The organism is Actinoplanes aureus (assembly GCF_015704865.1).
Lineage (GTDB): Bacteria > Actinomycetota > Actinomycetes > Mycobacteriales > Micromonosporaceae > Actinoplanes > Actinoplanes aureus.
On sequence record NZ_JADQTO010000004.1, the window covers coordinates 1 to 57,373 of the forward strand.

The 57,373-nt window shown below is 70.0% G+C and carries 50 protein-coding genes and 1 tRNA gene (1 of these 51 cut by a window edge); 34 read left to right on the forward strand and 17 right to left on the reverse strand.

Features of this window, described 5'->3' with window-relative positions; all coding sequences use genetic code 11:
- On the forward strand, window positions 1-244 hold a 244-nt coding region (locus I4J89_RS08775; RefSeq protein WP_196413377.1), incomplete at its 5' end, for a transposase.
- 160 nt (window positions 245-404) lie between these two features.
- Here the strand turns inward: I4J89_RS08775 and I4J89_RS08780 are convergent.
- Window positions 405-917, reverse strand: coding sequence for a DUF2199 domain-containing protein (locus tag I4J89_RS08780; RefSeq protein ID WP_196413378.1), 513 nt, complete (start codon window positions 915-917; stop codon window positions 405-407).
- Between the two features lie 152 nt (window positions 918-1,069).
- Here I4J89_RS08780 and I4J89_RS08785 point away from each other — a divergent pair, with 152 nt between their 5' ends.
- Window positions 1,070-2,314: a GAF domain-containing sensor histidine kinase gene (locus tag I4J89_RS08785; protein ID WP_196413379.1), complete on the forward strand. Its 1,245-nt coding sequence runs from the start codon at window positions 1,070-1,072 to the stop codon at window positions 2,312-2,314.
- Between the two features lie 55 nt (window positions 2,315-2,369).
- Here the strand turns inward: I4J89_RS08785 and I4J89_RS08790 are convergent, their stop codons facing one another.
- The 3 genes from I4J89_RS08790 to I4J89_RS08800 form a co-directional block, all read right to left on the reverse strand.
- Window positions 2,370-4,736, reverse strand: coding sequence for a bifunctional polysaccharide deacetylase/glycosyltransferase family 2 protein (locus tag I4J89_RS08790; RefSeq protein WP_196413858.1), 2,367 nt, complete (start codon window positions 4,734-4,736; stop codon window positions 2,370-2,372).
- A 59-nt stretch (window positions 4,737-4,795) separates the two neighbouring features.
- Window positions 4,796-5,602 (reverse strand): hypothetical protein, encoded by an 807-nt coding sequence (locus I4J89_RS08795; protein WP_196413380.1) that lies wholly within the window; start codon window positions 5,600-5,602, stop codon window positions 4,796-4,798.
- A 729-nt stretch (window positions 5,603-6,331) separates the two neighbouring features.
- Window positions 6,332-7,912 carry a dolichyl-phosphate-mannose--protein mannosyltransferase gene (locus I4J89_RS08800; RefSeq protein ID WP_196413381.1) on the reverse strand — a complete coding sequence of 527 codons (1,581 nt, stop codon included), beginning with the start codon at window positions 7,910-7,912 and terminating at the stop codon, window positions 6,332-6,334.
- Window positions 7,913-7,987: 75 nt separating this feature from the next.
- Between I4J89_RS08800 and rsmI the strand changes: the two genes are divergently transcribed.
- A complete protein-coding gene (gene rsmI, locus I4J89_RS08805) occupies window positions 7,988-8,845 on the forward strand; it encodes a 16S rRNA (cytidine(1402)-2'-O)-methyltransferase (RefSeq protein WP_196413382.1) in 858 nt (285 codons plus the stop codon).
- Here rsmI and I4J89_RS08810 read toward each other — a convergent pair.
- A complete protein-coding gene (locus tag I4J89_RS08810; protein WP_196413383.1) occupies window positions 8,839-9,732 on the reverse strand; it encodes a hypothetical protein in 894 nt (297 codons plus the stop codon). The genes rsmI and I4J89_RS08810 overlap by 7 nt on opposite strands.
- Window positions 9,733-9,864: 132 nt before the next feature.
- Here I4J89_RS08810 and metG point away from each other — a divergent pair, with 132 nt between their 5' ends.
- Both metG and I4J89_RS08820 read left to right on the forward strand, forming a co-directional pair.
- Entirely contained in the window at window positions 9,865-11,667 is a 1,803-nt protein-coding gene (gene metG / locus I4J89_RS08815) for a methionine--tRNA ligase (protein ID WP_196413384.1), read from the forward strand.
- A gap of 241 nt (window positions 11,668-11,908) precedes the next feature.
- Window positions 11,909-13,159, forward strand: a complete 1,251-nt coding sequence (locus I4J89_RS08820) for a hypothetical protein (RefSeq protein ID WP_196413385.1) — start codon at window positions 11,909-11,911, stop codon at window positions 13,157-13,159.
- A gap of 51 nt (window positions 13,160-13,210) precedes the next feature.
- Here I4J89_RS08820 and I4J89_RS08825 read toward each other — a convergent pair whose 3' ends face one another.
- Entirely contained in the window at window positions 13,211-14,245 is a 1,035-nt protein-coding gene (locus I4J89_RS08825) for a hypothetical protein (protein ID WP_196413386.1), read from the reverse strand.
- 70 nt (window positions 14,246-14,315) lie between these two features.
- Between I4J89_RS08825 and I4J89_RS08830 the strand changes: the two genes are divergently transcribed.
- On the forward strand, window positions 14,316-15,209 hold the full coding sequence (locus tag I4J89_RS08830) for a TatD family hydrolase (protein ID WP_196413387.1): 894 nt from the start codon (window positions 14,316-14,318) through the stop codon (window positions 15,207-15,209).
- 4 nt (window positions 15,210-15,213) lie between these two features.
- Here the strand turns inward: I4J89_RS08830 and I4J89_RS08835 are convergent, their stop codons facing one another.
- On the reverse strand, window positions 15,214-15,636 hold the full coding sequence (locus I4J89_RS08835; RefSeq protein WP_196413388.1) for a hypothetical protein: 423 nt from the start codon (window positions 15,634-15,636) through the stop codon (window positions 15,214-15,216).
- Window positions 15,637-15,694: 58 nt separating this feature from the next.
- Here I4J89_RS08835 and rsmA point away from each other — a divergent pair, with 58 nt between their 5' ends.
- The 4 genes from rsmA to I4J89_RS08855 all read left to right on the forward strand — a co-directional run bounded on the left by rsmA (window position 15,695) and on the right by I4J89_RS08855 (window position 20,051).
- Window positions 15,695-16,681, forward strand: a complete 987-nt coding sequence (gene rsmA / locus I4J89_RS08840; protein WP_230858631.1) for a 16S rRNA (adenine(1518)-N(6)/adenine(1519)-N(6))-dimethyltransferase RsmA — start codon at window positions 15,695-15,697, stop codon at window positions 16,679-16,681.
- Entirely contained in the window at window positions 16,678-17,625 is a 948-nt protein-coding gene (locus tag I4J89_RS08845) for a 4-(cytidine 5'-diphospho)-2-C-methyl-D-erythritol kinase (RefSeq protein ID WP_196413389.1), read from the forward strand. The genes rsmA and I4J89_RS08845 overlap by 4 nt, the downstream gene beginning before the upstream one ends.
- Window positions 17,626-17,633: 8 nt before the next feature.
- The gene (locus tag I4J89_RS08850) at window positions 17,634-19,430 is read left to right on the forward strand and encodes an ABC-F family ATP-binding cassette domain-containing protein (RefSeq protein ID WP_196413390.1); all 1,797 of its coding nucleotides are present in this window, start codon (window positions 17,634-17,636) and stop codon (window positions 19,428-19,430) included.
- 159 nt (window positions 19,431-19,589) lie between these two features.
- Window positions 19,590-20,051, forward strand: coding sequence for a DUF4383 domain-containing protein (locus tag I4J89_RS08855; protein WP_196413860.1), 462 nt, complete (start codon window positions 19,590-19,592; stop codon window positions 20,049-20,051).
- Between the two features lie 24 nt (window positions 20,052-20,075).
- Here the strand turns inward: I4J89_RS08855 and I4J89_RS08860 are convergent, their stop codons facing one another.
- On the reverse strand, window positions 20,076-20,678 hold the full coding sequence (locus tag I4J89_RS08860) for a TetR/AcrR family transcriptional regulator (RefSeq protein ID WP_196413861.1): 603 nt from the start codon (window positions 20,676-20,678) through the stop codon (window positions 20,076-20,078).
- Window positions 20,679-20,923: 245 nt separating this feature from the next.
- Between I4J89_RS08860 and I4J89_RS08865 the strand changes: the two genes are divergently transcribed.
- The 9 genes from I4J89_RS08865 (at window position 20,924) to cysN (ending at window position 30,309) form a co-directional block, all read left to right on the forward strand.
- Window positions 20,924-20,998 (forward strand) — tRNA-Gln (locus I4J89_RS08865).
- Between the two features lie 66 nt (window positions 20,999-21,064).
- Entirely contained in the window at window positions 21,065-22,504 is a 1,440-nt protein-coding gene (glmU, locus tag I4J89_RS08870; protein ID WP_196413391.1) for a bifunctional UDP-N-acetylglucosamine diphosphorylase/glucosamine-1-phosphate N-acetyltransferase GlmU, read from the forward strand.
- 112 nt (window positions 22,505-22,616) lie between these two features.
- A complete protein-coding gene (locus I4J89_RS08875; protein ID WP_196413392.1) occupies window positions 22,617-23,597 on the forward strand; it encodes a ribose-phosphate diphosphokinase in 981 nt (326 codons plus the stop codon).
- A gap of 306 nt (window positions 23,598-23,903) precedes the next feature.
- Window positions 23,904-24,515: a 50S ribosomal protein L25/general stress protein Ctc gene (locus I4J89_RS08880; protein ID WP_196413393.1), complete on the forward strand. Its 612-nt coding sequence runs from the start codon at window positions 23,904-23,906 to the stop codon at window positions 24,513-24,515.
- 84 nt (window positions 24,516-24,599) lie between these two features.
- On the forward strand, window positions 24,600-25,187 hold the full coding sequence (gene pth / locus I4J89_RS08885; RefSeq protein WP_196413862.1) for an aminoacyl-tRNA hydrolase: 588 nt from the start codon (window positions 24,600-24,602) through the stop codon (window positions 25,185-25,187).
- Between the two features lie 139 nt (window positions 25,188-25,326).
- Window positions 25,327-27,114 (forward strand): sugar transferase, encoded by a 1,788-nt coding sequence (locus I4J89_RS08890; protein WP_196413394.1) that lies wholly within the window; start codon window positions 25,327-25,329, stop codon window positions 27,112-27,114.
- Window positions 27,115-27,151: 37 nt separating this feature from the next.
- On the forward strand, window positions 27,152-28,042 hold the full coding sequence (locus I4J89_RS08895) for a 3'(2'),5'-bisphosphate nucleotidase CysQ (protein WP_196413395.1): 891 nt from the start codon (window positions 27,152-27,154) through the stop codon (window positions 28,040-28,042).
- Between the two features lie 57 nt (window positions 28,043-28,099).
- Window positions 28,100-29,011, forward strand: coding sequence for a sulfate adenylyltransferase subunit CysD (cysD, locus tag I4J89_RS08900; protein WP_196413396.1), 912 nt, complete (start codon window positions 28,100-28,102; stop codon window positions 29,009-29,011).
- Window positions 29,011-30,309, forward strand: a complete 1,299-nt coding sequence (cysN, locus tag I4J89_RS08905; protein ID WP_196413397.1) for a sulfate adenylyltransferase subunit CysN — start codon at window positions 29,011-29,013, stop codon at window positions 30,307-30,309. The genes cysD and cysN overlap by 1 nt, the downstream gene beginning before the upstream one ends.
- Here the strand turns inward: cysN and I4J89_RS08910 are convergent.
- The 4 genes from I4J89_RS08910 to galE form a co-directional block, all read right to left on the reverse strand.
- Window positions 30,293-31,123, reverse strand: coding sequence for an ATP-binding protein (locus I4J89_RS08910; RefSeq protein WP_230858632.1), 831 nt, complete (start codon window positions 31,121-31,123; stop codon window positions 30,293-30,295). The two genes, cysN and I4J89_RS08910, sit on opposite strands and share 17 nt — an antisense overlap.
- Window positions 31,124-31,238: 115 nt before the next feature.
- On the reverse strand, window positions 31,239-31,463 hold the full coding sequence (locus tag I4J89_RS08915; protein ID WP_196413399.1) for a hypothetical protein: 225 nt from the start codon (window positions 31,461-31,463) through the stop codon (window positions 31,239-31,241).
- Window positions 31,464-31,500: 37 nt separating this feature from the next.
- Window positions 31,501-32,646 carry a galactokinase gene (gene galK, locus I4J89_RS08920; protein ID WP_196413400.1) on the reverse strand — a complete coding sequence of 382 codons (1,146 nt, stop codon included), beginning with the start codon at window positions 32,644-32,646 and terminating at the stop codon, window positions 31,501-31,503.
- Complete coding sequence (galE, locus tag I4J89_RS08925; RefSeq protein WP_196413401.1) at window positions 32,643-33,617, reverse strand: UDP-glucose 4-epimerase GalE; 975 nt, start codon at window positions 33,615-33,617, stop codon at window positions 32,643-32,645. The genes galK and galE overlap by 4 nt, the downstream gene beginning before the upstream one ends.
- 129 nt (window positions 33,618-33,746) lie before the next feature.
- On the opposite strand from galE, the gene trpS reads away from it, so the two are divergent.
- The 10 genes from trpS (at window position 33,747) to I4J89_RS08975 (ending at window position 44,428) form a co-directional block, all read left to right on the forward strand.
- Window positions 33,747-34,772 carry a tryptophan--tRNA ligase gene (trpS, locus tag I4J89_RS08930; protein ID WP_196413402.1) on the forward strand — a complete coding sequence of 342 codons (1,026 nt, stop codon included), beginning with the start codon at window positions 33,747-33,749 and terminating at the stop codon, window positions 34,770-34,772.
- Window positions 34,738-35,304 (forward strand): 2'-5' RNA ligase family protein, encoded by a 567-nt coding sequence (locus I4J89_RS08935; RefSeq protein WP_373688111.1) that lies wholly within the window; start codon window positions 34,738-34,740, stop codon window positions 35,302-35,304. The genes trpS and I4J89_RS08935 overlap by 35 nt, the downstream gene beginning before the upstream one ends.
- A 36-nt stretch (window positions 35,305-35,340) precedes the next feature.
- Entirely contained in the window at window positions 35,341-36,264 is a 924-nt protein-coding gene (locus tag I4J89_RS08940; RefSeq protein ID WP_196413404.1) for a YihY/virulence factor BrkB family protein, read from the forward strand.
- Window positions 36,265-36,465: 201 nt separating this feature from the next.
- A complete protein-coding gene (locus I4J89_RS08945) occupies window positions 36,466-37,554 on the forward strand; it encodes a BMP family lipoprotein (protein WP_196413405.1) in 1,089 nt (362 codons plus the stop codon).
- Window positions 37,555-37,623: 69 nt separating this feature from the next.
- Window positions 37,624-39,189 carry an ABC transporter ATP-binding protein gene (locus I4J89_RS08950; RefSeq protein WP_230858633.1) on the forward strand — a complete coding sequence of 522 codons (1,566 nt, stop codon included), beginning with the start codon at window positions 37,624-37,626 and terminating at the stop codon, window positions 39,187-39,189.
- Window positions 39,186-40,424 (forward strand): ABC transporter permease, encoded by a 1,239-nt coding sequence (locus tag I4J89_RS08955; RefSeq protein WP_196413406.1) that lies wholly within the window; start codon window positions 39,186-39,188, stop codon window positions 40,422-40,424. The genes I4J89_RS08950 and I4J89_RS08955 overlap by 4 nt, the downstream gene beginning before the upstream one ends.
- 4 nt (window positions 40,425-40,428) lie before the next feature.
- A complete protein-coding gene (locus I4J89_RS08960) occupies window positions 40,429-41,697 on the forward strand; it encodes an ABC transporter permease (RefSeq protein ID WP_196413407.1) in 1,269 nt (422 codons plus the stop codon).
- Between the two features lie 15 nt (window positions 41,698-41,712).
- The gene (locus I4J89_RS08965; RefSeq protein WP_196413408.1) at window positions 41,713-42,426 is read left to right on the forward strand and encodes a cytidine deaminase; all 714 of its coding nucleotides are present in this window, start codon (window positions 41,713-41,715) and stop codon (window positions 42,424-42,426) included.
- Window positions 42,423-43,736, forward strand: coding sequence for a thymidine phosphorylase (locus I4J89_RS08970; RefSeq protein WP_196413409.1), 1,314 nt, complete (start codon window positions 42,423-42,425; stop codon window positions 43,734-43,736). Before I4J89_RS08965 ends, I4J89_RS08970 begins: the two co-directional genes overlap by 4 nt.
- 11 nt (window positions 43,737-43,747) lie before the next feature.
- Window positions 43,748-44,428: a DUF4272 domain-containing protein gene (locus I4J89_RS08975; protein WP_196413410.1), complete on the forward strand. Its 681-nt coding sequence runs from the start codon at window positions 43,748-43,750 to the stop codon at window positions 44,426-44,428.
- A gap of 154 nt (window positions 44,429-44,582) precedes the next feature.
- Here I4J89_RS08975 and I4J89_RS08980 read toward each other — a convergent pair whose 3' ends face one another.
- Complete coding sequence (locus I4J89_RS08980; RefSeq protein ID WP_196413411.1) at window positions 44,583-45,383, reverse strand: putative RNA methyltransferase; 801 nt, start codon at window positions 45,381-45,383, stop codon at window positions 44,583-44,585.
- 27 nt (window positions 45,384-45,410) lie between these two features.
- Between I4J89_RS08980 and I4J89_RS08985 the strand changes: the two genes are divergently transcribed.
- From I4J89_RS08985 to I4J89_RS09005, 5 genes are all read left to right on the forward strand, one after another.
- Window positions 45,411-46,532 (forward strand): adenosine deaminase, encoded by a 1,122-nt coding sequence (locus I4J89_RS08985; RefSeq protein ID WP_196413412.1) that lies wholly within the window; start codon window positions 45,411-45,413, stop codon window positions 46,530-46,532.
- A gap of 451 nt (window positions 46,533-46,983) precedes the next feature.
- A complete protein-coding gene (locus I4J89_RS08990) occupies window positions 46,984-50,433 on the forward strand; it encodes a sensor histidine kinase (protein ID WP_196413413.1) in 3,450 nt (1,149 codons plus the stop codon).
- Window positions 50,430-50,834 (forward strand): roadblock/LC7 domain-containing protein, encoded by a 405-nt coding sequence (locus I4J89_RS08995; protein WP_067706828.1) that lies wholly within the window; start codon window positions 50,430-50,432, stop codon window positions 50,832-50,834. The genes I4J89_RS08990 and I4J89_RS08995 overlap by 4 nt, the downstream gene beginning before the upstream one ends.
- Window positions 50,835-50,924: 90 nt before the next feature.
- The gene (locus tag I4J89_RS09000) at window positions 50,925-51,305 is read left to right on the forward strand and encodes a DUF742 domain-containing protein (protein WP_196413864.1); all 381 of its coding nucleotides are present in this window, start codon (window positions 50,925-50,927) and stop codon (window positions 51,303-51,305) included.
- Window position 51,306: 1 nt separating this feature from the next.
- Window positions 51,307-51,894, forward strand: coding sequence for a GTP-binding protein (locus I4J89_RS09005; protein WP_196413414.1), 588 nt, complete (start codon window positions 51,307-51,309; stop codon window positions 51,892-51,894).
- 645 nt (window positions 51,895-52,539) lie between these two features.
- On the opposite strand, the gene I4J89_RS09010 is transcribed toward I4J89_RS09005, so the two are convergent.
- From I4J89_RS09010 to I4J89_RS09025, 4 genes are all read right to left on the reverse strand, one after another.
- Window positions 52,540-54,741, reverse strand: a complete 2,202-nt coding sequence (locus I4J89_RS09010) for a transposase (RefSeq protein WP_309238238.1) — start codon at window positions 54,739-54,741, stop codon at window positions 52,540-52,542.
- Between the two features lie 67 nt (window positions 54,742-54,808).
- Window positions 54,809-55,708 (reverse strand): SatS C-terminal domain-containing protein, encoded by a 900-nt coding sequence (locus I4J89_RS09015; RefSeq protein WP_373688120.1) that lies wholly within the window; start codon window positions 55,706-55,708, stop codon window positions 54,809-54,811.
- 118 nt (window positions 55,709-55,826) lie between these two features.
- A complete protein-coding gene (locus I4J89_RS09020) occupies window positions 55,827-56,663 on the reverse strand; it encodes an aldehyde dehydrogenase family protein (protein ID WP_196413416.1) in 837 nt (278 codons plus the stop codon).
- A protein-coding gene (locus I4J89_RS09025; protein WP_196413866.1) for an aldehyde dehydrogenase family protein crosses the window boundary here: on the reverse strand, window positions 56,656-57,373 show its 3' portion. The gene runs 707 nt beyond the window's last position; the window shows 718 of its 1,425 coding nt (coding positions 708-1,425); its start codon lies beyond the right edge, outside the window; the stop codon is at window positions 56,656-56,658. The genes I4J89_RS09020 and I4J89_RS09025 overlap by 8 nt, the downstream gene beginning before the upstream one ends.

Consider the following 57,373-nt stretch of genomic DNA (forward strand, 5'->3'; position numbering starts at 1 on the left):
GGCGATCGCCGCCCGGTCGTGGCTGCGCGTCTACCGGCTGCCCGTTTACGCGCCCGAGCTCAACCCGGTCGAGAAGGTCTGGTCGACGATGAAAGCCAGCCTGGCCAACCTTGCCGTGCGCACCGCCACCGACCTGACCACCGCCGTGAAGAACCGCCTCAAACGCATGCAATACCGCCACGGACTGATCGACGGCTACCTCACCGGAACCGGTCTATCCCCACCAACCTCAGCCGGACCCTGACCCCAAAAGGTGTCTAGTGCCTCCGAGATCAATCCTGAGAGCTGTCATCCGCCTGCACCCACGATGACCACCAGGGCGGCCACGCCGAGAACGGTAAGCATGACCGACGCGATGAGCGCGCCGGAACGCTGGCAATCGGCGAAGATCATTGCCGTTGCTGTCAGGGGTCCAGGCGGTGTAGGTGGAACGCGGCTATCTCGCGGACCCGGTCCATCGTCAGGCCGGCTCGTTGGTCCACGGCCAACGGGTGGACGGTGGGTTCCAGCTCGATATAGGGAAGCTGACCCACCGGCCGGGTGTGGACGTTGGTCTTCAGGTTCAGGGTGGTCGGTTCGTAGCCGGCGATGGCGTTGGAGAGCCAGCCGAAGTACGGGGGCTCGCTTTCGCGGCCGGGGTGTTCCCAGACGTCCACGGCCCGGGTGAAGTTGGGGCGGCTGAGCGAAACCCACATGCTCCAGGTGAAGGTTTCGCCGGTTTCCCAGATCGGGAGTTCGATCAGACCGCGGATGAAGAACCGCTCCCCGGATATGACGCAGAGGTCGGAGTCCAGCAGGCAAGCGTCGTCGTCCGCCATCTCCGGCAGCCAGAAATCCGGCGCCGGTGCGGCGAAGCTGAGCGGGGGGCCGCTGTGCATGGCTCCGCACGTGCCGCAGGCGAACTGGTCGGTGCTCATGGCCGCGAAGCATACGACCGGTGGAATAAATCTTGGCCGTCACGCCCGTTACGTCACACCGCCGCGCAGGTCGGATCAACCATCAGCTACCGAAAAGACGAAAATTGCTACTTTTTGGTGGTATCTCTGGAGCAAGTCTCGGAGGTGACCCAATGAAAGCACCCCTGCCCGACAACGAGATCGAGCGTCTCGCGGCGCTCTACTCGCTCGACATCCTCGACAGCCCGCCGGAAAAGGACTTCGACGACATCGTCGCACTGGCCGCCGGCGTCTGCGAGGCGCCGATGGCGATGGTCAGCCTGGTCGACGCCGATCGGCAATGGGCTAAGGCGAAGACCGGCTCGGAAGTCGCCGAGACCTCGCGGGAGGCGTCCTTCTGCGCTCACGCCATCCTCGGCCGGGACCTGCTCGTGGTCCCGGATGCCCGGGAGGACGGGCGGTTCGCCGACAACCCGGCGGTCACCGCTGAGGACGGCGTCCGGTTCTACGCCGGGGCACCACTGCTCACCACCGACGGATTCGCGCTGGGCACGCTCTGCGTGCTGGACACCGAGCCGCGGCGGCTGGACATGGAGCAGCAGCAGGCGCTGCGTGCGCTGGCCCGGCAGGTGACCGCCCAGCTGGAGCTGCGCCGGTACGCCTTCGCGCTGGCCAACACCACGGCCCGGCTCCAGGAGCTGGAACGCCGCAAGGACGACCTGGCCGGACTGGTCGGCGGCGAGCTGCGGTCGTCGCTGCGGCTGATGTCGTCGTACCTGGAGCGGCTGGGCGACACCGGCTTCCACGACATGGAGCTGGCGGACCTGGTCGGCCGGGCCACCGCGGCACACTGCCGGGGCTTCCGCGAGCTGATCGAGCACCTCACCACGATGGCCGAGGCCGGGTTGGGCGGAGACAGCCTGCACATGCGCCAGTGCGACCTGACCCGGGTCACCCAGCGGGCGGTGGAGGCGGTCCGGCCGATCGCGGCCAGCAAGCACATCTGGATCCTCAACCAGGCCGGCGGCCCCTCGCTGCCGATCATGGCCGACCCGGTCCGGCTCGAACAGGTGCTGACGCACCTGCTCTTCGCCGCGGTGAAGTACACGCCGGAGGGCGGCCGGGTCCGGGTGGGCACCGAGATGGAGTCGGGCCCGACGGTACGCGTGGACGACATGGACATGCCCGACGGAATACGCCCCGACCTGTTCCCGCACCTGTACTACGGCGCGATCGCGAACCCGGCCGACGTGCCGGGACCGGACCGTGGGCTGGCCGTGGCCAAACGCATCCTCGACGCCCATCACGCCACCGTGGCGCTCTCCGACCGGCCCGGAGACGGCACCTCGCTGCACGTCGTCTTCCCGCAGGCGGACATGACCCCGTCCGAGCTGATCCGCGACCTGGCCGTCGCCTGACGTGGCCGCTCGGCCCTGACCTCGGCCGGCTGCACAGCCGAGGCCAGGGCCGCGTTCACCCGTTGCGTTCGTCGGGTGTCCACCCGGCCGGGACCGGGCCGAAATCCGTCGGGGCGGACCCGGCGGTGGGAAGTTCCGCGGAGTGCCGGGGCTGCGTGGGCACCGCGGGCGGGGCCACCGCCCGGCCCACGGGCGAGCGCGGGGACGAGGGCGGGACCTGATGACGAGCCGGCGGCCAGCTGTCGACGGTGGGTGCCACACCGGTCCCCCGCGGTGGGGTCGGTTCCGGGCTCGGTGAGCGCGGAGCCAGCCCGGCCCGGTTGAGTTTGTGCCAGCGCAGCCGGCCGCCGGTCAGCGCCGTGGTGGCCGACTGGATCAGCACCAGGTACATCAGCTGCCGGTAGGCGAACTGCTGCAACGGCAGGCGCAACAGGGGCCGCATCGACTCCCGGTCGAAGCGGAAGGCCACCGCCGCCGTGAACATCTGCAGCGCCAGCATGCCGAGCCATGCGGTGACCGTGTCAGACAGCTCCCAGAAGACCAGGCCGTAGACCAGCATGATGTCGACGACCGGGGCGAGCATCGGCAGGGCCACCCCGAACAGGGCGAGGAACGGCAGGCCCACGCGCCCGAAGCGACCGGACGGGCCGGACTCGAAGATCGCCTGCCGGTGCTTCCACATCGCCTGCATCGTGCCGTAGCTCCAGCGGTACCGCTGCCGGTAGAGCTGCTCCAGCGTGGTCGGCGCCTCGGTCCACGCCTTGGCGTTCTCCTCGTACACCACTCGCCAGCCGGCCCGGCACAACGCCATCGTGACGTCGGTGTCCTCGGCCAGGGTCTCGTCGCTCACCCCGCCGACCTGGGCCAGCGCCTCCCGCCGGAAGGCGCCGATCGCCCCCGGTACGGTCGGCATGCAGTTCAGCACCTCGTAGAGCCGCCGATCCAGGTTGAAGCCGATCACGTACTCGATGTGCTGCCAGAGCGCGACCATGGTGTCCCGGTTGCCGACCTTCACGTTGCCGGCGACCGCACCCACCGAGGGGTCGGCGAACGGCTGCACCAGCCTCCGGATCGAGTCCACCTCGAAGATCGTGTCGCCGTCGACCGTGACGATCAGGTCGTGCCGGGCGAGGGCCACCCCGGTGTTGAGGGCGTTCGGCTTGCCGCCGTTGGGCACGCGGACCACCCGTACGTTCGGCAGGCGCATCCGCTCCACCAGGTCGGCGGTGCCGTCGGTGGAACCGTCGTCCACCACCACCACCTCGATCTCCGGATAGTCGCCGCAGGCCAGCGAGCGGACCGCGGCCTCGATGCCCTCCTTCTCGTTGTAGGCGGGCACGATCACCGACACCGGCTCGGTGACCGGTGGACCCCAGCGCCAGCCCGGCTTGCGGCGCTGCCGGGCGTGCCGGGTGGCGAGCAGCAGCAGAAGCCCGGTACGCCCGATGGTCAGCAACCCGACGACCACGAAGAGGGCGGCGACCAGGGTGACCATGCCGTCGGCGAACCGGATGGTCCAGACCAGAGCCGTGCCCCGCCACTCGTCGCTGCGCGGTGCTTCCGGGTTGACCGGAAGCTGGGCGACCACCTCGGTGCTTTCCGCCCGGTCCTTACCGGCCGCCGCGGCCTGCTCGCTGAGGCCCAGGTTGAGGCCCTCGGTGACGGTGGTGAACCGGTAGCCGCGAGCCTTCATCCGCGGGATGAACTCGGCGAGGGCGGCGACCGTCTGCGCCCGTTCGCCACCGGCGTCGTGGAACAGGACGACCGCCGAGTCGTCCCCGGCCGGCGTCGCGTTGTGGATGATCCGGTCGACTCCGGGCCGCTGCCAGTCCGCACTGTCCCGGTCGTTGACCACGACGAGGTAGCCGCGGGCACCGGCCTCCTTGACGATCTTCCAGTTCGCCTCGTCGATCGCGGCGTTCCTGGAGGAGTACGGGAAACGGGCCAGGTTGGTCCGCACACCGGTGGCCCGGGCGATCGCCACCTGGTTCTGGGACAGCTCGAGCTCCCGCCGCCACGGGGCGAGCCGCTGCATGTTGGGGTGGGTGAAGGTGTGCAGGCCCAGCTCGTTGCCCTCGGCCACGATCTGCCTGGTGAGCTTCGGGTGACGGGCCACCTGGGAGCCGACCACGAAGAACGTCCCGTGCGCGTCGTTGTCGCGCAGCACCTTGAGGATCTTCGGCGTCCACTCGGGATGGGGACCGTCGTCGAAGGTGAGCGCGATGGTGCGCTCGGGTAGCCGGCTGGTGCTCTCCTGCCCGCCGGTGGTGTTGATGACCGGCCCGCCCTCGAGGATCGCCTTCGGCACCCCAGTCTGGTCGCCGACGCCGGGCGGGACGTGGTCGCCCCGGAACTCGGCGTTGATGTAGGACTGCACGACGAGCACGGCCACGAAGAAGGCGATCAGCAGGATGCCGAGCATGACGCGCGGGCGGGGCACGATGCGCCGCCGGGCACGGGCCCGGCGGGTGGGTACGCCACTCACGGGGCCGCCCGGGCCGGCGTGGCGCTCTGCGCGGGTTCGCCGCCGGCCGGCGGTAGAGCGGGCGGGGGCGTCGGCCGGACGGTGGTGGCCGGCCGGGCCGGCTCGGGGTTCGAGGTGGGCACGCCGTCTCCGGCGCCCGCACCACCGGTGCCCGGCGGGTCAGGCGGCACCTCCCCGCTCTCGGTACCGGGGGGGTTCGGTGCTACCTCGCCGCCGCCGGCGCTCCCACCACCGGCGCCCGGCGGGTTCGGCGGCACCTCCACCCCGGGCGGATTGCTCGTACCGGTGCTCGGCCCGGAGGTCGGCCCGCTGGAGCCCGGCTTGGTGGTGGTCGACTCGGTCGTCCTCGTGGTGGTCGGCGTCGGGGTCGGGGACTTGCTCGCCGGCTTGGAGCTGGCCGACCTCGCCGGCCGTGACGACGGAATCCGGCGCGGTTCCACGAACCCGGTACGGCGTTGCAGCGATTCCGGGATGTAGCGCGGCTGCGGGGTGCTGCTGGGAGCCGGCTTCGGGGTGGGGCTGGGCTGTGGCCGTGGCTCGGGCTCGTCGTCCCGCTCGTCGTTCAGGCCGGGCAGCGGGAACACGGCACTGGAGCTCACCGGGCCACCGGCCAGGCTGACGCTCAGCAGTCCCCCGTAGGCGACGACGAGGACACCGAATGCCAGCGCGATGCGCCGAAGCAGCCGGCTGCGCCGCCCGGTGGAGTCGACGAACACGGGTTCGGGCGTCGACACGGCGATCACTTTCGTGACGGGCACGTCGGTGTCGGCGGTTGGCGGGTTTGGTGGTTCCTGCGAAGTCACGCGGCGAGCTTAGGAACATTTATTGCGATCTTGGCACGTATCACTCACAAGGGGGACGGCCGACTGATCCCCTGAAATAGGACGAAATGATGAGTCTAAGGATTTGACCCGGTCGCTGCCTGTCTGCCCGGCTCGATCGCCGCTTCGCTGAGCTGCGGCGGGGCGCGTGGTCAAAAGACGTTACGCGGAAATCCAAAGCAGTTTGCTGTCGCATTCCCGACTCGGAAATCGAGCATTCTTCGCGAAGCGATTAAACCCTTAAGGGAACTAAGAGGCTAATGTCCGAATCGCTGCGATGCTCGGACCGACACGAACAATCTTGTCGGGGCACCCGTTGTGCCGCTCATCCGACCTCGTTAAGCTCCATGTTGCGCGCCCCTATCGCCCGCTTCCCCCGTGGCAGGCGATCGGGGCGCGCCCTTATTTCCGGCGCCCGCCGCCGACGATCCCGCGAGCAGGCAGCGCGCCGCGGCACGACCCGCGAGCAGCGCGACGCTCTCCGCATTCACCCCGCTGGGGTACGAGTCCGCACCGTCCCGCTGAAATCGGACCGTCCCGCCCTGCCGCGCGACCCAGGCACCACGCCAGGCCGCAGCGCGACCGCCGGGCCGACCACGTGCATGGTCCCGGCGGTCGCGCTGGGGCCTGGAGCGGCACCCGGTCGCGCGGCAGGGCGGGACGGCGTGAAACCGTCCGGGACGGACGGTCACCCGTACCGAAAAGAAGCACCTAGATCCAGCGGCTGCCCAGCCACATGCGCACCGACCAGTCGTCGTAGGGCATGAGGTTGCCTACGAAGACCGGATAGAAGTACGCGAAGCAGAGCGCGACCAGCACCACGAACGTCGTCACCACGACCGCACCCACCAGCTGCCGATCGGAGCGGTTGGCACCGGACGTCATCCCGCCCGGTGGGGTCATGATCGCCCCGAGGACGTAGACCACCGCCAGGATCAGGAACGGCAGCGCCGGCATCACGTAGAAGGAGAACATCGTGCGGCCGTCGGCGATGGCGAAGTAGAACCAGGGCAGCAGGCCGGCGACCACACCGGTGAAGATCGCGTACGCCCGCCAGTCACGCCGGGCGATGCCCAGCCACACCAGCGCGGCCAGCGCGGGCAGGAACGACCACCACAGGATCGGCGTGCCGAGCAGCAGGATCTCGGCCGCGCAGCTCGGCGCACCGCAGTTGCCGTTGCCGTTCCAGTAGAAGGCCACCGGGCGGCCGAGCAGCAGCCACTGCCACGGCCAGGACTGGTAGATGTGCCCCTCGTCCAGGCCGCTGTGGAACCGGTACGCCTCGGAGTGGTAGTGGACCAGGTTGAGCAGCGCCCCGAGGATCGGCGGCTCGCTCCAGCCGTTGTCCGCCCGGTAGTGCCGGAAGTAGCCGTTGTCGGTGACGAACCACCCGATCCAGGTGGCCAGGTAGAACAGGACGGTCAGCGCGAAGCTGAGGACCAGCCAGCCCAGGTCGCCGAGGATGCCGGCGAGGAACGGGCCGCGGACACCGGCCGAGCGGCGCGCCTGCACCCGCCAGGTGATCACCAGCGCGGCGAAGAACGGCGCGAAGAACAGGGCGCTCCACTTGACCCCGCAGGCCAGCCCGAACGAGATCCCGGCCACCAGCAGCCACCACGGCACGATCCGCGGTACGGACGGGGTGGTCGCCGGGTCGAACCCGCTCTCCAGGGCACGCTTCCAACGGCGCCGGTAGTGGTCGCGGTCCAGCACCATCGCGGCGAAGGCCATCAGGATGAACAGGCCGAGGAAGATGTCGAGCAGCGACGTGCGGGACAGCACGAACTGGAAGCCGTCCAGCGTCATCAGCAGACCCGCGATGCCGGCCAGCACGATCGAGCGGAACAGCCGGTAGGCCAGCCGGATCAGGATGAGGATCATCAGCGTGCCGGCGACCGCGGTGGAGAACCGCCAGCCCAGCTCGTTGTTGCCGAACAGGTACTCCCCGCCGGCGATCAGCCACTTGCCCAGCGGTGGGTGCACCACGTACGCCGCGGAGCCCGCCGCCTCGTCCCACTCCACGCCGTGCTGGAGCATGTCCCAGGCGTCCGTCGGGTAGTACACCTCGTCGAAGATGTAGCCCTTGGGCTTGGAGAGGCCGGCGAAGCGCAGGATCGCCGCGATGGTCACGATGACCGCGGTGACCAGCCAGGAGTAGGGGTCGAAGCGCCGGTCCAGCGTCGACAGGCGACGCCGGACGATGGTGGGGACAACCCGCACACCTGGGGACGACTCCGCCTCGGCGGGGGAGTCCGCGGTGGTGAGATCAGTCTCAGCTGTCGCCGTCGTCACCCCGCGATCGTAGGCCGTACGACTGGGAAGCGATGCCCGCCATCACCGCGTCCTGCCATGTGATGGACTTTTGCGATGCTGGACCACGAAGAGAGCGCCGGACGGGTAGTGCTGGCCGGTGCGCCACTGGGCAACATCGGCGATGCCTCGGCCCGGTTGCGCGAGGTCCTGGCCTCGGCGGATGTGATCGCCGCGGAGGACACCCGGCGGCTCTCCCGGCTGACGCGGGACCTCGGCATCACCGTGCGCGGCCGGATCGTTTCCTACTTCGAGGGCAACGACGAACGGCGTACGCCCGAACTCGTCGAGGCCCTGGCCGGCGGAGCGGTCGTCGCCGTGGTCACCGACGGCGGCATGCCCAGCGTCTCCGACCCGGGCTACCGGCTGGTCCGGGCCGCGCTGGAGGCCGGCTTCCCGGTCACCGCGGCGCCCGGGCCGAGCGCGGTGACCACCGCGCTCGCCCTGTCCGGCCTGCCGAGCGACCGGTTCGTCTTCGAGGGGTTCCTGCCCCGCTCCGGATCGGGACGCCGGAGCCGGCTGCGGGAGCTGGCCGCCGAGCCACGCACGCTGGTCCTCTTCGAGGCACCGCACCGGATCGTGGGCGCGCTGGAGGATCTGGCCGCGACCTTCGGCGCGGATCGCCCGGCAGCGGTCTGCCGCGAGCTGACCAAGACCTACGAGGAGGTACGCCGCGGCGGACTCGGCGAACTGGCCGCCTGGGCCGCGGCGGGCCAGCCGCGCGGCGAGATCACCCTGGTGGTGGGTGGTGCGCCGGCCGGCCCGGCGGAGCGGCCGGACGACGACGAACTGCGGGCGGCCGTGGCCCGGCGGGAGGCCGCGGGTGCCACGCGCCGGGACGCCATCCAGGCCGTCGCCGACGAGCACGGCCTGAAGAAGCGGGACGTCTACACGCTGGTGCACAGCGCTCAGTAGGCGGCGATCAGGAATCCGGCCAGCAGCAGGAGCGGCCCGGCGACGCTGGCGAGCACCGCCCGGCGACGGGCCCGCCGGGACTCGAGCCGGCGCGCGCCGGTCGTCTCCGCGATGCCGTAACCGCAGATCAGCACCAGCAGGAAGCCGAGCGCCCAGCGCAGGTGCATGAGGAGTCCGGCGGGGGCGGCGTAGGCCTGGGTGCTGCCCCGGCTGACCATCCGGGCCGGGGAGACCGCGCCGGCCTGGCGGCCGTCGCCGGAGACGCCGAGCAGGGTCACCGGTGACACGCTGAACTGCCCGTCACCGGCGGCGAACCGGCCGGTGCAGCGCTGGGTCAGCCCACTGCCGTGGCATCGGGTCGTGGTCGCGTACCCCTTGTCCCCGTGCCCCACCGCGAGCCAGAACGGCTCGGCGCTGACCCACCCGAAGAAGGCGGCCATCAGGCCGAAGGTGAGCAGGGCGAGCAGCGCGGTCGCCGGATTGCTCGCCGGTGACGTGCGGCGCTTGCCGGTCCGGCGCGCGGCCTGAGCGGCCGCTCGCGCGGCCCGTTCCTCCTCGCTCAGCCAGAACGGCGAGTTCTCCATCCGTTCCAGGCGTGCCGCGACCGCCGGCGAGGCGGCCGGCGGGCGATGCGGGGCGAGGGCGACGGTGGGCCGGTTGCGGTCGTCGCTTTCCTTTTCCGGTACGCGCTCCGGTACGCGTGAGGCACCGTCCCCGTCCGGCTCGATGATCATGAGTTCGCCCGCGGTGGCCAGTCGTGAACCGCCGGCTTCGGCCGGCTCCCCGGCGGCCTCGTCACGCCACCAGGCCGTGTCGGGGTCGGCGAAGGTCCACGGGTTGCCCTGGTCGCGATGCGGTTCTCCGGGCTGCGGCGAGTCTCCGGTCACCTGATCATTGAACGCCGCGAGCGGGCATGGCGCACGGCACCAATCGGGCGTGTCGGGACAAAACAGCATTCCAGCGTGCCGGGTGGCAATCCGTTCGCAGCTCACGGTCGGCGGTCACTACGCTTGAGCACCATGAGTCACGTTCTCGCCGCGGTCGCCTGGCCCTATGCCAACGGCCCGCGCCACATCGGTCATGTTTCCGGTTTCGGGGTCCCTTCCGACGTCTTCAGCCGGTACATGCGGATGGCCGGCCACGACGTGCTCATGGTCTCCGGCACCGACGAGCACGGCACGCCGATCCAGGTCCAGGCGGACGCCGACGGGGTCACCCCGCGTGAGCTCGCCGACCGGTACAACCGGGTGATCGTCGAGGACCTGCACGGGCTCGGGCTCTCCTACGACCTGTTCACGCGTACCACCACGCGCAACCACTACGCGGTGGTGCAGGAGCTGTTCGAGGGTCTGCACCGGAACGGCTACATCGTCGCCCGGACCACCCTCGGCGCCATCTCGCCGTCCACCGGCCGGACCCTGCCGGACCGCTACATCGAGGGCACCTGCCCGATCTGCGGCTACGAGGGTGCCCGCGGCGACCAGTGCGACAACTGCGGTAACCAGCTCGACCCGGAGCAGCTGATCAACCCGCGCTCCCGGATCAACGGCGAGACACCGCAGTTCGTCGAGACCGAGCACTTCTTCCTGGACCTGCCGGCGTTCGCCGAGGCGATCGGCGGCTGGCTCGACCAGCGGGAGAACTGGCGGCCCAACGTCCTGAAGTTCTCCCGGAACCTGCTGGACGACCTCCAGCCGCGGGCCATCACCCGGGACCTCGAGTGGGGTGTGCCGATCCCGCTGGACGGCTGGCGGGACCGCGCCGACAAGCGCATCTACGTCTGGTTCGACGCGGTCATCGGTTACCTGTCGGCCTCCATCGAGTGGGCTCGGCGCACCGGCGACCCGGACGCCTGGCGGCAGTGGTGGTCGTCGGACGCGCAGGGCAAGGACGCGCTCGGCTACTACTTCATGGGCAAGGACAACATCGTCTTCCACTCGGTGATCTGGCCGGCCCTGCTGCTCGGCTACTCGGGCGCGGGCGACAAGGCCGGCGAGCCGGGTGAGCTGGGCAAGCTGAACCTGCCCACCGAGGTGGTCTCCAGTGAGTACCTGACGATGGAGGGCAAGAAGTTCTCCTCGTCTCGGCGGGTGGTCATCTACGTGCGCGACTTCCTGGAGCGCTACGACGCCGACGCGCTGCGCTACTTCATCGCGGCCGCCGGTCCGGAGTCGAACGACACCGACTTCACCTGGGCCGAGTTCGTCCGGCGCAACAACGACGAGTTGGTGGCCGGCTGGGGCAACCTGGTGAACCGGTCGATCTCGATGGCGGCGAAGAACTTCGGCGAGATCCCCGCGGCCGGTTCGTTCACGCCCGAGGATCTCGCTGTGCTGGAGGTGGCGAAGGCGGGCTTCGACACGGTCGGCGAGCTGATCGCCAAGCACCGCCAGAAGGCGGCGATCGGCGAGGCGATGAGGGTGGTGGCCGAGGCCAACAAGTACCTCTCCGAGCAGGCGCCGTGGAAGCTGAAGTCGGAGGAGGAGAAGGCCAGGCAGGGCACGGTTCTGCACGTGGCGCTCCAGGTGGTCAGTGACGCCAACACGCTGCTCACCCCGTTCCTGCCGCACTCCGCGCAGAAGGTGTTCGAGCTGCTCGGCGGCGAGGGCGTGCACGCGCCCATGCCGCGGATCGAGGAGGTCGAGGACCTGGACGGCGGCCCGGGGTACCCGGTACTGACGGGCGACTACACGGTGGGCGCGCGCTGGGAGTCGGTACCGCTCGTGGCGGGCACGTCACTGAGCGCTCCGAAGCCGGTTTTCCGCAAGCTCGACCCGTCCGTGATCGACGAGGAGCTGGCGCGGCTGGGCGAGGGCTCCTGACCTGCGAGATCTTCTCGATTGACGCCCGTCGGTGCCGCTCGGCGCCGGCGGGCATCGTCGTCGATGTGGCGGATCGCACGAGTGCTGGCCGTTTAAGGGATTGATCAGGCTGACGTAGATCCGGTAGCGTCACGGCGACCACGGGGGGACGTGGGCGTTTCATCGGTACGGCTGCGTTTCGGCGTGGTTACCAGCTGTGACGTCCGTCCTTCGTGTGGATCCACCCCTCGAAGGAGTTTCGTTGAACCCACGTCTCTCGCGCCCCCTTCTGGCGGCGCTCGTCAGTGGCGCGCTGGTCGCAGGTGGCGCGATCTACACGTCGCCGGCCTCCGCCGGCACCCCGTTGAAGGCACCTGTCGCCACGGAGTCGGACACGCCGGTGCCCCCGTCGGACGCCCCGCCGTCCGTCGCTCCGCCGTCGGTCGCTCCGCCGTCGGTGGCGCCGCCCTCGGACGCCCCGCCGTCGGTCGCCCCGCCGTCCGTTGCCCCGCCCTCGGTGGCGCCGCCCTCGGTCGCCCCGCCGTCGGTCGTTCCGTCGTCGGGCAACCCGTCGACTCCCGACACCATCAAGCCCACCGGCTCGTTCAAGCTGAACCTGGCCTCGATCTGGATCGGCCAGTCGGTCGCCTTCAGCCAGACCACGGTCACGGACAACGCCGGGGCGGCGAACGTCGCCCGGACGATCAACTGGGGTGACGGCACCACGACCGTGCTCGCCGCCGGTGTGAACGTCGCGACGAAGACCTACACCAGGGCCGGCAAGTTCACGGTCACCGAGCTGCTGGTCGACAAGGCCAACAACTCGACCACGCTGACCGGTCCGGTCGTCAGCGTCGTCGTCCCGGGCAAGTTCTCGCTGAGCAAGTCCACCGTGTACCAGGGTGTGCCGTTCAACGTGAACGTCAGCAAGCTCCCGGTCGGCACCACCAGCTTCCGGGTTGACTGGGGCGACGGCACCTACAGCGGCCACAAGGCGAAGAACGGTGCGGTTACCGGCTTCATCCTCTACTTCGAGGGCAACCCGGCGAACAGCAAGATCAGCGGCAAGCGCGTCGTGCGGGTCCGGCTCTTCAACAAGAACGGCGGCTCGTCCTACATCAACGCCGGCACGATCAACGTGCTGCGGGACCCCTACCTGCCGCTTCTCAAGATCACCAAGCCGAGCAAGCCGAGCAAGGTCAGCTCCTGGCGTACCGTCCGGGGCACCGCCAGCGACAAGCACTCCGGCCTGTTCGAGGTCGGAGCCACCGCGATCCGCGTGGTCAACGGCAAGACCTACTGCATGACCTCGAAGACGAAGTGGAAGCGGTACACCACCGACAACTCCTTCAACAAGAACTGCAAGTACTTCAAGGTGAAGGTCACCAAGGGTAAGTGGTCGCTGAAGCTCCCCAGCGGTCTCACCAAGGGCCACATCGTGGTCAGCGCGTACGCGGTGGACTTCGCCGACAACAGCACCGTCAAGGTCCGCCAGGCCAAGCTGACCAGCTGACCTGGGCAACGTGAAAGGGGCCGGCGAAAGCCGGCCCCTTTTTGCATGTCCTCAGAGCTGGTACGCGAGATCCGCCAGGTGATGGTCGGTCAGCTCGTCCACCGCCGCCCACGCCTCGTATACGCCCCGCTCGTAGCAGCGGGCCCCGGTCCGGTTGATCGCCTCGGCGTCCGGGCGGAGCAGCCGCAGCCGGGCCCAGGTCTCGTCGCGCTGAAGCACCCAGCAGGCGGCCCCGCGCCAGACGGCCTGTTCGGCCCGGCGGCTCAGCGTCTGCACCGGGTAGCGGGCGGCCCGGGTGAGGGCACGTACCCGGAACTCGCCCGGCGGATCGGCCACCGCCTCGTGCTCCTGGTCGTTGATCCGGCCGATCAGCCGCGCGGAGCCGGCCGCGGTGCACGGCACGTACTCCCGGTCCGGGCTGCCTCCCGGGATCTCGCCGAGCAGGCCACGCCAGCGCGGCCCGGCCAGCCGCAGCCAGCCGTGCTGTTCCGGCTGGTACGTGTAGAGCACCACCTCGTCCCCGCCCGGCACGTACGCCAGCAGCTGCGCGTTGGCCGGCAGCGGAAGGTCGGCGAAGCCGCTGGTGACGAACTCCGGGATCAGGTCGTCGGTGCTCGGGGTGAACCCGGTGCCGAGCACCATCGCGCCGATCCGGGAGTGGGCCGGCAGCGCGGCCAGACCGGGCTGCGCGGGTTCCGCCGGGATCTCGAAGTCGAGCGGGTCGGTGGCTCGCCAGCGCAGCGCGAAAGCCACCCGGTCGTCGGCGGCGCCGTCGGTGCGCAACAGGGTCAGCTGCTCCGGCTCGCGCAGGTGGGCGATGTCGCAGGACCGGTAGCAGAAGCCGTACGGCAGCCAGCCGCCCAGGTGCCCGGCGACCTGGGCCGCGGAGAGCACCTTGGTCATCCGGGTGCCCCGGCGGATCGCCGCGGTGTCCCGGATCCGGCGCAGCTCCGGATCTTCCCGGTACACCGCGGACTGGCTCATCGACTGCACCTGTTGCCAGCTCAGGTCGCGGCGCAGCGGAGCCATCAGGGGCGGGTCCAGCGGGTCGGCGCCGAGATCACTGTCCTCACCGGTCACGGTCACGCGGCGCAACTTAAGTGACGCCGGTGGATACCGGATGAACGGCCGGTTACCGAAAAATGCGACGTGCACAATGTCTCACATGCCATCACCATCCGAATCGCGTCGCGCCAAGAGCTCCCGCCGGGCCGGTGAGTTCCCGCCGGCTCCGGAGCCGCTCGCGGTGCCGGTCTTCGACAGCCACACCCACCTCGACCTGACGGTCCAGGAGGCCGGTGTTCCGGGCGGCGGAGCGGGCGACCCGATCGACGCATTGATCACCGCCGCGGCGAAGAGCGGCGTGGACCGGCTCGTTCAGGTGGGAGTGGACGTCGACTCGTCGCGCTGGGGCGCCGACCTGGCCGATCGGCACGACTCGGTGCTGGCCACGGTGGCGCTGCACCCGAACGACGCGCCCCGCCTCTCCGATCTGGACGGCGCGCTGCGCGAGATCGAGGCGCTCGCGGCCCGGCCCCGGGTGCGCGGCATCGGGGAGACCGGCCTGGACACCTTCCGGACCGGTGCGGAGGGCCGCGCCGCCCAGGAGGAGAGCTTCCGGGCGCACATCGCCATCGCGAAGCGGTACGGCAAGGCGCTGATCATCCACGACCGGGACGCCCACGACGACGTGCTCCGGGTGCTGGACTCGGAGGGCGCTCCGGACACTGTGGTCCTGCACTGCTTCTCCGGCGACGCGGAGTTCGCCGCCGAGTGCGTACGCCGCGGCTACTACCTGAGTTTCGCCGGGACGGTCACCTTCGCCAGTGCGGGGAGCCTGCGTGAGGCGGCCGTGATCACGCCGCCGGAGCAGATGATGGTGGAGACCGACGCGCCGTATCTGACACCGACGCCGCACCGCGGGCGGCCGAACGCGTCCTACCTGATCCCGTTGACCGTGCGGGCACTCGCCGAGGTGCGGGGCGCCGACGTCGACGAGCTCTGCGCGGCGATCTCGGCGAACGGCGAGCGGGTCTTCGGGGCCTGGTAGCTGATCAGTCGAGCTCGACCCAGGCGGCCACGCCCAGCTCCCGGCTGAGTTGCTCGAGCTGGGTCGCGAAGGCGGTGGGTGCCGCGTGCAACGGGCCGCGCGAGACCATCCGGACCGCCCAGCGGTGCCCGGGCGCGATGTTGAAGATGCGATGCACCACCTGGGAGCCGCGCTGGTCCGGCTCCACGCTGGTGACACCGCGGTACCACCACTCGCCCTGCTGGGTGACCGAACGCGCGGCCCGGTCCACGGTCACCGTGATCCGGCTGCCGTCCCGGACCATCACGAACTCGTCGCCGTCGGAGTGCTCGATCGTGCCGGCGGTGGCGAGCGGGGAGCGGCCACCCGGCAGCACGTCGAGCAACACCGCGGCGACCCGGTCCGGTGCCGCCTCCACCACACCGCGAAGCACCAGCAACTCGGTCATGAACCATTACTACCCGGCGGTGTCCAGCAGGGGGAGGCCTCCGCCTTAGGCTCTGGGCATGGCTGACTCACCGAATCTCTCTCAACCCGGGCACCGGGGCTCCGGCCAGGTGGAGAAGAGTTCGCTTCTCGGCCCGGCGGAGATCCGGGAGCTCGCCGCTCGTCTCGGCGTGGCGCCGACCAAGAAGCTCGGCCAGAACTTCCTGCACGACCCGAACACCATCCGGCGGATCGTCGCCGCGGCCGGCCTGCGCCCCGACGACGTCGCCCTGGAGGTCGGTCCCGGCCTCGGTTCGCTCACCCTCGGCCTGGTCGACGCGGTCCGGCACGTGCACGCGGTGGAGATCGACCCGACGCTGGCGGCCGCCCTGCCGGACACCGTCTCGGCCGCGCACCTCACCGTGCACCCCGCCGACGCGCTCCGGGTGACCGGCGACCGGTTCGACCCGGCGCCGACCATGCTGGTGGCGAACCTGCCCTACAACGTCGCGGTGCCGGTGGTGCTGCACCTGCTCGCCGAGTTGCCCACCCTGCGCGGCGGGCTGGTCATGGTGCAGAAGGAGGTCGCCGACCGGCTCACCGCCGGTCCCGGCTCCAAGGTCTACGGCATCCCGTCGGTGAAGCTGGCCTGGTACGCGGAGGCCAGGCCGGCCGGCAAGGTCCCGCCCGCGGTGTTCTGGCCGGTGCCCAACGTGGATTCCGGCCTGGTCGCCTTCACCCGGCGGACCCCGCCGGAGGGTGCCGGGCGGGCCGAGGTCTTCGCGGTGGTGGACGCGGCGTTCGCGCAGCGCCGCAAGACCCTGCGCGCCGCGCTGGCCGGCTGGGCCGGCGGCCCGGACCGGGCCGAGCAGGTGTTGCGCGCGGCCGGAATCAGCCCGCAGGCGCGTGGTGAGGCGCTCACGGTGGGTGAGTTCGTCGCGATCGCGGCGGCGGCGAAACTGTCGGGGTACGGCGGTAAGCTCAGCCCGTCCGACGCAGAGCCCGAGGAGAGACTCATGACCGGGGAACCTGTGGGTGAAGCTCCGATCCGGGACGTCACTCCGTGACAGAGGCCTGGGGACCGGACGACGACGAGCCGCGCCCGCACCACGGTCCGGTCAAGGTGCGTGTTCCCGCGAAGATCAACCTGCATCTCGGGGTGGGTCCGCTGCGGCCGGACGGCTATCACGAGCTGAACACCGTCTACCACGCGATCAGCCTCTTCGACGAGCTCACCGCCCGGCGCGGTGACACGCTCACGCTCACCATGGAGGGCGAGGGCACCGGCGACCTGGCGCTGGACGAGAGCAACCTGATCATCCGGGCCGCGCGAGCACTCGCCGCCCGCGGCCGCGTCCCGGCATATGCGCGGTTGCACCTGCGCAAGTCGATCCCGCTGGCCGGCGGTCTGGCCGGCGGCAGCGCCGACGCCGCCGCCACGCTCATCGCCTGCGACATGCTCTGGGGCCTCGGCATGTCCCGCGACGAGCTCGCCGAGGTGGGCGCCCAGCTCGGCTCCGACGTGCCGTTCCTGTTGCACGGCGGCACCGCGCTCGGCACCGGCCACGGCGAGGCGGTCAGTCCGATCCTGGCCCGCCCCACCGCCTGGCACTGGGTGGTGGCGATCGCCGACGGCGGCCTCTCCACCCCGGCGGTCTACCGCGAGCTGGACGTGCTGCGCGAGAGCTCGTGCTCGCCGCCTCCGTTGGGCGGGCCGGACCATCTGATGGCCGCGCTGCGCCAGCGCGATCCCGAGGTGCTCGGCGCCGCACTCGGCAACGACCTTCAGCCGGCCGCGCTCTCGCTCCGCCCGCAGCTCGCCGACGTGCTGAAAGCGGGCCACGAGGCGGGCGCGATCACCGGCATCGTCTCCGGCTCCGGGCCGACCTGCGTCTTCCTCGCCGCTGACGCGGGGCACGCGCAGCGGGTCGCGGCCGGGCTGAACGCGGCCGGGGTGTGCCGGGCAGCGGTCACCGCCCGCGGGCCGCAGCCGGGCGCGCGGGTAATCTAGACCGCATCGTGGCCAACATCATCAACCTGGACCGGGTCAACAAGGGTTACGGCGCCGCCGGTCAGCTGCTCACCGACGTCTCGCTCGGCCTGGACGACGACGCCCGCATCGGCATCGTCGGTCTCAACGGGGCCGGCAAGTCCACCCTTCTACGACTGATCGGCAAGACCGAGGAGCCCGACTCCGGCCGGGTCACCCACCGGCGCGACCTGCGGGTCGCCGCCCTCCCGCAAAACCTGAACCTGGCCGGTGACCTGACCGTCCGGGACGTCGTGCTCGGCACCGCCTGGCTACCGCAGGGGATGGGCGCCGAGCACGAGTGGGCCGGTGACTCCGGGGTCCGCCTGATCCTGGACGGCCTCGGCATGGGCTATCTCGGCCTGGACACGCCGGTCGGCCCGATGTCCGGTGGCGAGCGCCGCCGGGTCGCGCTCGCCGCGCTGCTGGTCCGCGAGAGCGACCTGCTGATCCTCGACGAGCCCACCAACCACCTCGACGTGGCCGGCGTGGACTGGCTGGCGAAACATCTACTCACCCGACGCGGCGCGCTGCTCGTGGTGACGCACGACCGGTGGTTCCTCGACGAGGTCTGCACCGCGACCTGGGAGGTCGTGGACGAGCAGGTACACACCTACGAGGGTGGTTACGCGGCCTGGACGCTGGCCCGGGCGGAACGGCAGCGGGTGGCGGCCGCCGTCGAGGCCCGCCGGCAGAACCTGTTGCGCAAGGAGATCGCCTGGCTGCGCCGCGGCCCGCCGGCCCGGACCTCGAAGCCGAAGTTCCGGATCGACGCGGCGAACGAGTTGATCGCCGACGTCCCGCCGGTCCGCGATACCGTCAGCCTGCAGAAACTGGCGACCACCCGGCTCGGCAAGCAGGTGTACGACCTGGAGCAGGTCAGCCTGAACGCCGGTCCCAAGCCGATCTTCGGGGAGCTGACCTGGCAGGTCGGTCCCGGCGACCGGATCGCCATCCTGGGTGCCAACGGCGCCGGCAAGACCACCCTGCTGCGGATGCTGGCCGGGGTGACGAAGCCGGACGGCGGGCGACTGGTCACCGGTTCCACGGTCCGGGCGGCGTTCCTCTCCCAGGAGCTCAAGGAGCTGCCCGGGCACCTGCGTCTGCTGGAGGCCGTCGAGGAGGTCGCCAAGCGGGTCAAGCTGGGTGACCGGGAGCTGTCGGCGGGCCAGCTCGCCGAGGTGTTCGGCTTCACCGACAAGCGGATCTGGACTCCGGTCAGCGACCTCTCCGGCGGAGAGCGGCGCCGTCTTCAGATGCTGCGCCTGCTCGCCACCGAGCCGAACGTGTTGTTGCTCGACGAGCCGACGAACGACCTGGACACCGACACCCTGGCCTCGCTGGAGGACCTGCTCGACTCGTGGCCGGGCACGATGGTGGTGGCCAGCCACGACCGTTATCTCGTGGAGCGGGTCACCGACACGGCGTACGGGATGTTCGGCGACGGCCGGTTGGTGCACCTGCCCGGCGGGGTGGACGAGTACCTCGCCCGGGTTGCGGTTCCGGGTGCTCCGGGCGTACCCAGCAAGGGGGTTGAGGCGCAGCAGAGCGCGCCGGGCCTCTCCCAGGGTGAGTTGCGCCAGGCTCGCAAGGATCTGGCGCGGCTGGAGCGGCAGATGGACAAGCTCTCCGAGAGGGAAGCGAAGATCAACGAGAGCCTGGCCGAGCACGGCAGCGACTACGACAAGCTGGTCGAGCTGGAGGCGCAGCTCAAGGCGGTGCAGCAGGAGCGGGCGCAGACCGAGGAAGCCTGGCTGGAATTGGCCGAGCAGGTGCCCCAAAACTGAGGCTTATTCGCGACCCACCTTGAGTTTTGTGGTCGCAACCGGCGTGCTCGGTATCAACCGTCGCGAATAAGCCTCACCGATCCGGGGGGTGTGCCTGCGCCGCTTGCGGGGGATACGCGAGAATCGGTCCGAAGACAACTGACCTTGGAGACGGACACCATGGCGCACAACCCGGTCAACCACCCCCTGCGGCCGATCTACCGCGTGGTCGGCTTCATCACCGGCGGGTACCTGGTGGCCTTCGGCATCCTCGGCCTGATCAACACGGCCGGCGAGCCGTTCGCCAACGAGACCGGCGTCCGGGTGCTCGGCCAGGAGACGAACATGCTCTGGTCGATCATCACGCTGATCGTCGGTGGCCTGGTGCTGCTCGGCACGGTGATCGGGCGCAACCTCGACGTCGCGATCGACAAGTACCTGGGCTGGGCGCTGCTGGTGCTCGGCAGCTACTCGCTGGCGGTGATCCGGACGGACGCGAACTTCTTCGGAGCCAGCGTCTCCACCGTGGTCGTCACCTACATCGCCGGACTGCTGCTGATCACCATCAGCCTGTACAGCAAGGTCGTCCCGGCCGCGGAGGCCGGTTCGCCGCGCCAGGTGCGCGAGGGCCGGACCGCCTGATCCGCGTCTGACCGCCGGGCCCGCTCAGCGGACCCGGCGGGTCAGCAGGCCGGGCTTGGTCTCCAGGTGGGAGAGACCGTTCCAGGCCAGGTTGACCAGGTGCGCGGCAACCATCTCCTTCTTCGGCTTGCGTGCCTCCCGCCACCACTGCCCGACCAGCGCCACCATCCCGACCAGCGCCTGCGCGTAGAGCTCGGCGACCTTGGGGTCCAGGCCACGGTTCTTGAACTCGGCGCCCAGAATGTGTTCCACCTGGTGCGCCACGTCGCTCATCACGCTGGAGAAGTTGCCGCCCGCGGAGAGCACCGGCGACTCCCGGACCAGGACGCGAAATCCGTGCGGCTCCTCCTCGATGTAGTCGAGCAGCGCCAGGGCCGCCTGTTCCAGCAGCTCCCGGGGGTGTCCCGCGGTCAGCGCCGTGGCGATCCGGTCCAGCAGGGCCCGCACCTCACGGTCGACCACGACGGCGTAGAGGCCCTCCTTGCCGCCGAAGTGCTCGTACACCACCGGTTTCGACACCTTCGCCCGGGCGGCCACCTCCTCCACGCTCGTGCCGTCGAAGCCGCGCTCGGCGAAGAGCTGCCGGCCGGTCGCGATCAACTGCTCCCGGCGCTGGGCGGCCGACATGCGGACTCGCGGCGCCGGTGTACGGCGGTCCCCCTGATCGCTCACCGGCCTATCCTGCCAGGCGATCCACAGTCGTCCTCGATGTCCGGGCTTGCGTGACCTGGCAAATGGTGAAGGCAACTCGATCGATGGACTCGCCGCTGCTCAGCCGCCCTCTCATCGCCCTCCCGCAGGCCGGGCCGGGCTGGACTGGGATACTGACTTCGGGCGGTGGTCGCCGGGCGCTAGTGTGACGACCGGACCGATCGGCTGTGGTGTAATTGGCAACACTAGGGATTTTGGTTCCCTCATTCCAGGTTCGAGTCCTGGCAGCCGAGCCACTTGTCGCACGCGGTTGACGTGACGCCGCGCCCGCAAGATGCCACTGCGAACGATGGAGTTGCCGCGTGAGCCAGGCCCCCAGCCGTACCGTTGTCGTCCTCGCCGCCGGTGAGGGCAAGCGGATGAAGTCCGCGACGCCCAAGGTGCTGCAGCCGCTTCTCGGCCGCACTCTGCTCGGGCACGTCCTGCACGTGGCCTCCGCGATCCACACCGACCGCACCCTGGTCGTGGTCGGTCACAAGGCCGACCAGGTGGGCGCGTTCCTCGCCGACGCCGCACCGGACGCCACCCCGGTCCTCCAGGCCGAGCAGAACGGCACCGGTCACGCGGTCCGGATCGCGCTCGACGCCGCCCCGGAGCTGACCGGCACCGTGGTGGTGCTCAGCGGCGACGTTCCGCTGCTGCGGCCGGAGACGGTCGAGGCGCTGCTCACCACCCACGAGCGGGCCGGCGCCGCGGCCACGGTGCTGAGCGCCGAGGTGGCCGAGCCGGGCGGTCTGGGCCGCGTCGTGCGGGACAAGAACGGCCACCTCGAACGGATCGTCGAGCAGAAGGACGCGACTGAGGAGGAGCGCCGGATCCGCGAGATCAACTCGGGGATCTACGCCTTCGACGCGGTCCTGCTCCGCGAGGCTCTCGGCAAGCTCTCCACGGACAACGCGCAGGGCGAGGAGTACCTGACCGACGTCTTCGGGATCCTCGCCTCGCAGGGGCACCCGGTGGCGATCGAGGTGGCCGAGTTCGCGTACGAGACGCTCGGCTGCAACGACCGGGCCGAGCTGTCCCGGCTGCGGGTCCTGATGCGGGACCGGATCAACGACGCCTGGATGCGCTCCGGGGTGCTGCTGCTCGACCCGGCCACCACCTGGATCGACGCGACGGTGACGCTCGAGGCGGACGCGGTCGTGGAGCAGAACTGCAAGCTCTCCGGGACTACGACGGTGGCCCGGGACGCGGTGATCGGCCCGGACACCACGCTCATCGACACCACCGTGGCCGAGGGTGCGACCGTCCTGCGTACCCACTCGATCGGGGCGCGGATCGGTCCGGAGGCGACGGTCGGCCCGTTCTCCTTCCTGCGGCCGGGTACCACGCTGGCCCGCAAGTCCAAGATCGGCGGTTTCGTCGAGGCGAAGAACGCCGAGCTCGGCGAGGGCGCGAAGGTGCCGCACCTGACCTACGTGGGCGACGCGACGATCGGCGCGAAGGCGAACATCGGCGCCGGCACGATCTTCGCCAACTACGACGGGGTACGGAAGAGCCGGACCGTCGTGGGCGAGGCGGCGTTCGTCGGCTCGGACACGGTCCTCATCGCACCGGTGGAGATCGGTCCGGGGGCGTACGTGGCCGCCGGCAGCGCCGTTGCGCAAGACGTCCCGGCCGGCAACCTCGGGGTGACCCGGGCGCAGCAGCGCAACATCGAGGGCTGGGTTGCGCGCAAGCGCCCGGGGACGGTTTCGGCGGCCGCCGCCGAGGCCGCGGATATCACCTCTGAGCAGGAGTGATCCAGCCGGGGTGAGCCATCCCACCCGGCGGGCTCGAAACGTGGCGGTTACGTTGCGGCAAGGGATACTTCACTGCGAACCCACCCCCTAATCACACGGGAGCAGCGAGCCGATGGGCAGCATCGTCGCCGAGAACCGTAAGAGTCTGATGCTCTTCTCCGGCCGGGGTTTCCCGGAACTGGCCGAGGAGATCGGCCAGGTGCTCGGCGTGGCGCCGACGCCGTCGGATTCGTACGAGTTCGCCAACGGTGAGATTTTCGTGCGATTCAAGGAGTCGGTGCGCGGCTCGGACGCCTTCGTGGTCCAGTCGGTCACCGAAGGGGTGAACCGCTGGGTCATGGAGACCCTCATCATGATCGACGCGCTGAAGCGTGGGTCGGCGAAGCGGATCACCGTGGTGTTGCCGTTCTACCCGTACTCGCGGCAGGACAAGAAGCACCGCGGCCGTGAGCCGATCTCCGCCCGTCTGGTCGCCGACCTGCTCAAGACCGCCGGCGCCAACCGGATCCTCACGGTTGATCTGCACACCGCGCAGATCCAGGGCTTCTTCGACGGCCCGGTGGACCACCTGTTCGCGATGGACATCCTCGCCGAGTACGTGCAGAAGAAGTTCGCCGGCCGCCCGATGACCGTGGTGGCGCCGGACTCCGGCCGGGTCCGGGTGGCCGAGCGGTGGACCGACCGCCTCGGCGGCTGCCCGCTGGCCTTCATCCACAAGACCCGTGACCCGCTGAAGCCGAACCAGGTGGTGGCGAACCGGGTGGTCGGCGAGGTCGAGGGCCGGGTCTGCCTGATCGTCGACGACATGATCGACACCGGTGGGACGATCACCAAGGCGGCGGACATCCTCTTCGAGGAGGGCGCGGCCGACGTGATCGTGGCCTCCACCCACGCGCTGCTCTCCGACCCCGCCACCGAGCGGCTGAAGAACAGCCGGATCAGCGAACTCGTGGTGACGAACACGCTGCCGCTCTCGCCGGAGAAGCGACTCGACAAGATCACCGTGTTGTCGATCGCCCCGTTGCTGGCCCGGGCGATCCGTGAGGTGTTCGACGACGGCTCGGTGACCACTTTGTTCGGTGGTCTCAGCTGAGCCCTGTTTCTCCTGTGGTGCAAGTTGCATCCGTGGAGTGATTTTTTGCGGACGCCGTCAGGTGGCCGGACCCGCTGAATGATGCGCAATCGTGGCAGGTAAGCTAGTGCGGTTGCCACGGCGAGGGTGCTTCGTGGGCTGTTGAGGTTCGCAGCCCGCTCGAGGCGCCGTCATCGACGCGGTGCTCCGGGTTCGCGCCCGCGCGCCATCTTGCCCGGCAGCGCCGAAAAACCACCGCAGCACTGCCGGATACCGCAGCCGCAGACTTAGACGCAGCCCGCTTCGAAGAGTTTCAGGAGTTTCCCCGTGTCCGAGGTAAAGATCAGCGCCGAGCCCCGTACCGAGTTCGGCAAGGGTGGTGCCCGCCGCACGCGCCGGGCCGGCCTGGTGCCCGCCGTGCTGTACGGCCACGGCGAGAAGCCGCAGCACATCGCGCTGCCGGCCCGTGAGTTCGCGGCCGCCATCCGCCACGGCGGTCTCAACCAGATTTTCACGATCGACATCGCCGGCGGCTCGGGCGCGACCTTCGCCCTGCCGAAGGCGATCCAGCGTGACCCGATCAAGGACACTTTCGAGCACGTCGACCTGCTCATCGTGAAGCGTGGCGAGAAGATCCAGGTGGACGTTCCGGTGACGCTGACCGGCGAGGCCGCCAAGAACACGCTCGTCGTGCACGAGTCGAACACGGTCGCCGTGGTCGCCGACGCGCTGCACCTGCCCTCCGAGCTGGAGGTGTCGATCGAGGGTCTCGAGGCCGGCTCGCACGTCACCGCCGGCGACGTGCAGCTGCCGCGCGGCACCGAGCTCGCGGTGGACCCCGAGACCGTGCTGGCGATCGTCAACGCGGCGCAGACCGTCGCGCCGGCCGAGGACGAGGCCGCCGCCGAGGGCGAGACCGAGGGCGAGAGCGCGGAGTAAATCTGTCGCGCAGCAGCGGTAAGCCAGTTATCAGGGAAAGTGCCGGGTGGCACTTTCCCTGATGTGTATGCGGGAGGCGAAGGTATGAGCGACGAGGCGCCCTGGCTGGTGGTCGGCCTGGGAAACCCGGGCCGGGAGTATGCGGGCAACCGGCACAACGTGGGCTTCATGGTGGCCGACCTGCTGGCTTCCCGGATCGGCGGGAAGTTCGGGCGGGCGAAGCGCGCGCAGGCCGAGGCGGCGGAGGGCCGGCTGGGCTTCGGCGGACCGCGGCTGATCCTGCTGAAACCACTGACCTACATGAACCTGTCCGGTGCCCCGGTCGTGTCGCTGGCACAGTTCTTCAAAGTTCCTGTGGCGAATGTGATCGCGGTGCATGATGAGCTTGATGTGCCGTTCGGACAGGTTCGGGCGAAACTCGGCGGAGGCGAGGGCGGGCACAACGGGCTGCGCTCGATGTCGAAGTCATTGGCGACCAAGGACTACGCGCGGGTGCGGTTCGGGATCGGGCGTCCCCCGGGACGGCAGGATCCGGCCGATTACGTGCTCTCCGACTTCTCCGCGGTGGAGCGCAAGGAGCTGGACTTCCTGGTGGATCGGGCAGCCGACGTGGTCGAGGCGATCGTTCTCGAGGGCGTCGAATGGGCGCAGAACAAATACCACGGGAATTGATGTCCGCGGGCCGAAATCAAAAATCCGTTTGGGTCTTTTTGTCCGCCTAGTCATACCGTGACGCGCTCCACCGTCCGTCCGTTGGTCACACGGACGCACGCGAATCGGTGCGACGGCCGACGTGACGGGAGGTTCGAGGATGTCGCAGGACGTGTCCGAGGGCCTGGCGGACGCGTTGACCGAGCCGACAGTGGTACTTCCGGTGATCCGGCCGGAGCGCGTCCCGCCGGCTCCGCCGCCCGGGCACGGCCCGGCGAATCATCCCCCCGGCAACCACGGCCCGCAGCATCCGCCCCGCCGGGGAAGCGGTCTCAACAAGATTCCCGCTCCAGGTGTGCCGCTGAGCCCGGCACCGGCCGGCGCGGAGACGCGCAACGCCGCGCCGCGCACCGTACGCTCCGCTCCCGACCCGGCCCGGAACCGCGCGATGGAGCGGCACTGGTCGGACCGGCCCAGCCGCTCGCAGGCGGCCCGGGCCGCGAACCGCCCGTTCGTCCGGGCGCGCGGCCGGCACGCGGCGATGTCGCGGCGGCAGCTCTGGGAACGCCGGTACGTCCGGGCGCTCGTACTCTCCGACCTGGTCGCCGGGATCGTCGCCGGGGTGGTGACCTTCATGGTCCGCTTCGGGGACGCGGTGACCGCGTACAACCGTGGATACATCGTCCTGTCCGCGCTGCTGCCGGTCGCCCTCCTGGTCGTCCTGGCGATCTGCCGGGCCTACGAGCGGCGCTACCTCTTCGTCGGCAGCGACGAGTACCAGCGGGTGATCCGGGGCGGGGTGGGCCTGATCGCCGGTACGTCCGTCGTGTCGTACGCCCTGGATCTGGACCTGGCCCGCTCGTACGTCCTGGTCGCCCTCCCGGTCGCGATCGCCACGGTGGTGATGTCGCGGTTCCTGCTGCGCAAGCGGCTGCACCTGGCCCGGACCCGTGGGGACAACCTCCGTCGGGTGATCGTCGTCGGACACGAGCTGTCGGTCATCGGGATCACCCGGCAACTGCGCCGCGAGCGGTACCACGGCCTGGAGGTGGTCGGCGCCTGCCTGCCGCCGGACGCCGACGGGATCGGGATGGCCGACCTGACCGTCTACGGCACGTTCGACGACGTGGCGAGCGCTGTGGTGCAGGCGGACGCGGACACCGTGGTGGTGCTCAGCTGCCCCGAACTGGACGGTGCGGCGGTACGCCGGCTCGCCTGGCAGCTGGAGCGCGACGAGGTGGACCTCGTGGTGGCCAGCGCGCTGGTCGACGTCGCCGGAGCGCGTACCACCATCCGGCCGTTCGACGGCCTGCCCATGCTGCACGTCGAACATCCCCGGCTGCACGGTGGATCGCGCCTGGTCAAGGACGTGGTCGATCGTTTAGGCGCACTCCTGCTCCTGATCCTTTCCGGTCCGGTGCTCCTGAGCGTGGCGCTCTGCGTGGGACTCACCTCGCGGGGACCGGTACTCTTTCGGCAAGTGCGCGTGGGACGTGACGGCCGTCATTTCCGGATGTTCAAGTTCCGCAGCATGTACGTCGACGCCGAGGCTCGGTTGCACGAGCTGAGGCACCTCAACGAGCACGACGGTGTGCTCTTCAAAATCCGCGACGACCCGCGGGTCACCCCGGTCGGACGGTGGTTGCGCAGGTTCTCGCTGGACGAGCTCCCGCAGCTGCTCAACGTCCTGTCGGGGCAGATGTCGCTGGTCGGGCCACGGCCGCCGTTGCCGACGGAGGTTGCCGCCTATGCCGACGACGTCCGGCGCAGGCTGGCAGTCAAACCCGGCATGACCGGTCTGTGGCAGGTCTCCGGGCGTTCCGATCTCTCCTGGGAGGAAGCCGTCCGGCTCGACCTCCGTTATGTGGAGAACTGGTCCCTGAGTCTGGATCTGGTGATCCTGCTCAGGACGGTGACCGCGGTGGCGCGGTCGTCCGGCGCGTACTGAAGGTCGAGCCTGCCGAAAGGCGAGGAGGAGCTAGAGGATGGGCGAGCAGACGAAGACGTCGGCACGCATTGCGGGTCAGCGGGACGCCGGTGAGAACGGCACCCCGCCGGTGATCGACGCCGCCTTCGCCCGCTGGCTGGCGGATCGCGCCGGCCAGGTGCTGCTCCAGGTGCGCGACGAGATGGGGTACGCCGACCCGAAGGCCCTCAAGGCGGCCGGCGACCAGGCCGCCCACGATCTGCTGCGTGCCGAGCTGGCCCGCTGGCGTCCGGCCGACGCAGTGCTCTCCGAGGAGGACGAGCACGCCCGGGTCGCCTGGCGGGACGGCGAACAGACCTCAGTACGCCCGGACCGGCTCGGCGCCTCGCGGGTCTGGATCGTCGACCCGCTCGACGGCACCCGGGAGTTCTCCGAGGAGGGCCGTACCGACTGGGCCGTGCACGTGGCGCTCTGGACCGCCGACTCGTCGAACCCGTCCTGCCTTGCGGCGGGCGCCGTGGCGATGCCGGCTCAGCACTGCACCCTCGCCACCGACAAGCCGCCGGCCTACCCGCCGATGCCGCTGGAGTCGGCGACCGGGGGAGCGATCCGGATCGCGGCCAGCCGGACCCGGCCGCCCGCCTTCGTCACCGCGCTCGCCGAGGAGATCGGCGCGGAGCTGGTGCCGATGGGCTCGGCCGGTGTGAAGATCGCCGCGGTGATCAGCGGTGAGGCGGACGCGTACGTGCACGCCGGCGGCCAGTACGAGTGGGACTCCGCCGCCCCGGCCGCCGTGGCGTTGGCCACCGGCCTGCACGCGTCCCGCCTCGACGGCTCCCCGCTGGCCTACAACCAGGCCGATCCCAAGCTTCCTGACCTCGTCGTCTGTCGCAAAGATCTCGCTCCTCGGTTGCTTGCTGCGATCCAGAGGCATCTTCCGCAACAATGACGACTCGGCAAAACCCTGCCCGGCCGATAACCCCCGAAAGGTCTGGGGACTGAACCCATGAGCCAGACGAAGCCCTACCGCGTCTCGCATCTGGATGCTCTCGAAGCCGAGAGCATCTTCGTCATGCGGGAGGTCATGGCCGAGTTCGAGCGCCCCGTGCTGCTCTTCTCCGGCGGCAAGGACTCGATCGTGATGCTGCGCCTCGCGGAGAAGGCTTTCGCCCCCGCGCGCATCCCGTTCCCGGTCATGCACGTCGACACCGGTCACAACTTCCCCGAGGTACTCGAGTACCGCGACCGCCGGGTGGCCTCACTCGGCCTCAACCTGGTCGTGGCAAGCGTGCAGGAGGCGATCGACACCGGCCTGGTGCGTGAGCTGCCCGACGGCACGCGCAACCGCATCCAGACTCCGGTCCTGCTCAACGCGGTGGAGAAGTACCGCTTCGACGCCTTGTTCGGCGGCGCGCGGCGGGACGAGGAGAAGGCCCGGGCCAAGGAGCGGATGTTCAGCTTCCGCGACGAGTTCGGCCAGTGGGACCCGAAGAACCAGCGTCCCGAGCTCTGGGGGCTCTACAACGGCCGGCACCACCCGGGCGAGTCGATCCGGGTGTTCCCGCTCTCCAACTGGACCGAGCTGGACGTCTGGCACTACATCGCCAAGGAGCAGATCCCGCTGCCGAGCATCTACTACGCCCACGACCGCGAGGTCGTCGAGCGCGGTGGGATGTTCTACGCGGTCAACGAGTTCATCCGGCTGCGTGACGGTGAGACGTCCGAGGTCCGCCGGGTGCGGTACCGGACGGTCGGTGACGCGTCGCAGACCGCCGCCGTGCTCTCCGACGCCGACACCGTCGACAAGGTGATCGACGAGGTCGCCGCGACCCGGATCACCGAGCGGGGCGCGACCCGCGGTGACGACAAGGTCAGCGAGGCCGCGATGGAAGATCGCAAGCGAGAGGGTTACTTCTGATGAGCCAGGCAGTTCTCGAGCCTGACGCCGCCGCGTCCCGCGGCATGGACCTGCTGCGGTTCGCCACCGCCGGAAGCGTCGACGACGGCAAGTCCACGCTCATCGGCCGGCTGCTGTTCGACACCAAGACGATCTTCGCGGACCAGCTGGAGGCCGTCGAGGCGGCCAGCGCGTCCCGCGGCGACGAGTACACCAACCTGGCTCTTCTCACCGACGGCCTGCGCGCCGAGCGGGAGCAGGGCATCACCATCGACGTGGCGTACCGGTACTTCGCCACGCCGCGGCGCAAGTTCATCATCGCCGACACCCCGGGCCACATTCAGTACACCCGGAACATGGTGACCGGTGCGTCCACGGCCGACCTGGCGCTGATCCTGGTCGACGCCCGCAAGGGCCTGGTCGAGCAGTCCCGCCGGCACGCCTTCCTGACCAGCCTGCTGCGGGTGCCGCACCTGGTCCTGTGCGTCAACAAGATGGACCTGGTCGACTGGGACCAGAAGGTCTTCGAGCGGATCGCCGACGAGTTCACCTCGTTCGCGGCGAAACTCGACGCCCCCGACCTGACGATCATCCCGATCTCCGCGCTCAACGGCGACAACATCGCCACCCGGTCGGAGAACACCCCGTGGTACGAGGGCCCGTCCCTGCTGCACCACCTGGAGCACGTGCACATCGCCAGCGACCGCAACCTGGTCGACGTGCGGTTCCCGGTGCAGTACGTGATCCGCCCGCAGTCGACCACGGTCACCGACTACCGCGGCTACGCCGGCCAGGTCGCCTCCGGCATCCTCAAGCCGGGCGACGACGTGATGGTCCTGCCCTCCGGCATGACCAGCACCATCTCGTCGATCGACACCGCCGACGGCCCGGTCGACGAGGCGTTCCCGCCGATGTCGGTGACGGTCCGGCTGGCCGACGAGATCGACATCTCGCGCGGTGACATGATCTGCCGCCCGCACAACGCGCCCACGCCGGTCCAGGACGTCGAGGCGATGGTCTGCTGGATGGACGAGACGGCACCGCTGCGGGTCGGCGGCAAGTACGCGATCAAACACACCACCCGGACCGCCCGTGCCGTGGTCCGCGGCCTTCAGTACCGGCTCGACGTGAACACGCTGCACCGCGACGAGACGGCCGGCGAGCTGGCGCTCAACGAGATCGGCCGGGTCAAGCTGCGCACCACGGTGCCGCTGCTCGCCGACGAGTACCGGCGTAACCGTACGACCGGCGGATTCATCCTGATCGACGAGACCACCAACCGTACGGTCGGCGCCGGGATGATCATCGAGGCCCGTTAGGCGCTGTGGGCGACGGCTCGGAAGCCCGGATCGTCGCCCACACCACCTTGCCGCCCTCGGTGGGCGTCGAACCCCACAGCGTGGCGATGCTGTGCACCGTGCGCAGGCCCCGGCCGCGCTCGTCGAGCGGCAGGTCCGGCCGTGGCCGGGTCAGCCGGATCATCTGTGGCAGCCGCGGATCCCGGTCGGTCACGGACAGGTGCAGCCCCGCGCCACGCCGGGTCACCGCCACCCGGATCTCGGTACGCGCGTGCTCGACCGCGTTCGTCACCAGTTCGGACATCACCAGCCGGCTCGGGTGCAGCAGGTGCCCGAGGCCCCACTCCAGGCAGGCGTCCCCGATCAGGTTGCGGGCCACGCTGGGTGCGTCCGGATCGGGCGACAGGATGGCGCTCACCCGTTGCGCACCGGGTATCCGGCCGACCAGCGCCACCCGGGCCTGGCGCACCTTCGCGTAGACCGGCAGGAAACGGCCCGCCCCGAGAGCCTGCATCCGGTCGGCCAGCGGCAGGTCCGGAGGCACGCAGAGGGCTAAGTGTACGGGCGGTTCCAGGCCGGCGGCGACGTGCTGTGCCGTCGCCCAGACGGCGGCGCTCTCGCTGTGCGGGTCGAGCAGACCGGTCAGATCGACGATCAGGGCGTCCGGGTGTTCGGTGAAGCAGCGACGCAGCGTGACCGAGGCACTGGTACGCAGCCGAGCGTCCCAGCGGCCACGCACGGTGATTACGGAGATGGCGGCGTCGTCGTCGGCATCCACGCTGACGGTGACGCTCTGCTCGGCCTCATCACGAAGAACCGGCGGACTGACCCCCATGCCGGACACCATAACCGCGTGGCCGGTGGGCGGGCCTCTGGTCTCGCTCCTGTGGGTGATCAGGCGAAAGGCCGAGCGAACCCCACGGATTGGTGGCCCCGAGGGGCCGAACGGCTCACTTGTCGTCGTGGGCCTCGTGGTCCTCGTCGTGGTCCGAGAGTTCCTCGATCGCCTCGGTGATGGCACCGGTGAGGTCCCCGGCCGGTACGGCGATGCTCTCGCCGTCGACGGCACCGATCGGTTCGGGCTGTGGCGCGGTCCCCTCACCGGCGAAGCCGAACTCGTTGGGCTCGTTGGCTTCCCGGGACTGGTCCTGCGGCGGGTTGGCCTCGGTCGTCATGAGACGAGGCATACCCGCCGCGGGTCCGGTCGAAGCGTTACAGCCGGGTCGCGCCGGGACCGGCGACGGCCACCCAGCTGGTCGGGGCGGTGAAGCTGTGCTCGGCGTACGCCTCGGCCACCGCTGCCGCGGTCGCCTCCGCCCGGTCGGCGTCGACCAGGGCGAGCACGCAGCCGCCGAAGCCGCCGCCGGTCATCCGGGCGCCGTACGCCCCAGCCGCCAGCGCCGCCTGCACGGCTACGTCCACCTGCGCCACGGTGATCTCGAAGTCGTCGCGCATCGAGGTGTGCGAGGCGGTGAGGAGCGGGCCGATCTCGCGGGTCCGCCCGGACCGGAGCAGGGTGACGGTGTCCAGCACCCGCTGGTTCTCCGTGACGATGTGCCGGGTGCGCTTGCGCATCACGTCGTCGTCGAGCCGCTCCAGCGCCGCCGGCAGCTCGTCCACGCCGACGTCGCGCAGGGCGGCCACGCCCAGTGCCGCGGCCGCCGCCTCGCAGGACTTGCGGCGGGCGCCGTACTCACCGTCGACGTGCTGGTGCGGCGCATTGCTGTTGATCACGAGGATGGCCAGGCCCTCGGCGGCCAGGTCGAACGGGATCTGCTCCACCTGGTACGTCCGGCAGTCGAGGAACAGGGCCCGGCCCCGCTGGCACCGGATCGACGCGGACTGGTCCAGGATCCCGGTGGGTGCGCCCACGTAGAGGTTCTCGGCGCGCTGGGCGAGCGCCGGCCGCTTCTCCACCGGCAGGTCCAGCCCGCCCAGATCGGCGAGCGCGGTCAGCACCGCCGACTCGAGGGCGGCCGAGGAGGACAGCCCGGAGCCGAGCGGCACGTCCGAGGCGATCGCGATGCGCGCCGGGGGCACGTCGAAGCCGGCGTCGTGCAGCGCCCAGACCACCCCGGCGACGTACGCCCCCCAGCCGGTCACCTCGCCCGGCTCGGTGATCCCGAAGGTCACTGGCTCGGGGACCAGCGTGGAGCAGACCGACCACTGGCCGCCGGTCGCCGGTGCGGCCGCCGCCACCGTGCGCTGCGGCAGCGCGAACGGCAGCACGAAGCCGTCGTTGTAGTCGGTGTGCTCGCCGATCAGGTTCACCCGGCCGGGCGCGGCCCAGAGACCGGCCGGCTCGGACCCGTACGCATCCTGGAAGGCCGCCTGAGCGGTCGCCACGACGTCGCTCATGCCACATGCTTCTGGTAGAAGGTCCAAGCGTCACCGATCATTGCCTGCAACGTGTTTTTCTGCGGCGTCCAGCCCAGCTCCGCGCGAGCACGGTCGGAGGAGGCCACCAGGGTGGCCGGGTCGCCGTCGCGCCGCGGTGCGATCTCGACCGGGATCGCCGCGCCGGTGACCTCGCGGGCGGCCTCGACCACCTGCCGGTTGGAGAACCCGTTGCCGTTGCCCAGGTTGTAGATCCGGTGCTCGCCGGCCACCGTGGCGTCGAGCGCCAGCAGGTGGGCCCGGGCCAGGTCCTCGACGTGGATGTAGTCGCGGACGCAGGTGCCGTCGGCGGTGGGGTAGTCGTCGCCGAAGAGCTGGAGCTTGTCCCGCTTACCGGCGGCCGCCTGGAGGGTGATCGGGATGAGGTGGGTCTCCGGGTCGTGCCGCTCACCGATCTCGTACTCGTCGGTGATGTAGGCGCCGGCCACGTTGAAGTAGCGCAGCGACACGGCGGCCAGGCCGTGTGCGAACGTCTCGGACGTCAGGGCCAGGTCGAAGGTCAGCTTGGTCGATCCGTACGTGCTGGTGGGGGCCTTGACGGCGGCCTCGGTGATGGGCAGCTCGACCGGGTTGCCGTAGACCGCGGCGGTGGACGAGAAGATCACCCGAGGCACCTTCGCGGCGCGGACGGCGTCGAGCAGAGCCAGCGACTTGACCACGTTCTCGTGCCAGTAGAGCTCCGGCTTGGCCATCGACTCGCCGGCCGCGATCAGGCCGGCGAAGTGCAGCACGGCGTCGAAGCCCGCGTCCGGCGTCAGCACCCGCCCGGCGTCCGCGATGTCGGCCTGGACGAAGGTGGCGTCCGGCGCCACCGCCTCGCGGAAGCCGGTGCGAAGGTTGTCGAGGACGACCACCTCGTGGCCGGCGTCCAGCAGTAGCCTGCTGGTCACGCTGCCGACGTAGCCGGCGCCGCCGGTGACGAGCAATTTCACGACTGGGCCCTTTCCCTAGTTCGGTCTATAGAATTTCTCAAAAACGCTCATAAGTCAACAGTTTCGAACATTGGCCGGAACTGGTGGGGGATTCGCGGTACCGAGGGAGAGGCTGACACAATGGCGCCCATGTCCGACGTTGCCCGCCGCCCGCGTGTACTCTCCGGCATTCAGCCGACCGCCGACTCCTTCCACCTCGGCAACTACCTGGGCGCCGTACGCAACTGGGTGTCGATGCAGGACACGCATGACGCTTTCTACTGCGTGGTCGATCTGCACGCGATCACCATGGGACATGACCCGGTCGCTCTGCGTAACCGTACTCGGCTTTCCGTCGCGCAGTTGCTCGCGCTCGGGCTGGACCCGGACCGGTGCACGCTGTTCGTCCAGTCGCACGTGCCCGAGCACGCCCAGCTCGGCTGGGTGCTGAGCTGCATCACCGGTTTCGGCGAGGCCGGGCGGATGGTGCAGTTCAAGGACAAGTCGGCCAAGGCCGGCCAGGACAGCACCAGCGTCGGCCTCTTCACCTACCCGATCCTGCAGGCCGCCGACATCCTGCTCTATCAGGCCGACCAGGTTCCGGTCGGGGAGGACCAGCGGCAGCATCTGGAACTCACCCGGGACCTGGCGCAGCGGTTCAACACCCGGTTCGGCCAGACCTTCACCGTGCCGTCGGCGTACATCGTCAAGGACACCGCGAAGATCACCGACTTGCAGGACCCGACCAGCAAGATGTCGAAGTCGGCCTCCTCGCCGAACGGCATCATCGAGCTGCTGGACGACCCGGCCCGCTCGGCCAAGAAGATCAAGTCGGCGGTCACCGACACCGGCCGGGAGATCCTCTACGACGAGGAGAACAAGCCGGGCATCAGCAACCTGCTGACCATCTACGCGGCGCTCACCAACCGGGCCATCGACGAGCTGCTGGAGATGTACGACGGGCGCGGCTACGGCGACCTGAAGAAGGACCTCGCCGAGGTGCTGGTGGAGTTCGTCAAGCCGATCCAGGAGCGGACCCGGGCGTACCTCGACGATCCGGCCCAGCTCGACAAGATCCTCGCCATCGGCGCCGAGAAGGCCCGCGCCGTCTCGGCGGTGACGCTCGCGGCCGCGTACCAGAATGTGGGTTTCGTCAGCCCGGCCCGCGGGGCCTGACCCGGTGTTGGAACCCGCCCTGACGCGCATCGGCGTGGCGATCGACATCCCCGAGCCCTGGGGCTCGGCGCTGACCCGCCGGCGCGCGGAGGCCGGCGATCCGCAGGCCGCCTACACGCCGGCGCACGTCACCCTCCTCGGGCCCACCGAGGTGGCGACCGACGCGCTCCCGGCGGTGGAGAAGCACCTCGAGGCCCTCGCCTCGGCACAGCCCCCGTTCGTCATCCAGCTGCGCGGGACCGGCACCTTCCGTCCGGTCACCGAAGTGGTTTTCGTGACTCTGGCAAAGGGCATCAGCGAGTGTGAGCTGCTGGCCGAGGCGATCACGCGCTCGGAGGACGTGCGGCGGGACACCCGGTTCCCGTACCACCCGCACGTCACCGTCGCGCAGGACGTGCCGCCCGAGGCACTGGACGCGGTCTTCGACGATCTGGCCGGATTCTCGGCCAGCTTCGAGGTCTCGTCCTTCACGCTCTTCTCGCACGGCGGCGAGGGGCCGTGGCGGCCACGCCGCGACTTCCCGCTCGGCTGAGCCCCCGTTTTTCGTGATGTCGGTTACGGTCGGCCCGTGAATCCGATCGACCGGGCGTACGACGCGGCTGAGGCCCGGATCATGGCGCTCCGCTACCGGTCGCCGTATTTCGATCATCTGTGCCGGGCGATCCTGCGCTACGAGGACGTGCAGGGTGGCCGGCTGGCCGCCGCGATCGCCTACTACGGCTTCTTCGCGATCTTCGCTCTGCTGCTCATTGGCTACTCGGTCTTCGGCTTCCTGCTGGCCAACAACATCGAGCTCTTCGACCTGGTCGTCGACTTCCTCGCGAACAACCTGCCGTTCCTCGACGTGCAGGCCATCGTGGACAGCAAGAAGACGGTCGGCATCGTCGGCATCCTCGGCCTGACCTTCACCGGCATCGGCTGGGTCGAGTCGATCCGATCCTCCCAGCGGCTGATCTGGCAGCTGCGCGAGCAACCCGGCTACATCGGCGTACGCCAGGTGGTCGACCTGGTCGTACTGATCGGCATCCTGATCCTGCTCGCCCTCTCCCAGCTCGCCGTCTACGGCCTGGAGCGGCTGCTGCACTGGCTGGCCGGTGGTGGCTTCGCCACGCTTCTCTCGATCGTCAGCCTGGTGCTCACCCTGGCGGTCAACATGCTGCTGGCGGCAGCCCTGCTGGCCGCTGTGCCACGGCTGCGGATGACGGCGCGCCGGATGGCGCCGCCGGTTCTCCAGGTCGGCATCGGCATCATGCTGCTCAACACCGTGGGCCGGACCTTCGTCGCGATCGTCGAGCGCAACCCGGCGTACGCCCTGGTCGGTTCCGCGGTCGGCGCCCTGGTCTACCTGTACGTCTTCAACCAGTTGCTGCTCTTCGGCGCGGCCTGGGCGGCCACCAGCCCGCACGGCCGGGTGGTGGATCTCTCGGCGGACGACAAGACCGCCCCGGTGGGGCAGAACACCTGGATCCGGCATGCCGATCGCGGTGAATAGGCTTTTCCAACAAGGGTGATCTATGTCGCCGCCCGGGCGTACAACGTGATACAGAAACGTGCTGATCGGGACCTGGGATTGCAACCAGGTAACGGTGCGCGAACAGTCCGGAACGATCCCCTGACGAGGCGTTTAGCCGGGGCTACGCTGCCGACCTGAGATTCACCGTGCGAATTCGGTGAGCAGTGGAAGGAGGGCGTCTTGCGCCCAGTACGTGGGAAGCGGATCGTAGCGATTCTCGCGGCAGGTGGGCTGACGCTCGCTGCCGCTGCTTGTGGCGACGCCCCTGACGAGACACCGACCGGCGGCACCAGCGCCGCAGCGGAATACTCGGCCTGCATGGTCACCGACCTTGGTGGCATTGACGACAAGTCGTTCAACGCCTCCGCCTGGGCCGGCCTGGAGGCCGCCAAGGCTGAGCAGAGCAACATCAAGACCTCGTACACGGCCTCGTCGTCGGAGGCCGACTACGAGCCCGGCCTGCGCGGCGCGGTCAGCAAGAAGTGCAACTTCACCCTCGCGGTCGGCGGCCTGATGGGCGACGTCACCAAGAAGGTCGCCGGCGAGAACACCAGCTCGCAGTTCGGCATCGTCGACAGCGGCAGCAGCGGGCCGAACGTCTACCCGATGCAGTTCGCCACGCACCAGGCCGCGTTCCTCGCCGGTTACCTGGCCGCGGGCTACTCGAAGTCGGGCAAGGTGGCGACCTACGGCGGTCTGAAGATCCCGCCGGTCACCATCTTCATGGACGGCTTCGCCGACGGTGTGGCGCACTACAGCGAGGCCAAGGGCAAGAAGGTCGAGGTCATCGGCTGGGACAAGAAGGCGCAGAACGGCACCTTCGCCGAGAGCTTCATCGACCAGAACAAGGGCAAGACCATCACCCAGACCCTGGTCGCCCAGGGCGCTGACGTGGTCATGCCGGTCGCCGGCGGCACCGGCCTGGGCACCGCGCAGGTGGCCAAGGACTCGGCCGGCAAGCTCTCGGTCATCTGGGTCGACCAGGACGGCTGCAAGAGCGCCGAGCAGTACTGCGACGTGTTCCTGACCACCGTGGTCAAGAACATCGAGGACGCGGTGAAGCAGGCCGTGCTCAAGGGCGCGAAGGGTGAGGCGCTCGCCCCCACCCCGGGCTACCTGGGCTCCCTGGAGAACAACGGTGTCTCGCTGGCGCCGTACAACCAGTTCGACTCGAAGGTCGACGCCGCGCTCAAGACCGAGGTGGAGACGCTCAAGGCGGACATCGTCTCGGGCAAGGTCAAGGTCGAGTCGGCCAGCGCGCCGCAGTGATCCACGAGTAGTAGCATCTGGCCGCCGCGCGGTCGCAGGTCATACCCTGCGGCCGAGCGGCGGCTCGCATTGACCGTCCACCAGGCCAGGAACCGACGTCAGGAGATTCCGCTGAAACTGGAACTGCGCGGCATCACCAAGCGCTTCGGCGACCTGGTGGCCAACGACCACATCGATCTCACCGTCGAGCCCGGCGAGGTGCACGCCCTGCTGGGCGAGAACGGCGCCGGCAAGTCGACCCTGATGAACCAGCTCTACGGCCTGCTCCAGCCGGACGAGGGCCAGATCGTCGTCGACGACGAGCCGAAGGTCTTCCGCAGCCCGCGGGACGCCATCGCGGCCGGCATCGGCATGGTCCACCAGCACTTCATGCTGGTCCCGGTCTTCACCGTGGCGGAGAACATCGCACTGGGCCACGAGGAGGTCCGTGGCGGCCCGCTCGGCTGGCTGGACCGCCGCCGCTCGCGCCGCGACGTGATCGAGACCTCGCAGCGCTACGGCCTCCCGGTCGACCCGGACGCGCTGATCGAGGACCTGCCGGTCGGCGCTCAGCAGCGGGTGGAGATCGTCAAGGCGCTGACCCGCGACGTCGACCTGCTCATCCTGGACGAGCCGACCGCGGTGCTGACCCCGCAGGAGACCGAGGAACTGCTCACGGTGATGCGCTCGCTCACCGATATGGGCAAGTCCATCGTCTTCATCACCCACAAGCTCAAAGAGGTCAAGTCGATCGCCGACCGGATCACCGTGATCCGCCGCGGCAAGGTGGTCGGCACGGCCAGCCCGCAGACCAGCGAGGACGAACTCGCGTCCCTGATGGTCGGCCGCGCGGTGAACCTGGAGGTCACCAAGGCGCCGGCCGAGCCGGGCCGCAACGTCCTGAAGATCTCCGGCCTGGTGGTGGACGACGACCGCGGCACGCACGCGGTGCAGGGCCTGGACGTGGTGGTGCGCGCCGGTGAGGTGCTCGGCATCGCCGGTGTCCAGGGCAACGGCCAGGAGGAACTGGTCGAGGCGATCATGGGTCTGCGCCCGGTGCGCGCCGGCACGGTCGAGCTGGACAACGAGGACCTGTCCGGCATGAGCACCAAGCAGATCCTGCGCTCCGGAGTCGGCTACATCCCCGAGGACCGCAGCCACGACGGCGTGGTGAAGGAGTTCACCGTCGCCGAGAACCTGGTCCTCGACATGTACGACCGGGCGCCGTACGGCAACGCGTTCAAGCTCAACCCGGCCAAGGTCGCCGAGTCGGCCACCGAGCGGATCGCCCAGTTCGACATCCGCTGCCAGGGGCCGGAGACCGCGGTCGGCACCCTGTCCGGCGGTAACCAGCAGAAGGTCGTGGTGGCCCGGGAGATGTCCCGCCCGCTGCGCCTGTTCGTCGCCTCGCAGCCCACCCGCGGTGTGGACGTCGGCTCGATCGAGTTCATCCACGGCCGGATCATCCACGAGCGTGACCAGGGCACCGCGGTGCTGGTGGTCTCCAGCGAGCTCGACGAGGTGGTGGGGCTCGCGGACCGGGTCGCGGTGATGTACCGCGGCCGGATCCTGGCCGTCGTCTCCCCGGACACCCCCCGCGAGGAGATCGGTCTGCTGATGGCCGGTATCACCGGCGGAGAAGAGGAGTCCAAGTGACCGCCGAGCCACGGAAGCCTGACGAGGACTCCTTCGTCAGCCATTTCGTACGCAACCTGTGGTCGGCGAACAGCGTCACCGTCACCTTCCTGTCGGCCGTCCTGGCCGTCGTCATCGGCGCGGTGCTCATCGTCGTCTCCGACTCGGAGGTGCTGGCGAAGTTCAGCTACTTCACCGCCCGCCCGGGCGACGCGCTGACCGCGAGCTGGGAACTGATCAGCACCGCCTACTCGAACCTGCTCAAGGGCGCGCTCGGTGACCCGGAGGCGTACTCGGCCTGGTTCTCCGGAACCGGCACCTGGCAGGACGCGCTCGCCCCGATCTCGGAGACGCTCACCTACGCGGCGCCGCTGGTCTTCACCGGCCTGTCCGTGGCGCTCGCCTTCCGCGGCGGTCTGTTCAACATCGGCGCACAGGGCCAGGCGGTGCTCGGCTGCATCACGGCCGGCGTCGTCGGGTTCTCGTTCGGCCTGCCGATCGTGCTCAACCTGCTGATCGCGCTGATCGCCGGCCTGCTCGGCGGTGCGCTGTGGGGCTTCATCCCGGGCATCCTCAAAGCCCGTACCGGGGCCCACGAGGTGATCACCACGATCATGCTGAACTACATCGCCAGCCTCTTCCTGTCCTGGCTGGTGCTGCAGAAGGGCATCCAGGACCCGGACCGGACCGATGCGATCAGCAAGGCCGTCGCCGAGTCCGCACAGCTGCCGTCCTTCGGCGGTGTGCTCCGGGTGCACCTGGGCATCCTGCTCGCGCTGGCCGCCACGTTCGGCGTCGCCTGGTTGCTGAACCGCTCCGCGTTCGGGTTCGAGCTGCGTGCCGTGGGCGCCAACCCGCACGCCGCCGAGACCGCGGGCATCAGCGTCGCCCGGACGTACGCCCTGCTGATGGCCGTCGCCGGCGGTCTGGCCGGGCTGGGCGGCGCCGTCCAGGTGCTCGGCACCGCGCACGCGCTGACCCCCGCGGTGGCCGGCAACATCGGCTTCGACGGTCTGCTGGTCGCCCTGCTCGGCCGGAACAAGCCGTGGAGCACGTTCTTCGCCGCGCTGCTGTTCGGTGCGCTGCGCGCCGGTGGCAACCGGATGCAGTCGTTCTCCGGCATCTCGCTGGAGTTGGTCACGGTGCTGCAAGCCCTGATCGTCATCTTCATCGCCGCCCCCGCACTGGTGAAGGCGATCTTCCGACTCCGCGCCAGCCGCAATCTGCGGTCCGGCGTGACCCTGGCGAAGGGCTGAGGACATGTCGACCGCGACTGTGGCGGAGCTGACCGAGGTCGCCGCTCCGGAGCCGTTCTGGACCCGGCAGCGCCGCCTCGGCCTGGGCCTGATCATTTTCGGCGGCCTGGCCGCCGTGCTCTTCGGCGCGCTCGCCCCGAGCGAGGCCGCGCGTTTCACCCTGAGCGAGGACGCCGAGGGCGCCGCGCTCTCGATCAACGGCCAGTTCGGCGCGATCCTCTTCGGGGTGCTGACCGTGGCCGCCGGTGGCGTGCTCTTCGCAGGCCTGGCCAAGCGCCGCCAGACCCTGCTGCTCACCCTGGGCATCCTCTCCTTCGTCCTGTCCTTCCTCTGCTGGCAGGTGGCGGGCAAGTTCCTGCCGCTGGTGGACACCAGCAGTGGCACGCTGCAGCTGGCGCTGCCGCTGATCCTGGGCGCCCTGGCGGGTGTGCTCGGCGAGCGCTCCGGCGTGGTCAACGTGGCGATCGAGGGCCAGTTCCTGATGGGCGCCTTCGCCGGGGCGCTGGTCGGCACGATGGCCGGCAGCGTCTGGGCCGGCCTGATCAGCGCGGCCGTCGGCGGCGTGATCATCGCCGCCATCCTGGCCGTGCTCGCGATCCGCTACCTGGTCGACCAGGTGGTGGTCGGCATGGTGCTGAACCTGTTCGCACTCGGTATCACCGGCTTCCTCTACGAGCGGCTGATGCAGCCCGACGCGGCCGGCTACAACACCCCGCCGCAGATGCCGACCTGGAGCGTGCCCGGGCTGTCCGACATCCCGGTGATCGGCCCGGTTCTGTTCCAGGCGAACCTGCTGGTCTGGGTGGCGCTGCTGCTGGTCGTGGTGATTCACTTCGGGCTGACCCGGACCCGCTGGGGTCTGCGGACCCGGGCGGTCGGCGAGCACCCGACCGCGGCCGACACCGTCGGTGTCCGGGTGCGCGGCCTGCGCTACATGAACGTGCTGCTGGGCGGGGTGGTGGCCGGTCTCGGCGGCGCCTACTTCACCCTGGTGGCGACCGGGAGCTTCTCCAAGAACATGACCGCGGGCGCCGGCTTCATCGCGCTCGCTGCCCTGATCTTCGGCCGGTACTCGCCGTTCGGTGCGCTCGGCGCGGCGCTGTTCTTCGGCTTCGCGCAGAAGCTGGCGACCTACCTCAGCGCGGTCGGCAGCCCGGTGCCCAGCCAGTTCCTGAACATGCTGCCGTACGTGGCCACCATCATCGCGGTGGCCGGCCTGGTCGGCCGGGTACGCGCCCCGGCGGCCGATGGTCTCCCGTACATCAAGGGCTGAGGCAGAATCAGAGCTATGGAGATCGACTGGGCGGGGCTGCGCGCTGCCGCCATCGAGACGATGCGGCGCGCCTATACCCCGATTTCCGACTTCCCGGTCGGTGTGGCGGGGCTGGTCGACGACGGACGTGTCGTCGTCGGCTGCAACGTGGAGAACGCGTCACTGGGCATGACCCTGTGCGCCGAGTGCGGGCTGGTCAGCTCGCTGCACGCGACGGGCGGGGGTCGCCTGGTGGCGATCTCCTGCGTCGACGCGACCGGCGCCCCGCTGATGCCGTGCGGCCGGTGCCGCCAGCTTCTGTGGGAGCACGGCGGCCCGGATCTGCTGGTCGAGGCGCTGCCGCGGCCGCTGCGGATGACCGAGTTGCTGCCGCACGCGTTCGGCTACGAGGACATGGAACGGGTCACCGGTCCGGCCGGCGCCGCCGAGGTCCCGGCCGAGCTGGCCAAGTGGCGCGGCCGAGGCACGGTCTTCGTCCACCCCGACCTGTCCGGTGGCGAGACCATCTGGACCGGGTACTGGGAACGCTCGTCGGGCGAGCCCGGGACCAGCGAGGAGAAGGGCATCCTCGAGGAGGGCCCGAACTTCCCCGCCGCGGCCGCCGCCGTGGCCTGGGGATTGGTTCGTTCACCGCGGGTGGTCGTGGTGGACGCCGAAGGCAAGCTGTCCTGGGCCGGTGAAGGCGACACCCCCGAGGGCATTCCGCAGCGCTGGGAGGACAATTCGTGACCGGGTTCGCCGCGGTGGACGTGATCCGTGCCAAACGGGACGGCCACACACTCTCCGACGCGCAGATCGACTGGGTCGTCGACGCGTACACCAAGGGTCTCGTCGCCGACGAGCAGATGTCGGCGCTCGCCATGGCGATCCTGCTGCGCGGCATGACGCCGGGCGAGATCGCCCGGTGGACCGCGGCGATGATCGCCAGCGGCGAGCGGCTGGATCTCTCCTCGATCTCCCGGCCGACCGCCGACAAGCACTCCACCGGCGGCGTGGGTGACAAGATCACGCTGCCGCTCACCCCGCTCGTGGCCGCCTGCGGGGTGGCCGTGCCGCAGCTCTCCGGGCGCGGGCTGGGCCACACCGGCGGCACCCTGGACAAGCTGGAGTCGATCCGGGGCTGGCAGGCCAAGATCTCCAACGAGCAGTTCAAGAGCCAGCTGCAGGACATCGGTGCGGTCATCTGCGCCGCCGGTGAGGGCCTGGCCCCGGCGGACCGCAAGCTGTACGCCCTGCGTGACGTCACCGGCACCGTCGAGGCCATCCCGCTGATCGCCAGCTCGATCATGAGCAAGAAGATCGCCGAGGGCACCGGCGCGCTGGTGCTGGACGTCAAGGTCGGCTCCGGCGCCTTCATGAAAGATCTGGCGACCGCCCAGGAACTGGCCCGGACCATGGTCCAGCTGGGCGCGGACAGCGGGGTGACCACGGTCGCCCTGCTCACCGACATGAGCACTCCGCTCGGCCTGGCCATCGGCAACGCCAACGAGGTCGCCGAGTCGGTGGAGGTTCTCGCCGGTGGTGGCCCGGCCGACGTGGTCGAGCTGACCCTGGCCCTGGCCCGGGAGATGCTCGCCGCCGCGGGCGTGGACGGCGACCCGGAGAAGGTGCTCGCGTCGGGTGCCGCCATGGACACCTGGCGCGCGATGATCCGGGCACAGGGCGGCGACCCGGACGCACCGCTGCCGGTGGCCGCGCACACCGAGGTGGTGCGCGCGAGCCGGGACGGCGTGGTGCAGACGGTCGACGCGTACGGGATCGGCATCGCCGCCTGGCGTCTCGGCGCCGGGCGCGCCCGCAAGGAGGACCCGGTCAGCTTCGGCTCCGGCGTCCAGCTGAAGGTGCGCCCCGGCGACCGGGTGAAGGCCGGCGACGTGCTTCTCGAGCTACGCGCCGACGACGAGTCCCGGATCCCGGTGGCCCGCGACGACGCCGAACGGGCGATTGTCGTCGGCACCGAGGCGCCTATCCAGGCCCGCCTCCTCCTGGACCGCATCGCCGAGCCGACCGGCGGCGGGAAACCGAAGCAAACCCGCTAGATTCTCCGACCATGACCAAGGCCGCCCCCGATCCCCGAGCGGTTCGCGAGGCCAGCCTCGACGAACTCGCCCGGCTCGGCCTGCCCCTCCCGCCCCTGGCGTTCCCGCTGGTCTGGGAGGCGGGTGACACGGTTGAGCTGCGACCGGTCGCCGAGCTCGAAGCACGTGCCGCGGTGCTGCACGTGGTCGTCGCGCGCTGCTTCGGCATGCCCACCGAGGCGGCGATGAGCTGGTTGCTCGGGTCACACCTGGTCGATCTGGTCACCCCGCCGGAGTGGCAGTTCGTGATCGGGGCCAAGGGCGATCACCGCTCCTTCGTACTGCACCACGACGCGGTGTTCGCCCTGGCCTGGCTGCTCGGCCTGAGCCGGCACCTGGATCCCACGGTGCCGCCGGAGGACCGGCTGATGGGCCAGATGCCCGACCTGCCGGCCGGGGAGACCTTCGGCAGCTGGCGTTCCCGGTCACTCGTCGCGGTCCGCGACGCGACCGAGGCCGCGGTGCTGCTCGACCTCTACTACTGCCTGGACTGGGCCTTCCAGGAGGCCGAACAGCACGGCCGGCCGCTGCCGGGCGAGGTGGACAGCAACGCGATCGGCCAGCGCCGCTGGGCGCTGGAGTGGGCGGTCATCTTTCACGGCCCTTACCACGACAAACCCCCCGAATGGGAAGAGGTCGACCTTTCCGTCTGACTCCCGCTTCGCTGTGGTCAGGCTTCCAACCGGTTGAGGTACGCCCGGCCCCGTCCCGCCGGATCGAGGCAGTTCCCGGACTCCCCACCGCGAGCCCGACACCCATCGAGGCCCCAGCGCCGGCGCCGGGAAATGTGCGGTGGGACACCGGCCGCTAACGCGGCCGGTAGACCGCCAGATCGACCGCGGCGGTCACCGTGACGTCCCGGGTCGGCAGATCGTCCACCGGCACGTGGCGGGCGCTCGGCGTCATGCCGATCAGCGTGCGGGCCTCGGCGCCGCTCAGTTTGAGCTCGCGCCGGTGTGTGGTGCTCGACACGAGCGAGAACTGATCACCCAGCGTGGTGGAGACGCGAGCGGCCTTGTCCGGGTCCACCTGGATCAGGCCGTGTCTGGTGATCAGCTCGGCGAGGTGGTCGGCGGCCGGGGTGACCACCAGCAACAAACCGTCCGGGCGCAGGACGCGGTGGAACTCGGGACCGTTGCGCGGTGCGAAGACGTTCAGGATCACGGCTGCCGAGTGGTCCGCGACCGGAAGTGGCCGCCACAGGTCGGCGAGCACGGCCGCGGCGCGCGGGTGCGCCCGGGCGGCCCGGCGCAGCGCGGGCTTCGAGACGTCCAGGCCCAGGCCGGTCGCTGCCGGGGAGCCGTCCAGGAAGCGGGTCAGGTAGTCGCCCGTCCCGGTGCCCGCGTCGAGCACCAGCCCGTCGGTCCGGTGCCCGGCCAGCGCCGCGGCGATGAAGTCGTAGTGTCCGGCGGCCAGGAACTCGGCACGGTCGGCCACCATCTCGGCGGTGTCCCCGGTGTGCGGGAGACGGCCGGCGCTCAGATCGGCGTACCCCTGCTTGGCCATGTCGAAGCTGTGCCCGCGCGGGCAGCGCAGCGCCCGCTCGTGCCGGGCGAGTGGCTCACGGCACACCGGGCACCGCAGATACGGAATTGCTCCGTCGATCATCGGGCGCTTCCCTCTAGGCTCTTGAGGATGGCTGGCATCACGCACTCGGACATCGTCAAGGCACCGAAGGTTCTGCTGCACGACCACCTGGACGGTGGTCTGCGGCCGGCCACCATCGTGGAGCTCGCCGAAGCCGTCGGTCACGAACTGCCCACCAGCGATCCGGAGCGGCTCGGCGAGTGGTTCGTCGCGGCTGCCGACTCCGGCTCGCTGGAACGGTACCTGGAGACCTTCGCGCACACCGTGGCGGTGATGCAGACGCCCGAGGGTCTGCACCGGGTCGCCAAGGAGTGCGCGCTCGACCTGGCCGCCGACGGGGTGGTGTACGCCGAGATCCGCTACGCCCCGGAGCAGCACCTGGAGGGCGGACTCAACCTCGATCAGGTGGTCGAGGCCGTGCACGCCGGATTCCGCGAGGGCTGCGCCGAAGCGGCCGACCAGGGCCGGCCGATCCGGATCGGCACCCTGCTGACCGCGATGCGGCACGCGGCCCGCTCGCAGGAGATCGCCGAACTGAGCGTCCGCTACCGGGACACCGGCGTGGTGGGTTTCGACATCGCCGGCGCCGAGGCCGGTTTCCCGCCCACCCGGCACCTGGACGCCTTCGAGTACCTGCAGCGGGAGAACTTCCACTTCACCATCCACGCCGGCGAGGCGTTCGGCCTGCCGTCGATCTGGCAGGCCATCCAGTGGTGCGGTGCCGACCGGCTCGGCCACGGCGTCCGGATCATCGACGACATCTCCGGAGCGTCGGAGGGCCCGAGCGCGGCGACCGCGACCGGCGGCACCCAATCCGCGCCGCCGGTGCTGGGCCGCCTAGCCGCCTACGTCCGGGACAAGCGGATCCCGCTCGAGCTCTGCCCCTCGTCGAACGTGCAGACCGGCGCGACGCCGTCGATCGCCGAGCACCCGATCAAGCTCCTGCACGACCTGCGCTTCCGGGTCACCGTCAACACCGACAACCGGCTGATGAGCGGTACGTCGATGTCTCGGGAGATGACGCTGCTCGCGGAGGCGTTCGGGTGGGGCTGGATGGAACTACAGTGGCTGACGATCAATGCCATGAAGTCGGCGTTCATCCCGTACGACGAGCGATTGGTCTTGATCAACGAGGTGATCAAGCCGGCTTACGCCAAGCTGCTGGGGTGAAGTCGGGCTTTTCGCCCTTTCCTCGGATAGGGACGAACGTACGTCAAAAGAAATCGACGGTCAGGCTTTGCGGGTCCGCCGTTCGGCTAGACTGCCGCCTGCAAAGTCGGCAGAATCCGGCATCTTGCCTTGCCGATCGCTCAGAAGCGAGCCATCGTCGTTTCTACCGCGATCGACTAGGATCGGGTCCCGGTCGGCCAGCAGCCACCCCCCAACGCAGTGCCGACCGAGTGAGTGACCTTGAGAGATGTTTACATCTACAGGCAGTGATATGGGACCGGCGATGTCCAACTTCGACGTTGCAACATCGCGTCACACAACCGGTCCGTGTCCGCGTGCCCTTTCTCTTTGACACTTGTCGTGATGGAATCTCGGGGGCCCGACCCGGCGAGTCGGCCGTGCGCGGTGCCCGGCAAGCCGAATGCCGGGCCCGAATCAGGAGGACGGTGACGTGAGCAAGCGCCCCAACACGGCGAACGGCGTCATGTCGCGTCTGCGTCGACCGGCAGGTCGACTGCGAGACCTACCAATCTGGTCCAAGCTTGGCTTGATCATGTTGGTTCCGACCGTGGCAACGATCGTGGTTGGCGTCAACGGCCTCGTGGACCACATCGACGAGGCAAGCAACGCGGAGCGTGCTCGCACCCTCTCGGTGCTCTCGCAGAACGCCGGTGCGCTCGTCGACCACCTGCAGTCCGAGCGCACCTACGCGGTGATGCTGACCCTTGCCAAGGCCAACGGCAACAAGGAAGCCGCCGGCGCGTCGGAGAAGCTGTACAACGACGAGCACGGTGGCGTCGACGCCGCCAAGGGTCCGTATGTGCAGCAGAAGGGCGCGCTGGAAGACGTTCCGGAGAACGTCGGCGTGCTGCTGCTGCGCCTGGACAACAACCTCGAGGACCTGCCGTCGTTCCGCAGCAAGGTCGGTAACGGCAACGGCCAGGAGCCGGATCTCGAGGCCGTCAAGGTGGCCTACAACCAGCTGATCAACGACCTGCTCCAGGTGCGTGACGTCTCGGCTCAGCTCGCGATCGACCCCGATCTGAGCAACAACCTGCGTGTGGTCGCCGCGATCGCCCGGTCCAAGGACTTCGTCGCCCAGCAGCGGTACCTCGGTCATGAGGTGATCGCCAAGAAGGACTTCGCGGCTGATCTCCGGACCGCGTTCCTGCGCACCAAGGTCGGTCAGAAGCTCGCCGAGGACACCCTCACGGCGATCGGCACCGACAACGAGAAGACGACCTTCGAGAACACGGTCAAGGGCCTGAAAGAGACGGCCGCGACCAACCTGATCGATCCGCTTCTCGCGCTGCAGGGTGGCAACACCAAGAACCCGCCCTTCATGAACACCGCCGGGTGGGAAGAGGCGCTCAAGGGCTACAACGAGCTCTACCGCCAGGTGGAGACCAAGTTCGACGCCCAGATCGTCGAGGAAGCCACCACCCTGCGCGACGACACCAACCAGCGGGTCTTCCTGGAGACCAGCGTGCTGCTCGGCATGCTCCTGCTGGCCATCCTCTTCGCCTGGTTGGTCGCCCGGTCGATGGCCCGCTCGCTGCGTGAGCTGCGCCAGGGTGCCCTCGCGGTCGCCCAGTTCGGCCTGCCGCACGCGGTGAGCCGGCTGCGTGACCCGGCGCTCTCCGCGTCGCTCACCCCGGCCCAGGTCGCCGACCAGATCGCCGAGCCACTCCCGGTCCGCAGCCGGGACGAGTTCGGGCAGGTGACCGAGGCGTTCAACGCGGTTCACCTCGAGGCCGTGCGGACCGCGGCCGAGCAGGCCGCACTGCGCTCCTCCGTCGCGACGATGTTCGTCAACCTGGCCCGCCGTTCGCAGATCCTGGTCGACCGGCTCATCGGTCACCTGGACCGGCTGGAGCGCGGCGAGGAGGACCCGGACCGTCTGGCCGAGCTCTTCCAGCTTGACCACCTGGCCACCCGAATGCGGCGTAACGACGAGAACCTCCTGGTTCTCGCCGGCGCCGACTCGACCCGTGTGCAGCGCGAGCCGGCCGCCCTGATCGACGTGCTCCGCGCCGCGCAGTCCGAGGTCGAGCACTACACCCGTATCGAGTTCGGCATGATCGACCGGGAGATCGAGGTCGCGGCCCACGCGGTCAACGACATGGTCCACCTGGTCGCCGAGCTCTTCGACAACGCGACCGCCTTCTCCCCGCCGAACTCGCACGTCCTCGTCGAGGCGCGCAAGGTCGGGGAGAACGCGCTGCTGACCGTCGAGGACCATGGCATCGGCATCAGCCGCGAGCAGCTCCGCGACCTGAACGAGCGGCTCGCCAATCCGCCGACGGTGGACGTGGCCGTCTCCCGGATGATGGGCCTCGTCGTGGTCGCCCGGCTGGCCAACCGGCACGGCGTCCGCGTCGAGCTGCGGCCGGCCGACCGTGAGCGCGGCACCGTCGCCGAGGTGGGCCTGCCCATGTCGGTCCTGGCCGCGGCGGCCTCCGCCCGCGTCCACGGCGGCTACGGCGACCCGATGCAGCCTCCGGCGATCCCGTCGTTCGGCGAGCCCCTCGCTCTGGAGGGCGGCCGTGGTGGCTACCCCGGTGGGGGCCGGCCGTTCGAGCCGGCGAGCAACGGCAACGGCGCGGTGCCGTCCTGGTCCGATCTCACCGGCGCGGCTCCTCCGGCCAACCTGGGCATGAACGGCTCCAACGGTTCCGCCAACGGCTTCCACGGCCCGCGCAGCAACGAGGTCATCCCGCCGCTGCCGTCCGGTCCGCAGGGCTTCGCCGGTCTCGACGAGCTCGCGCAGCGTCGCGGCGGTGAGTACCCGCGTCCCGACAGCGAGCCGAACGGTTACGGTGCGCAGATCCCTCGTCAGCTGCCGGCCAACCCGGACAGCGGGCGCAACCCGTTCATGCCGCCGGTGTCCGCGCCGCCCGTGCCGCCGATCTCGGCTCCGCCGGTCTCCTCGGCTCCGCCCGTCTCCGGTGCGCCGGTCTCGGCGCCGCCGAACCGGCCGGTGTCGGCCACTCCGATCTCCGGGTCGCCGGCCGAGCGCAACCCGTTCGCCTCGGCGCCGCCGGCCTGGCCGCCGGTCGCCGCGGAGCGGGAGACCAGCGCGACCCCGCACGTGCCGGAGAGCCTGGCCGCCGCGCTCGACATGACCGCCGAACTGCCGCGATACCGGCCGGAGAGCTACGAGCCGCAGCCGCAGGTGGCCCGTCCGACCAACCCGCAGACGGCGTCCGTGCCGGCTTCGGCGCCGCCGGCACAGTCCGCCCCCGAGGCGCAGGCCTCCCCGGCGGAGGCGCACGCCGCTGCCGCCGCGCAGATCGCCGCCGCACAGGCGTCGGCGCATCAGGAAGGTTCGGTGCCGTTCGCGGACGAGACGATGGAGCTGCCGATCTTCCGGGAGCTCGAGTCGGCCTGGTTCACCACGGCTCGTACCGACGCGCCGCAGAGCACCACCAACGGTTCAGGTGACGAGCCGGTCCTCGCGCAGCGGATCCCGACCGGCGAGCCGACCCGCTCGGCCGGCGTGCCGCAGCAGGCCGGTCCGCCCGAGGACCGTGACCCGGCTCCGGTCGGGGCAGCAGCCACGGCCGGTGCCTATAGCGGAAACGGTGCACCCGGGTCGAACCCGTGGCGTACCGCTGCTGACGACGGCTGGCAGGCGGCCCGCGCGGCTGCCGAGGCGCCGGTCGAGACCACCACCACGGCGGGCCTGCCGAAGCGCACGCCGATGGCGCAACTCGTCCCCGGCGGTGTTGACCGGGGCGGTAACTCCGTCCAGCGCCGTACGCCCGAGGGGGTTCGCGGTCTGCTGTCCGCGTATCACCGGGGTGTGCAGCGCGGTCGCACCAAGGAACAATCGACCAACCTGGAGGAGACTCCGGGAGGGCAGCAGCCCTCGCAGGCTGGCAAGGAGCATGAGGCATGACATCTACGCAGGATCTCGGTTGGCTTCTGGCCAACTTCGCCGACCGCGTTCCCGGGGTCGCGCACGCGATCGCGGTCTCCGCCGACGGCCTGCTCCTGGCGTCGTCGCGGGACCTTCCGCGGGACCGTGCCGACCAGTTGGCGGCCATCGCGTCCGGCCTGGTAAGCCTGACCCAGGGCGCCGCGCGATGCTTCGAGGGCGGCGCCGTTCTCCAGACGGTCGTCGAGATGGACAATGGGTTCCTGTTCCTGATGTCCATCTCTGACGGCTCGTCGTTCGCGGTGCTAGCAGCTCGGAGCTGTGATGTCGGGCAGGTGGGCTACGAGATGGCGCTCCTGGTCGACCGCGTCGGAGAGGCACTGACCCCCGCGCCGCGTTCAGCGGCCGGGGTGCTGGGCTGAGAGGGGCGAGTAGCCGGCCTAGTCGGCTACTGTCAGAAACCTTGACAACTAATACACTTCTAGGGGCCGAGGGAGGGGTTGACGGTGACAATGCCTGAACGCGATGAGCCGACCGGCGCGCTGGTCAGGCCGTACGTCGTGACCCGTGGTCGGACCCGGCCGAAGCTTGAGATAGCGCTGGAAGCGCTGGTCGAGACAACCGTGCGCGGCCGTTCTGGGATGATCCGCGGCGGGCAGGGTGGAAGCGAGCATCAGTACATCGCGGCGATGTGTGACGGTGGGCGCGTTCAGTCGCTCGCTGAGATCGCCGCACGCATGCAACTGCCGCTCGGTGTGGCACGTGTGATCGTTGCTGACATGGCCACTGACGGTCTTGTTGCGGTTTACGAGCCCACCTCGCTTGAAGACGAGACCGACGCGGTAGGCACGGAACTGCTGGAAAGGGTGCTGAGTGGACTTCGCAGGCTCTGACATGTCGCACCGTCCCGCTGCGGGACGCGTGACATCGGCGAAGATTGTCATCGCCGGTGGCTTCGGCGTCGGTAAGACGACGCTGGTGGGGTCGGTCTCGGAGATCACCCCACTGACCACTGAGGCCATCATGACCTCGGCCGGTGTGGGTGTCGACGACAACCGGCAGGTGCCGGGCAAGATGACCACCACCGTGGCCATGGACTTCGGCCGGATCAGCATCGACCGTGACCTGATCCTCTACCTGTTCGGAACGCCTGGCCAGACGCGGTTCTGGTTCATGTGGGACGAACTGGTCCGGGGTGCGATCGGTGCCGTGGTGATGGTGGATACGCGTCGGCTCGCCGACTGCTTCGCCGCCATCGACTTCTTCGAGCACCGTCGCCTGCCGTACCTGGTGGCGATCAACTGCTTCGACGGCATGCAGTATCACAACGCGCAGGACGTCCGGGACGCACTTGCCGTCTCGAGCGACGTGCCCGTGGTGAGCTGTGACGCCCGCAACCGTGAGTCGACGAAGAACGTCCTCATCTCGCTTGTCGAGTATGTGTTGACGATGCGTCGCTCGCGCGCGGTAGCGCCGGCCTGACGAACGGTCGAAGCCCCGCTCCGGTCGCCGGAGCGGGGCTTCTGCATGCCTGCCGTCAGTCACTATGAGTGATTGATCGACTCCAGCAGGGCCGGAAGCTCGGTGAGGTCGTCGATGGCCAGCTCCGGGACGAACGTGTCCTGATCGTCGCGGAAAGTGTGCGCACCGGGATGGCCGGCGTTGGTGACGAGCGGGGTTTGCTCCCAGGCCTCGCAGAGTTCACTGGAACAGTCGCTGAGCAGTCCCAGGAGGTAACCGCGGGCTCGTAGCCGATCAGGGTGTCCAGGGCGCCGGTTCGCGGCTTGCGGACCCGCTCAGCGCCCGCGTGATGGCTGGCGACGGCCGCCGCGAGGGTCCGCTGGTCCGGTTCGGCGCCGCACTCGGTGGCGATCCTCCGCAACGTCTCGGCGGTGGCTCCGTAGCCGCCTACGACCCGCTGCGGGAAGCTGCCCGACATCGCCGTCCAGAACCGATCGGCCGGCACCCCGAGCACGGCCGCCGTCTCGGCGAACACGTCCGCCCGCAAGGACTCGGCGGAGGGGTCGGTCAGCGTACCGAAGAAGTCGAAGATGATCGCTCGCCTGCGGCAAGCCTGGTGCATGCGAAAGGGGCGCGACCCGATGGGTCGCGGCCCTTTCTGCTACGTCAGCGCCCGCCGTAGCCGGCGGGGGGGGTGTTGACGCTGTTTCGGAAATCGTCCGCGGGCTGCCCGTCCCGGGTGAAGTCCCAGCCGCCGGCGGCCTCCCGCCCAGGCCGGCCGCCCATGGCGAACCCGCCGATCTCCTGTCCGCGCCGCCAGCCACGGAAGTAGCCGGTGGTGTGTGCGGCGATAGAAGCCGCGTCCCGGACGATCCGCAGCGGACGCTCCTCCCGCAGCGGCGAGCCCGGCACCAGGTTGGCCTGGGGCACGCGCTTGGGCAGGCCGGCGGAGGTCTCGGCGGCCACGGCCGGGGTGGCCGCCTTCTCCGCCGCGCGCCATCTACTGTCGTTCGGGTTGGTCCAGTCCAGCTTGTCCGGCTTGTTGGTCTCGTCGTGCCCGGTGAACCAGGCGGACCGGGCCGCGGCGAAGATCAGCAGGTCACCGTCGCTGCCGTCGGCCGGAACCGGCGGAGTGGTGCTGCGATCCAGTGCGGTCAGTTTCGGGCTGCTGGAGGTACGGCTGTCGCCGTCGATCAGGCGCAGCGGCGGCCGGCCGGTCGAGTCCAGCCCGGAACCGCTGTCCCGGCCGCCGAGCTGCGAATCCGACATGCGCAGCGACGGCGGCTCCTTCGGCATGTCCTGCCACGGCGGCTTCACCCGGCCCGAGGGCGGCGAGCTGACCGACGCCGCGGCCGGGGCCGGGGGCACGTCCTCGCTCCCGGCGTTCAGCAGCGGCCAGTTGGCCCGCGAGCCCGGCTCCGGGGTCTCCTGGGCGGGCCGCTGGCCGGGCATCGGCAGGCTGTAGTCGGTGGGCCCACCGGGCACGCCGTTGGCCGCGGCGGGCTGACGCGTGTTCGGCCGGGCCGGGATGACTGTGCGCTGGCGCTCGGCACGGGCCCGGTTGATCTCGGCGTTGGTCAGCGTGGGCCGGAACGGCTCGCCGGCATCGGCCGGGCTGCTCCGGCCGGCGGCCGGCTGCACCGACGAGGGCGCCCCCGGCGTACGCGTAGACGGCACCGGGCGGGAACCCGGGGTGATCGGGGTCATGCCGGGCGGAGGCGGCGGCACCGAGACCGGACGGTTGCCCGGGTTGCCGGCCCGGCCAGGCAGGCCGTTCGCCGCGGCAGGTGCGACCGGCGGTGGTCCGATCGGAGCCGGTGCGACCGGCGGCGCGGTCATCGGCCGCGGGCTGGCCGGTCCGTTACCGGTGGTCGCCGGTTCCGGACGGCCACGCCGCCCGAAGCGCGACTCGGTGCTCGGCGCCGGCTGGAGCGGGGCCGGCTCGGAGGCCCGGCGAGCGGCGCGACGGCCGACGTTCGGGTTGCTGGTCTGGGGCATGGCCCGGGCGCTGAGCGTGCCCACCAGAGCGGAGCAGGCGGAATCGCACGAGCGGACGGCGCCGATCGCCTGACGTACCGCGTCGGCGGCGGCCGGAGCCAGGGACTTGTTGACCCCGCCCCGCCGGGGTGACTCGCTGATCGCCACGTGCAGCGCGGTGATGGCGGCGAACACCTGCTCCTCGCGGCCGGCGCCGGCCCGGGTCAGTTCGGCGGCGATCTCCCGGGCGGTCTGCTCCGGGTCGGCGCCGCGGCCGGTCAGCCGGCCGGGCTCGGGCACCGCGTCCAGGACGGCGAGTGCCAGGGGGTGTGCCGGATCCGGGTACGCCCGGAGGGCGGCGGGGTAGAGCTCACGCAGCACCTCGCGCAGGGCCACGGCCGCCGAGTTCCGCCCGTTCAGCATCGCGACGTGCGCGGCCAGAACCGGCTTGTAGCTGACCAGGTCGCGCGGGGTGGACAGGGTCACCGCCGCGATCGCACCGGCCTGCAGTGCCCGGGCCAGGCCCACCGCGCGGCGAGCGGCGGCGGGCGCCTGGATCTCCTCGGGGGAGTCGTCGTCGGTGAAACGTTCGGCGAAGTCGTCCGCGTCGTCGTCGTCGACCACGACAAGCGGCCGGCCGGCCGCGGTCAGCAGTGAGGTGACCACGTGGTCGTCGCTGTCGGCGGCGACCGCCGCGTCGCTGAAACCCGTCGTCCGCTCCACGAGCAGCGAACCGAGCTCGGCGTAACCGGCCGGGTCGTCGCTGATCTCATGGACGCCGAGCAGCCGGCCTGCGTCGTCCACCACGGCGATGGTCAGCGGTGCGGCCGAGGCCGTACGCACCGAATCATCAGCCGACGCCAGACCGCAGTACACGCGCACGAGCGCCACGGCGTCGTCCTCCTCCCCGGGACTGCTGCTTCTCTGTGGCCAAGGACTGATGTTCCCTGGTAATCGGTCAGTCACGCCAGTCCACAGCGGCAGAGATCTTGCCGATGACGGAGCGCCAGCCCAAACTCGCCTGTTGTGCCCCGATTTTCTTCAATCGGCGACGACCGAAGAAACCGCCCATACCACCACTTTCCGCGGCGCGGAGGGACTCGTCCAGGTCGTCAAGGGGTGAGCCCGGCGACAGTGCCAGGATCACCGGCTTGAGGCGGAGTGCGTATCCCAGGTCCCGGGCCACTTCACCGGCGGCGATGAGCAGCGGCAGATCCCACGTGTCATGTCCGCCACGCAGGTTCTCCACCACGAGGTCCAGCTCGTAGCGGTCGTCCGGCAGCGGGTCGATGTCGCTCGACTGTACTCGCTCGACGAGGGTGCCCCAGCTGTCCAATTGTGCGAGATCGTGCGGAGCACCCGAACGAAGGAAGGAGACAAGCGATTCGGCGCTCTTGAAGGCGAGCAGGCGGCCCTTGTGGCTGAGGAACATGGGTACGTCCTCGTCGGCCGCCTGGGCCGCGGCCTCCTCCGGTTCGTCCTCGAAGTCGGCCGGATCGGGCTCACCATCAGCCTTTGCGGCGCTCTTCTCGTCCGCGTCGCCCTCGGCGATCAGCGCCTGGAACTCCTCGTCGACGATGACTTCCTCGTCGTCGTCGGCCGTGTCGAGCGGGCGCTTGCGGTTCTCGAACGGGTCGTCCTCGTCGACCTCGATCTCGGTCGGCGTCAGCTCGGACGCCTTCCGGTGCGCCCGCAGCGTCAGCCCCACTCCGCCAGGAAGGGCGATCTCAACCGGCTGGATGCGGACGCTCTCCCAAAGCTCACGCCCGGAACCGCCCTCGGTCGAGGACTTCTCGGCCACCGGCGCGGAGGCCTCGGGCTCGTCGGACTGGCTGGTCACGGTAGACCTCCGGGTGATCTGGGGGTGGCGGGACGGGTGACTCTGGGCACACACCCTAGTCGGCAACGCTGTGTGACAGAGGCCCCGTCCCTTTGGTCAGAGCCACCCGCGGCGGAAAACCAAGAGTAAAACCGTTTTAGTGGCCCTTCGGGTGCCACACGGTCTTGGTCTCCAGGAAAGCGGTCATCGGACGCAGCCCCGGGTCGGCGGTGAAGTCGGTGCCGCCGAGCCCTGGCCGGAGCACCCGCTTCAACGTCCCGGCGGCGGCCCGCTCCAGCTCAGCGGCCAGTTCGGCGTGCTCGACGCCGGTCAGGTCCAGGCCGTTCACGTCGGCGTGCGAGGCGAGCCAGGGTGCGGTCTCCGCGTACCGGCCGGTGAGGATGTTGACCACGCCGCCGGGTACGTCGGAGGTGGCCAGCACCTCGGCCAGGGTGACCGCGACCTGCGGGTCCGCGGCCAGGACGACCACCGTGTTGCCGGTGACCACCGCCGGGGCGACCACGCTGACCAGGCCGAGCAGCGAGGGCGGGGCGACGATCGCGACCACGCCGGTGGGCTCCGGCGCCGAGATGTTAAAGAACGGCCCGGCCACCGGGTTGGCACCGCCGGCCACCTGGGCGATCTTGTCGGACCAGCCCGCGTACCAGACCAGGCGGTCGATCGTCGCGTCCACCTCGGCGGCGGGGACACCGAGCGTGGTGAACTCGGCGCGCCGGCCCTCCACCATCTCGGCGACCCGGTAGAGCACCTGTCCCCGGTTGTACGCCGTCGCGCCGGCCCACTTCGGCTGGGCGGCACGGGCGGCCAGCACCGCGTCCCGGGCGTCCTTGCGGGAGGCGAGGGCCACGTTGTCGCCGTTCACCACGTACGTCCGTCCTGACTCGCTGCGAGGGAAGGCGCCGCCGATGTAGAGCTTGTAGGTCTTGCGTACGGAAAGCCGCGTGGGCTCCGCCGCCTTGGCTGTCTTAGGCAAGGTACGCCTCCAGGCCGTGCCGGCCGCCTTCCCGGCCGTAGCCGGACTCCTTGTAGCCGCCGAACGGCGACGTCGGGTCGAACTTGTTGAACGTGTTGGCCCAGACCACGCCGGCGCGCAGTTTGTCGGCGACCGACAAGATCCGGGAGCCCTTCTCCGTCCAGATGCCGGCGGAGAGGCCGTACGGCGTGTTGTTGGCTTTCTCGATCGCCTCGGCCGGGGTCCGGAAGGTCAGCACCGACAGCACCGGCCCGAAGATCTCCTCCCGCGCGATCCGGTGTGCCTGGGTGACTCCCGTGAAGATCGTCGGAGCGAACCAGAAGCCCCGGTCGGGCAACTGGCAGGCCGGCGACCAGCGTTCCGCACCCTCGGTGGCACCGATTTCCGACAATTCGGTAATTCGCGCCAACTGTGCCGCTGAATTGATCGCGCCGACGTCGGTGTTCTTGTCCAGCGGATCGCCGACCCGCAGCGTCGCCATCCGCCGTTTCAGCGAGGTGAGCAGCTCCTCGGCGATCGACTCCTGCACCAGCAGGCGGGAGCCGGCGCAGCAGACGTGCCCCTGGTTGAAGAAGATGCCGTTCACGATGCCCTCGACCGCCTGGTCGATCGGCGCGTCGTCGAAGACGATGTTCGCCGCCTTGCCGCCCAGCTCGAGGGTCAGCCGTTTCCCGGTGCCGGCCACCGCGCGGGCGATCTCCCGCCCCACC

Bases quoted from the DNA above. Each gene is read 5' to 3' on its own strand.
- I4J89_RS08780 (WP_196413378.1), bottom strand. From the start codon at position 917: ATGAGCACCGACCAGTTCGCCTGCGGCACGTGCGGAGCCATGCACAGC.
- I4J89_RS08785 (WP_196413379.1), top strand. From the start codon at position 1,070: ATGAAAGCACCCCTGCCCGACAACGAGATCGAGCGTCTCGCGGCGCTC.
- I4J89_RS08790 (WP_196413858.1), bottom strand. From the start codon at position 4,736: ATGCTCGGCATCCTGCTGATCGCCTTCTTCGTGGCCGTGCTCGTCGTG.
- rsmI (WP_196413382.1), top strand. From the start codon at position 7,988: ATGCTGGACCACGAAGAGAGCGCCGGACGGGTAGTGCTGGCCGGTGCG.
- metG (WP_196413384.1), top strand. From the start codon at position 9,865: ATGAGTCACGTTCTCGCCGCGGTCGCCTGGCCCTATGCCAACGGCCCG.
- I4J89_RS08830 (WP_196413387.1), top strand. From the start codon at position 14,316: ATGTCTCACATGCCATCACCATCCGAATCGCGTCGCGCCAAGAGCTCC.
- I4J89_RS08835 (WP_196413388.1), bottom strand. From the start codon at position 15,636: ATGACCGAGTTGCTGGTGCTTCGCGGTGTGGTGGAGGCGGCACCGGAC.
- rsmA (WP_230858631.1), top strand. From the start codon at position 15,695: ATGGCTGACTCACCGAATCTCTCTCAACCCGGGCACCGGGGCTCCGGC.
- I4J89_RS08855 (WP_196413860.1), top strand. From the start codon at position 19,590: ATGGCGCACAACCCGGTCAACCACCCCCTGCGGCCGATCTACCGCGTG.
- I4J89_RS08860 (WP_196413861.1), bottom strand. From the start codon at position 20,678: ATGTCGGCCGCCCAGCGCCGGGAGCAGTTGATCGCGACCGGCCGGCAG.
- I4J89_RS08875 (WP_196413392.1), top strand. From the start codon at position 22,617: ATGGGCAGCATCGTCGCCGAGAACCGTAAGAGTCTGATGCTCTTCTCC.
- pth (WP_196413862.1), top strand. From the start codon at position 24,600: ATGAGCGACGAGGCGCCCTGGCTGGTGGTCGGCCTGGGAAACCCGGGC.
- I4J89_RS08890 (WP_196413394.1), top strand. From the start codon at position 25,327: ATGTCGCAGGACGTGTCCGAGGGCCTGGCGGACGCGTTGACCGAGCCG.
- I4J89_RS08895 (WP_196413395.1), top strand. From the start codon at position 27,152: ATGGGCGAGCAGACGAAGACGTCGGCACGCATTGCGGGTCAGCGGGAC.
- cysD (WP_196413396.1), top strand. From the start codon at position 28,100: ATGAGCCAGACGAAGCCCTACCGCGTCTCGCATCTGGATGCTCTCGAA.
- cysN (WP_196413397.1), top strand. From the start codon at position 29,011: ATGAGCCAGGCAGTTCTCGAGCCTGACGCCGCCGCGTCCCGCGGCATG.
- I4J89_RS08910 (WP_230858632.1), bottom strand. From the start codon at position 31,123: ATGGGGGTCAGTCCGCCGGTTCTTCGTGATGAGGCCGAGCAGAGCGTC.
- I4J89_RS08915 (WP_196413399.1), bottom strand. From the start codon at position 31,463: ATGACGACCGAGGCCAACCCGCCGCAGGACCAGTCCCGGGAAGCCAAC.
- galK (WP_196413400.1), bottom strand. From the start codon at position 32,646: ATGAGCGACGTCGTGGCGACCGCTCAGGCGGCCTTCCAGGATGCGTAC.
- trpS (WP_196413402.1), top strand. From the start codon at position 33,747: ATGTCCGACGTTGCCCGCCGCCCGCGTGTACTCTCCGGCATTCAGCCG.
- I4J89_RS08935 (WP_373688111.1), top strand. From the start codon at position 34,738: ATGTGGGTTTCGTCAGCCCGGCCCGCGGGGCCTGACCCGGTGTTGGAA.
- I4J89_RS08960 (WP_196413407.1), top strand. From the start codon at position 40,429: ATGTCGACCGCGACTGTGGCGGAGCTGACCGAGGTCGCCGCTCCGGAG.
- I4J89_RS08965 (WP_196413408.1), top strand. From the start codon at position 41,713: ATGGAGATCGACTGGGCGGGGCTGCGCGCTGCCGCCATCGAGACGATG.
- I4J89_RS08975 (WP_196413410.1), top strand. From the start codon at position 43,748: ATGACCAAGGCCGCCCCCGATCCCCGAGCGGTTCGCGAGGCCAGCCTC.
- I4J89_RS08980 (WP_196413411.1), bottom strand. From the start codon at position 45,383: ATGATCGACGGAGCAATTCCGTATCTGCGGTGCCCGGTGTGCCGTGAG.
- I4J89_RS08985 (WP_196413412.1), top strand. From the start codon at position 45,411: ATGGCTGGCATCACGCACTCGGACATCGTCAAGGCACCGAAGGTTCTG.
- I4J89_RS08995 (WP_067706828.1), top strand. From the start codon at position 50,430: ATGACATCTACGCAGGATCTCGGTTGGCTTCTGGCCAACTTCGCCGAC.
- I4J89_RS09000 (WP_196413864.1), top strand. From the start codon at position 50,925: ATGCCTGAACGCGATGAGCCGACCGGCGCGCTGGTCAGGCCGTACGTC.
- I4J89_RS09005 (WP_196413414.1), top strand. From the start codon at position 51,307: ATGTCGCACCGTCCCGCTGCGGGACGCGTGACATCGGCGAAGATTGTC.